Origin of the sequence: Pseudomonas sp. BN415, from assembly GCF_029871195.1 — a bacterium.
Lineage (GTDB): Bacteria > Pseudomonadota > Gammaproteobacteria > Pseudomonadales > Pseudomonadaceae > Metapseudomonas > Metapseudomonas resinovorans.
Map to the genome: position 1 here is coordinate 165,467 of NZ_SSOK01000058.1, position 48,217 is coordinate 213,683.

44 protein-coding genes and 4 tRNA genes (1 of these 48 only partly in view) are annotated in these 48,217 nt (G+C 61.1%); 31 read left to right on the forward strand and 17 right to left on the reverse strand.

The window, feature by feature from the left end; all coding sequences use genetic code 11:
• A protein-coding gene (locus E8F20_RS17315) for a GspH/FimT family protein (RefSeq protein ID WP_348529634.1) crosses the window boundary here: on the reverse strand, positions 1 to 9 show its 5' end (the start). It extends 507 nt beyond the left edge of the window; only the first 9 of its 516 coding nucleotides appear in the window; it begins with the start codon at positions 7 to 9; its stop codon lies off the left edge, out of view.
• A 351-nt stretch (positions 10 to 360) separates the two neighbouring features.
• Between E8F20_RS17315 and E8F20_RS17320 the strand changes: the two genes are divergently transcribed.
• The 13 genes from E8F20_RS17320 to E8F20_RS17380 all read left to right on the forward strand — a co-directional run bounded on the left by E8F20_RS17320 (position 361) and on the right by E8F20_RS17380 (position 14,251).
• Entirely contained in the window at positions 361 to 840 is a 480-nt protein-coding gene (locus tag E8F20_RS17320; RefSeq protein WP_280284820.1) for a type IV pilin protein, read from the forward strand.
• Positions 837 to 1,295: a GspH/FimT family pseudopilin gene (locus tag E8F20_RS17325; protein WP_280284821.1), complete on the forward strand. Its 459-nt coding sequence runs from the start codon at positions 837 to 839 to the stop codon at positions 1,293 to 1,295. The genes E8F20_RS17320 and E8F20_RS17325 overlap by 4 nt, the downstream gene beginning before the upstream one ends.
• Complete coding sequence (gene pilV / locus E8F20_RS17330; RefSeq protein ID WP_280284822.1) at positions 1,288 to 1,821, forward strand: type IV pilus modification protein PilV; 534 nt, start codon at positions 1,288 to 1,290, stop codon at positions 1,819 to 1,821. Before E8F20_RS17325 ends, pilV (E8F20_RS17330) begins: the two co-directional genes overlap by 8 nt.
• A 46-nt stretch (positions 1,822 to 1,867) precedes the next feature.
• Positions 1,868 to 2,797, forward strand: a complete 930-nt coding sequence (locus E8F20_RS17335; protein WP_280284823.1) for a PilW family protein — start codon at positions 1,868 to 1,870, stop codon at positions 2,795 to 2,797.
• On the forward strand, positions 2,797 to 3,228 hold the full coding sequence (locus E8F20_RS17340; RefSeq protein ID WP_280284824.1) for a PilX N-terminal domain-containing pilus assembly protein: 432 nt from the start codon (positions 2,797 to 2,799) through the stop codon (positions 3,226 to 3,228). Before E8F20_RS17335 ends, E8F20_RS17340 begins: the two co-directional genes overlap by 1 nt.
• A 17-nt stretch (positions 3,229 to 3,245) precedes the next feature.
• Positions 3,246 to 6,215 (forward strand): PilC/PilY family type IV pilus protein, encoded by a 2,970-nt coding sequence (locus tag E8F20_RS17345; RefSeq protein WP_280284825.1) that lies wholly within the window; start codon positions 3,246 to 3,248, stop codon positions 6,213 to 6,215.
• A gap of 325 nt (positions 6,216 to 6,540) precedes the next feature.
• Complete coding sequence (gene thiO / locus E8F20_RS17350) at positions 6,541 to 7,650, forward strand: glycine oxidase ThiO (RefSeq protein ID WP_280284826.1); 1,110 nt, start codon at positions 6,541 to 6,543, stop codon at positions 7,648 to 7,650.
• Positions 7,651 to 7,923: 273 nt separating this feature from the next.
• Entirely contained in the window at positions 7,924 to 8,391 is a 468-nt protein-coding gene (locus tag E8F20_RS17355) for a GspH/FimT family pseudopilin (protein ID WP_028630367.1), read from the forward strand.
• Complete coding sequence (gene pilV, locus E8F20_RS17360; RefSeq protein ID WP_280284828.1) at positions 8,388 to 8,825, forward strand: type IV pilus modification protein PilV; 438 nt, start codon at positions 8,388 to 8,390, stop codon at positions 8,823 to 8,825. Before E8F20_RS17355 ends, pilV (E8F20_RS17360) begins: the two co-directional genes overlap by 4 nt.
• 10 nt (positions 8,826 to 8,835) lie before the next feature.
• Positions 8,836 to 9,867, forward strand: coding sequence for a PilW family protein (locus E8F20_RS17365; RefSeq protein WP_280284829.1), 1,032 nt, complete (start codon positions 8,836 to 8,838; stop codon positions 9,865 to 9,867).
• Between the two features lie 16 nt (positions 9,868 to 9,883).
• The gene (locus E8F20_RS17370) at positions 9,884 to 10,396 is read left to right on the forward strand and encodes a PilX N-terminal domain-containing pilus assembly protein (RefSeq protein ID WP_280284830.1); all 513 of its coding nucleotides are present in this window, start codon (positions 9,884 to 9,886) and stop codon (positions 10,394 to 10,396) included.
• 55 nt (positions 10,397 to 10,451) lie between these two features.
• Positions 10,452 to 13,838 carry a PilC/PilY family type IV pilus protein gene (locus E8F20_RS17375; protein ID WP_280284831.1) on the forward strand — a complete coding sequence of 1,129 codons (3,387 nt, stop codon included), beginning with the start codon at positions 10,452 to 10,454 and terminating at the stop codon, positions 13,836 to 13,838.
• On the forward strand, positions 13,835 to 14,251 hold the full coding sequence (locus E8F20_RS17380; RefSeq protein WP_280284832.1) for a type IV pilin protein: 417 nt from the start codon (positions 13,835 to 13,837) through the stop codon (positions 14,249 to 14,251). Before E8F20_RS17375 ends, E8F20_RS17380 begins: the two co-directional genes overlap by 4 nt.
• Positions 14,252 to 14,316: 65 nt before the next feature.
• Here the strand turns inward: E8F20_RS17380 and E8F20_RS17385 are convergent, their stop codons facing one another.
• The 3 genes from E8F20_RS17385 to E8F20_RS17395 are packed head-to-tail and all read right to left on the reverse strand — an operon-like array spanning position 14,317 to position 17,484.
• The gene (locus tag E8F20_RS17385; protein WP_280284833.1) at positions 14,317 to 15,654 is read right to left on the reverse strand and encodes a sigma-54 dependent transcriptional regulator; all 1,338 of its coding nucleotides are present in this window, start codon (positions 15,652 to 15,654) and stop codon (positions 14,317 to 14,319) included.
• 2 nt (positions 15,655 to 15,656) lie between these two features.
• A complete protein-coding gene (locus E8F20_RS17390) occupies positions 15,657 to 17,258 on the reverse strand; it encodes an ATP-binding protein (protein ID WP_280284834.1) in 1,602 nt (533 codons plus the stop codon).
• Positions 17,248 to 17,484 (reverse strand): PP0621 family protein, encoded by a 237-nt coding sequence (locus E8F20_RS17395; RefSeq protein WP_280284863.1) that lies wholly within the window; start codon positions 17,482 to 17,484, stop codon positions 17,248 to 17,250. Before E8F20_RS17395 ends, E8F20_RS17390 begins: the two co-directional genes overlap by 11 nt.
• A gap of 172 nt (positions 17,485 to 17,656) precedes the next feature.
• Here E8F20_RS17395 and E8F20_RS17400 point away from each other — a divergent pair, with 172 nt between their 5' ends.
• Positions 17,657 to 19,288: an NAD+ synthase gene (locus E8F20_RS17400; RefSeq protein WP_280284835.1), complete on the forward strand. Its 1,632-nt coding sequence runs from the start codon at positions 17,657 to 17,659 to the stop codon at positions 19,286 to 19,288.
• 66 nt (positions 19,289 to 19,354) lie between these two features.
• Here E8F20_RS17400 and E8F20_RS17405 read toward each other — a convergent pair whose 3' ends face one another.
• The gene (locus E8F20_RS17405; protein ID WP_280284836.1) at positions 19,355 to 20,374 is read right to left on the reverse strand and encodes an outer membrane protein assembly factor BamD; all 1,020 of its coding nucleotides are present in this window, start codon (positions 20,372 to 20,374) and stop codon (positions 19,355 to 19,357) included.
• A 147-nt stretch (positions 20,375 to 20,521) separates the two neighbouring features.
• Between E8F20_RS17405 and rluD the strand changes: the two genes are divergently transcribed.
• From rluD to clpB, 3 genes are all read left to right on the forward strand, one after another.
• Positions 20,522 to 21,496 carry a 23S rRNA pseudouridine(1911/1915/1917) synthase RluD gene (rluD, locus tag E8F20_RS17410; protein ID WP_028630358.1) on the forward strand — a complete coding sequence of 325 codons (975 nt, stop codon included), beginning with the start codon at positions 20,522 to 20,524 and terminating at the stop codon, positions 21,494 to 21,496.
• Positions 21,493 to 22,218 (forward strand): peptidoglycan editing factor PgeF, encoded by a 726-nt coding sequence (gene pgeF / locus E8F20_RS17415; RefSeq protein WP_280284837.1) that lies wholly within the window; start codon positions 21,493 to 21,495, stop codon positions 22,216 to 22,218. The genes rluD and pgeF overlap by 4 nt, the downstream gene beginning before the upstream one ends.
• Positions 22,219 to 22,472: 254 nt before the next feature.
• A complete protein-coding gene (gene clpB, locus E8F20_RS17420; protein ID WP_280284838.1) occupies positions 22,473 to 25,037 on the forward strand; it encodes an ATP-dependent chaperone ClpB in 2,565 nt (854 codons plus the stop codon).
• 62 nt (positions 25,038 to 25,099) lie between these two features.
• Here clpB and E8F20_RS17425 read toward each other — a convergent pair whose 3' ends face one another.
• Both E8F20_RS17425 and E8F20_RS17430 read right to left on the reverse strand, forming a co-directional pair.
• Complete coding sequence (locus E8F20_RS17425) at positions 25,100 to 25,441, reverse strand: PilZ domain-containing protein (RefSeq protein ID WP_280284839.1); 342 nt, start codon at positions 25,439 to 25,441, stop codon at positions 25,100 to 25,102.
• Positions 25,442 to 25,461: 20 nt separating this feature from the next.
• Positions 25,462 to 27,777 carry a DUF1631 domain-containing protein gene (locus E8F20_RS17430; RefSeq protein ID WP_280284840.1) on the reverse strand — a complete coding sequence of 772 codons (2,316 nt, stop codon included), beginning with the start codon at positions 27,775 to 27,777 and terminating at the stop codon, positions 25,462 to 25,464.
• Between the two features lie 205 nt (positions 27,778 to 27,982).
• Between E8F20_RS17430 and E8F20_RS17435 the strand changes: the two genes are divergently transcribed.
• The 3 genes from E8F20_RS17435 to E8F20_RS17445 all read left to right on the forward strand — a co-directional run bounded on the left by E8F20_RS17435 (position 27,983) and on the right by E8F20_RS17445 (position 28,229).
• A tRNA-Asn gene (locus tag E8F20_RS17435) sits at positions 27,983 to 28,058 on the forward strand.
• A 9-nt stretch (positions 28,059 to 28,067) separates the two neighbouring features.
• A tRNA-Pro gene (locus E8F20_RS17440) sits at positions 28,068 to 28,144 on the forward strand.
• 9 nt (positions 28,145 to 28,153) lie between these two features.
• Positions 28,154 to 28,229 (forward strand) — tRNA-Lys (locus tag E8F20_RS17445).
• A gap of 141 nt (positions 28,230 to 28,370) precedes the next feature.
• Here E8F20_RS17445 and E8F20_RS17450 read toward each other — a convergent pair.
• The 3 genes from E8F20_RS17450 to E8F20_RS17460 form a co-directional block, all read right to left on the reverse strand.
• The gene (locus E8F20_RS17450) at positions 28,371 to 29,669 is read right to left on the reverse strand and encodes an NAD(P)/FAD-dependent oxidoreductase (protein ID WP_137821069.1); all 1,299 of its coding nucleotides are present in this window, start codon (positions 29,667 to 29,669) and stop codon (positions 28,371 to 28,373) included.
• A gap of 60 nt (positions 29,670 to 29,729) precedes the next feature.
• On the reverse strand, positions 29,730 to 29,903 hold the full coding sequence (locus tag E8F20_RS17455) for a DUF3094 family protein (RefSeq protein ID WP_280284841.1): 174 nt from the start codon (positions 29,901 to 29,903) through the stop codon (positions 29,730 to 29,732).
• Between the two features lie 88 nt (positions 29,904 to 29,991).
• Positions 29,992 to 30,618 carry a DUF1780 domain-containing protein gene (locus E8F20_RS17460; RefSeq protein WP_280284842.1) on the reverse strand — a complete coding sequence of 209 codons (627 nt, stop codon included), beginning with the start codon at positions 30,616 to 30,618 and terminating at the stop codon, positions 29,992 to 29,994.
• Between the two features lie 134 nt (positions 30,619 to 30,752).
• Here E8F20_RS17460 and E8F20_RS17465 point away from each other — a divergent pair, with 134 nt between their 5' ends.
• The 4 genes from E8F20_RS17465 (at position 30,753) to E8F20_RS17480 (ending at position 32,827) form a co-directional block, all read left to right on the forward strand.
• On the forward strand, positions 30,753 to 31,175 hold the full coding sequence (locus tag E8F20_RS17465; protein ID WP_280284843.1) for a GNAT family N-acetyltransferase: 423 nt from the start codon (positions 30,753 to 30,755) through the stop codon (positions 31,173 to 31,175).
• A gap of 4 nt (positions 31,176 to 31,179) precedes the next feature.
• Entirely contained in the window at positions 31,180 to 31,647 is a 468-nt protein-coding gene (locus tag E8F20_RS17470) for an FAD/FMN-containing dehydrogenase (RefSeq protein ID WP_280284844.1), read from the forward strand.
• A complete protein-coding gene (locus E8F20_RS17475; RefSeq protein WP_028630349.1) occupies positions 31,644 to 32,333 on the forward strand; it encodes an energy-coupling factor ABC transporter permease in 690 nt (229 codons plus the stop codon). The genes E8F20_RS17470 and E8F20_RS17475 overlap by 4 nt, the downstream gene beginning before the upstream one ends.
• A 278-nt stretch (positions 32,334 to 32,611) precedes the next feature.
• On the forward strand, positions 32,612 to 32,827 hold the full coding sequence (locus tag E8F20_RS17480; RefSeq protein ID WP_280284845.1) for a hypothetical protein: 216 nt from the start codon (positions 32,612 to 32,614) through the stop codon (positions 32,825 to 32,827).
• 164 nt (positions 32,828 to 32,991) lie between these two features.
• Here E8F20_RS17480 and yacG read toward each other — a convergent pair whose 3' ends face one another.
• The 5 genes from yacG to pilB are packed head-to-tail and all read right to left on the reverse strand — an operon-like array spanning position 32,992 to position 37,599.
• A complete protein-coding gene (yacG, locus tag E8F20_RS17485; protein WP_120652963.1) occupies positions 32,992 to 33,192 on the reverse strand; it encodes a DNA gyrase inhibitor YacG in 201 nt (66 codons plus the stop codon).
• The gene (gene coaE, locus E8F20_RS17490) at positions 33,189 to 33,800 is read right to left on the reverse strand and encodes a dephospho-CoA kinase (RefSeq protein ID WP_280284846.1); all 612 of its coding nucleotides are present in this window, start codon (positions 33,798 to 33,800) and stop codon (positions 33,189 to 33,191) included. Before coaE ends, yacG begins: the two co-directional genes overlap by 4 nt.
• A complete protein-coding gene (locus E8F20_RS17495; protein WP_280284847.1) occupies positions 33,797 to 34,669 on the reverse strand; it encodes an A24 family peptidase in 873 nt (290 codons plus the stop codon). Before E8F20_RS17495 ends, coaE begins: the two co-directional genes overlap by 4 nt.
• A gap of 3 nt (positions 34,670 to 34,672) precedes the next feature.
• On the reverse strand, positions 34,673 to 35,890 hold the full coding sequence (locus E8F20_RS17500; protein WP_280284848.1) for a type II secretion system F family protein: 1,218 nt from the start codon (positions 35,888 to 35,890) through the stop codon (positions 34,673 to 34,675).
• Positions 35,891 to 35,892: 2 nt separating this feature from the next.
• Entirely contained in the window at positions 35,893 to 37,599 is a 1,707-nt protein-coding gene (gene pilB / locus E8F20_RS17505; protein ID WP_280284849.1) for a type IV-A pilus assembly ATPase PilB, read from the reverse strand.
• 250 nt (positions 37,600 to 37,849) lie between these two features.
• Here pilB and E8F20_RS17510 point away from each other — a divergent pair, with 250 nt between their 5' ends.
• The 3 genes from E8F20_RS17510 (at position 37,850) to E8F20_RS17520 (ending at position 39,850) form a co-directional block, all read left to right on the forward strand.
• The gene (locus E8F20_RS17510; protein WP_280284850.1) at positions 37,850 to 38,287 is read left to right on the forward strand and encodes a prepilin-type N-terminal cleavage/methylation domain-containing protein; all 438 of its coding nucleotides are present in this window, start codon (positions 37,850 to 37,852) and stop codon (positions 38,285 to 38,287) included.
• A 35-nt stretch (positions 38,288 to 38,322) separates the two neighbouring features.
• On the forward strand, positions 38,323 to 39,762 hold the full coding sequence (locus E8F20_RS17515; RefSeq protein ID WP_280284851.1) for an O-antigen ligase family protein: 1,440 nt from the start codon (positions 38,323 to 38,325) through the stop codon (positions 39,760 to 39,762).
• A 12-nt stretch (positions 39,763 to 39,774) separates the two neighbouring features.
• Positions 39,775 to 39,850 (forward strand) — tRNA-Thr (locus E8F20_RS17520).
• An 88-nt stretch (positions 39,851 to 39,938) separates the two neighbouring features.
• Here E8F20_RS17520 and E8F20_RS17525 read toward each other — a convergent pair.
• Positions 39,939 to 40,166: a hypothetical protein gene (locus E8F20_RS17525; RefSeq protein ID WP_280284853.1), complete on the reverse strand. Its 228-nt coding sequence runs from the start codon at positions 40,164 to 40,166 to the stop codon at positions 39,939 to 39,941.
• Positions 40,167 to 40,546: 380 nt separating this feature from the next.
• Positions 40,547 to 41,395 (reverse strand): carboxylating nicotinate-nucleotide diphosphorylase, encoded by an 849-nt coding sequence (gene nadC / locus E8F20_RS17530; RefSeq protein WP_280284854.1) that lies wholly within the window; start codon positions 41,393 to 41,395, stop codon positions 40,547 to 40,549.
• Positions 41,396 to 41,712: 317 nt separating this feature from the next.
• Here nadC and E8F20_RS17535 point away from each other — a divergent pair, with 317 nt between their 5' ends.
• The 4 genes from E8F20_RS17535 (at position 41,713) to E8F20_RS17550 (ending at position 47,849) form a co-directional block, all read left to right on the forward strand.
• Complete coding sequence (locus E8F20_RS17535) at positions 41,713 to 43,986, forward strand: DUF1631 domain-containing protein (protein ID WP_280284855.1); 2,274 nt, start codon at positions 41,713 to 41,715, stop codon at positions 43,984 to 43,986.
• A 182-nt stretch (positions 43,987 to 44,168) separates the two neighbouring features.
• Entirely contained in the window at positions 44,169 to 44,717 is a 549-nt protein-coding gene (gene ampD, locus E8F20_RS17540; protein WP_280284856.1) for a 1,6-anhydro-N-acetylmuramyl-L-alanine amidase AmpD, read from the forward strand.
• Positions 44,718 to 44,732: 15 nt separating this feature from the next.
• Positions 44,733 to 45,569, forward strand: coding sequence for a regulatory signaling modulator protein AmpE (gene ampE / locus E8F20_RS17545; protein WP_280284857.1), 837 nt, complete (start codon positions 44,733 to 44,735; stop codon positions 45,567 to 45,569).
• Positions 45,570 to 45,818: 249 nt separating this feature from the next.
• Positions 45,819 to 47,849 carry a methyl-accepting chemotaxis protein gene (locus E8F20_RS17550; RefSeq protein ID WP_280284858.1) on the forward strand — a complete coding sequence of 677 codons (2,031 nt, stop codon included), beginning with the start codon at positions 45,819 to 45,821 and terminating at the stop codon, positions 47,847 to 47,849.
• Positions 47,850 to 48,217: the final 368 nt, after the last annotated feature.

Sequence of the window (48,217 nt, forward strand, 5' to 3'; positions counted from 1 at the left end):
TCCAGCCATAGCATCCGTGCTCCTCAGGCGTGAACAAATGGGCGACCTGTCGTCCGTGGTCTTGGCCCGCCCGTCGCCGATAAAAGGACGTCAGTCTGATCCGGCCTATAAGCTTCTGGAATTGAAGGATTTTCTCAATCCCCCCCGGTCTTTGGGTGACTAGGAAAACTCCGAAATTTGGTGGCAGGTCACTATGTGGTCTGTGGGAAAGGGGCATCCTATATGCGTGATTGTGCTACGCCTTTACACCTGATAACTGCAATTTTCGAGGGCTGTGGGGCAGTGGCAGTGGTCAAGTTAGCGATCAGAACCAAGGCGATTGTTGGTGTGAGAGTCGCGTCGGCAGTTGGAGGGTGGAGAATGAGTGAGTTGAAAGGATCTCAACTGATGTCGAGAGCCGTGAAGTTGAATCCGGCATTCCTCCGTTCGTACAACCAGCAAGGTGGCCTCGTGTACAGAACTAAACAGGGCGGTTTTACCCTAATAGAGCTCATGATTGCGGTGGTGGTGATCTCCATTCTGGCAGCAATTGCCTATCCCTCTTACACGCAATACGTGGTTCGGGCGAATCGCTCGGAAGTCCAGCAACTCATGCTGGATATCGCCAGTCGCCAGCAACAGTACTTCATGGATGTTCGCAGCTACGGCACCTTGACACAGCTGGGAGTAACGGTGCCGGCCAGTGTTGCGAAGAACTACACCATAACTCCCGGCGTCAACAACGCAGCTACTCCCCCGTCTTACCTGATTACCGCCACACCCAAGTCAGGGTCAGCTCAAGAAGGAGATGGTAACCAGACACTTTCCAGCACCGGAGCGAAGACGGGAGAGTGGCGATGAGGGTCGTTCCGAGTCGCGGATTTACTTTGGTGGAACTGATGGTGACACTGGCGCTCATTGCCATTCTTGCAGTCATGGCTGTGCCGAGTTTCAGCAGCTTTATAGCCAACCAGCAGGTCAAGACAGCGTCCTATGATTTGCTGGCGGCGTTAAATTTCGCGCGTAGTGAAGCCATCAAGCGTAATCAGGATGTGACTGTAGCTGCGGTCGATGATGATTGGGTAGCTGGCTGGGAAGTCACTAGTGAGGACGGCGTTCTCAAAGTCTGGGACGCACCGGGCGATCTCGATTTTGGCGATTCCCCGACCAGTTTCACCTACCTGCCCAATGGCCGTGTCAGCGGAGGTCTTAGTGCTGCGGTTTCCGTCTGCAAGTCTGCAGCGACGCGCCGCATCGTGAATGTAGACATGTCCGGGCATGCCCGGCTTTCGCGCTCGGGGGCTTGCAGTGAATAAGCGGGGCGAGTTCAGAGGGCAATCCGGCGTCGGTCTGCTGGAGGTGCTGATAGCACTTCTTGTGCTTTCGGTTGGCCTGCTGGGTATGGCGGCCATGATGGTTCGCGCACATCAAGCCGAAATCGAATCATACCAACGCGCCCAGGCTCTGGTTCTGTTGGAGGACATTGCCGCCCGAATGACTGCCAACCGACCAGCGCGAAATTGCTATGCGCAGACCAATCCCCTTGGATCTGGCAGCAGCTTCTCCGGGACTGGATGCAACAGCATTGCCGACGCCGACCTGGTTGCTTGGGATGCTCTGCTGAAAGGAGCTGCGGAAACACAAGGCAGTAGTTCGGTGGGCGCCATGGTCGGAGCCCGTGGCTGTATCACCGGCTCAAGTGAAAGCTATTTAGTCAGTGTGGCTTGGCAAGGCTTGTCCGAGACTGGAGCACCGACCAACACCTGTGGTCAAAACCTCTATGGCAATGATGCGCAGCGTCGCGTAGTTACTCGAACCGTTCGCTTTGCCACTCTGGACTGACTGGGCCGCATCGATGACTAGCGCTAATACACGGGAGTTAGGCAGGGTGGCTATAAGACAGAGCGGCTTTTCCCTCGTTGAAATGATGGTTGCCCTCACGGTCAGCGTGGTGCTGTTGCTTGGCGTGTCCAACGTCATCATCAGTTCTAGCCAGAGCTACAGTGAGCTGACGCGCAACAGTCAACAGTTGGAGAATGGCCGTTACGCACTTCAGGTCCTGCGCGACGATATTCGCCATGCCGGCTTCTACGGTGAGTTCTCTAATCTCAAAGTACCGGCCAGCATGCCCAACAGTTGCACGCTATCGGTAACTGCCCTCGAGGATGCAATGGGTGCTCCGGTGCAAGGCTACGCCGCGGCGGGTTCGGCTCCCATCAGTTGCCTGCCAGGCTATGTAGGCGGAGACGTGCTGGTTATTCGTCGGTCGTCCACTCAAGTGACTGCTGCCGCAAGTTTGAACGCCTCTGATTACTACATTCAGACTCGCTCGAATGAGGTCTTGGTGGGGGGGGGGGATGCTGATGAGTTCACGCTCAAGAAAAAAGACGGCACAACGGCGGCAGATATCCGTAAATATGTCGTTCACATCTATTACCTGCGTGGTTGCAGCAATTGCGCCGGGGCCGGCGACGGAGTTCCCTCGCTGTGGCGCCGCGAACTGAAGGACGGTGCCCTGATCTCAACGCCTGTTGCCGAGGGGATCGAAAACCTGCAGCTGCGCTATGGTCTGGATGACAACGACGATGGTACCCCTGACCGTTACATTGCGCTGCCGAACTCAATGGCGGAATGGGAGAGCGTCGTGGCTGTGGAAGTCAACCTGTTGGCACGTTCAGCTGAAGCCACGGCGGGCTTCACCGACACCAAGAGTTACGTACTGGGCGACGTCAACGTCACTCCCGGTGGCAGTTTCAAGCGCCACGCGTTCAACGCGGTCGTTCGCGCGATGAACCTCAGCAGCCGGAAGGAAATATGATGACCAATACTGACAGGCAAACGGGGGCCGCCTTGGTGGTCGCCTTGTTGATGTTGGTGGTGATGGCCCTGCTGGGTGTTTCGGCCATCAGTTCGAGCACCGTCAACCAGAGCATCATATTCAACGTTCAGACCCAGCAAGAGGCGGAAGCTGCCGCTCAGGACGCCATCGAGCAAACGATCAGCTCCATCAGCGCATTCAAAGTGCCGGCGGCGCGCACCCTGACCGTGAGTGGTCTCAGCGTCAGCGTCAGTGCACCGGTGTGCACAGGGTCTCAAGTCAAGTCGGGTTACTCCGCTACGATGCTCTTCCCTCCTGAGGATACTCAGTGGGAGCTTTCTGCGACGGTCGATGATGCGGCTACCGGCAGCAAGGTAGTCATACGGCAAGGCGTTTCAATCGTCATGCCTTACGGTTCATGCCCCCTGTAGGTTCAGGAGACGGAAAAATGAAATGTCCTGGTTTTGGCTCGCGGATGCTCCTCTGGGGGCTTCTCGTCTTGGCGGGAGGGGCTCAGGCGCAGGACACAGACCTCTTCATGACCAACAACCCTGAAAGCGATACGCGTCCGAATGTATTGATCATCCTGGACAACACCTCAAACTGGAGTTCGTCATCGGGGACGGGAAGCAAGTTCGATATAGAGCGGGAGGCGTTGGCTGCTGTAGTTAAAGGCTTCGATGAGGATGCATACAACGTCGGCCTGATGTTGTTTTCCGAAAAGGGCGACGACTCTTCGAATAGCGGTGGATACGTACGGTCTGCAATACAGCGGATGACCAGTGCGAACAAAGATACCTTGGAAAACCTTATTAAGGGCTTGGACGAGGGTACGGACAAGGGGAGCTCCGCACAGTATGCCTATGCTATGGATGAGGCGTATTTGTACTTTGAGGGGTTCAACGCTCGAACGGGCGACAAGATCAAGACTGACACTGCTGCATTTGACGGCAAACCGCGTTATGCCAAGCCCATAACAAACGGATGCGCCTCGAACTACATCATTTTCATTAGCAATGGCCCACCGGACCAGGGCGAAAACACCAAAGCCAGAGCCCTTTTAACCACTCGTGGCGGCAATACGTCCCAGATCAGCCTGACCCCCAGTGGACGGCAGGAAAACTGGGCGGATGAATACGCCCGTTTCCTGAAGGGCAAGTTGATCCAGACCTATACGATCGACGTTTCGCCCGTAACCACAGGACAAGGGCCGGATGGCACAGCGCTGCTCAAAAGCATGGCCCATCAAGGGGGCGGCGACTATCACGCCGTCTACAACGCCGATGAGTTGAAAACCGTCCTCGATAACACCTTCAAGCAGATCCAGGACGTCAACAGCGTGTTCGCCTCTACCGCGCTGCCGGTGAGCGTGAACGTGCGCGGCACCTACCTGAACGAAGTGTATATGGGCATGTTCCGCCCCGATGCGTTCGCCAAACCGCGCTGGTATGGCAACCTGAAGCTCTACCAGTTCGCCAAGGACTCGGCGACGGGAGTGCTCTATCTGGCCGATGCGAGCAGCCCGCCGATTGCTGCGCAGAGCCCAACGACTGGTTTTATCCGCAGCAATGCCAAGAGTTTCTGGACCGATGTTTCCGACTATTGGGACTACCGCGAGGACATTACCGCTTCGGACAGCCCGGATGGCGACGTGGTGGAGAAAGGCGGCGCTGCCCAGCAGCACCGTGCGGATTATCCGACCCGAAATCTCTATACCTGCACAGGCGATTGTGGCAGTAACAGCCTGTTGAGCGAGACACCATTCACCAACACTAATGTTGCGACGGCAGCGCTTGGTGTGGCTAATGATACTGAGCGTGATGCACTCATCAACTGGGTGCGTGGGGCCGACAATACGACTCCGGCGGAACGGAACAGCGAAGAAGTCCGACCGTCTCTCCACGGTGACGTGGTGCATTCGCGCCCAGCGATTATCAACTTCAACCGTTCGTCCACTGAGCAGGACATCGTGGTGTTCTATGGCGCGAATGACGGACTCCTGCGCGCGGTCAAAGGAGGCAAGACGGCCGATGACGGCGGCACCGAACTCTGGGCATTCGCCATGCCGGAGTTTTTTGGCCAGTTCAAGCGATTGCGCGATAACTCTCCCGCCATCAATGTGCCGTCTAACCCGGTTCCCGATTCTGCAAACAAACCCTATTCCGTGGATGGCAACATCAGTATCTATACGAACGACATCGACGGCGATGGGCGCATCGAAGGCGACAGCGGCGAAAAGGCCTACCTGTATGTCACCATGCGGAGAGGGGGAAGGTTCATCTATGCTTTGGATGTTTCAGTGCCTGAAACACCCAAGCTGCTATGGAAGCGGGGCTGCTTCGCCAGCGGCTGCGACGATGGCTACGACGAGTTTGGGCAGAGCTGGTCGGAGGCCAAGGTTGCCAAGTTGAATATCGGAGGCGTCGCCACCCCGGTACTGATTATGGGGGCCGGCTACGACGCCGTGGCTGACGATGCCGAACCCGCCACCGCCGCCACCACGGGGCGCGGCATTCTGGTGATAAACGCTATAACCGGTAACGTGATCTGGCAGGCCGGACCCGCTCCAGATGGCGGAGATAGCAAGGAGTCCGTCTCTGGCATGAGGTACAGCATTGCCGCCGATATCGCGGTAATCGACCGTAACCGCGACGGTTACGCAGATCGACTGTATGCGGCGGATACCGGGGCTAACATCTGGCGCGTTGATATTGCTGATCAAGATCCAGATGAATGGGAAGTCCACCATTTTGCTTCGCTGGGAGGGACGGGGGCGGATGCGCGTAAGTTCCTCTATGTACCTGATGTGGTGTATGGCAGTGACGATAGAGGGCCCTTCGATGCAATCCTGCTGGGCTCCGGTGATCGGGAGCATCCATTCGACACTTCGGTAGATAACCACTTCTTCATGCTCAAGGATCGCAGTGTCGGCCTCAGTGGAAATGGCCAATCCACTATTACGATAACCGAGTTGTACGACGCCACCGACAATCTGGTTCAGTCGTCGGACGCGACGCTAAAAGCCGCAGCAAAAGAGCAAATGCTTGCGGCGCGAGGCTGGTATTTCAACCTGGCGGATGGTGAGAAGTCGGTTGGCAACGCGGTCACGGCGGGGGGGAGTGTGTTCTTTGCAACCAACCAGCCGGAGCCTGTCGACAGAAGTAGTTGTACTAGCGGCTTAGGAATTGCGCGTATCTATGTCGTCAATTTCGAGGACGGTACTCCTGTCACCGATCTCGATGGTATCTCTGGCGATGACCGCTCCTCTTTGGCGGTTGGTGGAGGTTTCCCGCCACCACCGACCTCGGTGATCACTGACATCGGCGAAACGGTGTGTTTTGGCCCGTTCTGCAAGCAGCCACCTGAGATCGACCTGGACGCTCGACGCAGAGAGTATTGGTACAAGGAAATCGATTGAGCCGCTTGGCCCTTTGGAGTGGAAGTGTTGCTCCGGAGGGCCAGCTGTGTTGTTCGTCGACTTTGTGCGTCTTGCTCGCGCCAGCTCCAGGCCGCACAGCATCACTTCTGCGCCAATCCGCACAAGCGACTTTGCTGATCATTTCGAGTGCGCATGGACTAGGGCATCTAACCGGCCGTCCCATGGAGATCATTCAGCGGGCATAATGCCAAGTTTCGGTACTAGCCTGCAGGTCTACCATCCAGCGCGTTCTTCATAGCTGCTAGTTGTAGCCCCACGTCCCCAGGCTGGTCCGACGCAACTCCTGCCAGGTCGGATAAATCCAATGCCAAATACCAGTCGAGAAAATGCAATCGTGATCGGGGCGGGAGTGATCGGCTTGCTGACAGCCTTTCATCTCGCAGCTGCTGGAATACGGATAGTGCTGCTCGATCGATCGAGCGCAGGACGCGAATCCTCCTGGGCCGGTGGTGGCATCGTCTCACCGCTGTACCCCTGGCGCTACAGTTCGGCGGTGACCGCGCTGGCGCATTGGTCGCAGGATTTCTATCCACAGCTTGGCCAGCAATTACTCGCGGAAACCGGCGTTGATCCCGAAGTATTCGTCACCGGGCTTTATTGGCTGGATCTGGAGGATGAGGCGGAAGCGCTCGCCTGGGCAAAGGCTCAGCAGCGGCCATTAGCCACGGTCGATATTGCCAAGGTACACGCTGCCGTGCCGCCGCTAGGGCCGGGTTTCCGGCACGCTATCCATATGGCCGGCGTGGCTAACGTGCGAAATCCGCGGCTGACTCGTGCTCTGCGTGAGGCACTGCTGCATATGCCGAACGTGACCCTGCATGAGTTGTGCGAAGTGCAGAGCTTTATCCGCGATGGAGCACGCGTAGTTGGGGTGAATACGGTCGAGGGTGAGATCCTGGCCGATCATGTGGTACTCGCGGCTGGCGCCTGGAGTGGCGACCTGCTGGCCAGCCTGGGGCTGGCGCTTCCGGTGGAACCGGTGAAGGGGCAGATGATCCTCTTCAAGTGTGCCGAAGATTTCTTGCCGGCGATGGTGTTGGCGAAAGGGCGCTACGCGATACCGCGCCGGGATGGCCATATCCTGGTGGGCAGCACCCTGGAACATGCCGGTTTCGACAAGACCCCTACCAACGAAGCCTTGGAGAGCCTCAAGGCATCCGCTTTCGAGCTGTTGCCAGAACTGGCCAATTCCGAGGTGGTAGGACATTGGGCGGGACTACGTCCCAGCTCGCCCGAAGGCATTCCCTTCATCGGCCCTGTGCCAGGCGCGGACGGTCTGTGGCTGAACTGCGGTCATTACCGCAACGGGCTGGTGCTCGCCCCAGCATCCTGTCGCCTGCTGATGGATCTGATGCTTGGCCGCGAGCCGATCATCGACCCGCAGCCCTATGCGCCAGAGGGGCGCCTGGGCTGAGGGACGCCTTGGCGTTAGCGGCTGTGCGTGATTGCCAGGGTAGGCCTGGTGGCCCGTTCTGCGGCACCGTCCCGGTCAATCTTGTGGGCAAGCTCGCAGTTCATAAAACGTGATTTAAAACGGTAGTACCAATCAGCTACTATCTGCGCGTAAATTGCCGCTGGTCGTTAAATCTCGACCGCTCGTCATGGAAGGTCGGCAAGGTCGGGGTAGGAAGCTCCGTCGCGCGGGTGTCTGCCCGCTCAGGTTCGTACCATCCTTTGAGGGCAGGGAATGTCGCAGCGAGGATTCACGTTGATCGAACTGCTGGTCACGCTCGTCGTGCTCGCAGTATTGATCGGGTTGGCAGCACCGAACTTTTCCCAGCTACTTCGCGAGAACCAGGCAGCGGCAGAACTTGATGCGTTCTCCAGCATGCTCAACTATGCGCGCCGCGAAGCAGTCCAAGGATCGCAGACCATCAGGTTAAAAGGACCGCTGGCAACCGATGGTAGCTGGCAGTTGTTGCGCGAGCGGGACAGCTTGGAGCTGCGTCGTTTCCCTCCCCTGAACGCATTGGCGGTCACCCCGACAGGGCTGCAAAACATCCTTTTCGACTCGCAGGGCCGGCTGGTAAGCGCGGCCAGGATGGCGCTTACCCTGACGGCAAAGGATACATCGCTGGGCTGCGCCACCTTCAATCGCAGTGTTTCCATTGAGCTGTCCGGTTCGATTTCTCTGCAGAGGGGAAGCTGCAAATGAGCGTGTCGTACCAGCGGGGAGCCTCCCTCATCGAAGTCCTGGTCGCAGTGCTCCTTTTCTCCATCGGAGTGCTGGGTCTGGCAGCCATGCAGCTCACCGCGCTTAAGGCTAACCAGCTAGCGTCCGTGCGCTCCCATGCGACTTTCCTGGCCTATGAAATGGCTGATCGCATGCGCGCCGCGCGCGGAGATGCGCAGGCGGGGTTCTACAACCTGGCGGTCGGTGCCGCCTTGGCCTGTGATCCAGCGAAGGAAACCTGCCTGCCTTTCCAGCGGGACCTGGCGGAATGGCGCACCAACCTTGCCAGGCAACTACCAGAGGGGAATGGCGGTGTCGTGCAGAACGGTGGCCGTTTCACGGTAATCGTTCAATGGAACGAGGAGCGGGTGGGTGGTAGCGCCGCCCAGCAATTCTCCTTCGTCACGCAGATTTGACGGGGTGCTCATGCAGAAGCAGCGCGGCTTGAGCCTGGTGGAGCTGATGGTGGCCATGGCGATTGGCTTGGTCATCAGTCTGGCGGTTCTCCAGGTCTTCATCAGCAACAAGAACACCTTCCTTCTCCGGGGGGTCGCGGGAAACCTGCAGGAAAACGGGCGCTTCGCCCTGCAATACCTGGCCGCCGAACTGCGCCCTGCGGGCGTTGGGGTGGGGGCTCGTCTTGATGAGGAGGACATTTGCGTGGTCGCCGCCAACGGAGACCCAGGTGGATGGAGTGCCATGAATCGCCCTATATGGGGGCAGCGCGTCACGGCAACCGGCGAGCTTGGGGCGGTAGGCACCGACCAGGTGGCGATCTTCTCCAACGATGGCTGCGAGTCCTTTCTGACCGCGGGTGAACTGCTCAAACCGTCACTCAATGCGAATCTCAAGGTGACGGCCTATTGCCCAAGCATGCAACAGGACCATGCGGTGATGGTGCAAGACATGGAGAAGGCGGTGGTCATCCGCATCACCAACAAGCCGAACTCCTCGGGTTCCGGCCAGGTGACACTGGCTCATGCCGCGAGCACCAATGACAAGAACGCCAAATGCGGCGGCTTCAAATTCTCGGATATCGCGTTCAACAGCCCTGCGCGAGTAGTGGGCTTCGCCTACAGGACCTTTTACGTGGCGGATACCGGCCGCGTCACGGCAAACGGGCAGCCTATCCGTGCATTGTTTGTCCGCGATGCGGCGCAGGTTCCACCGCAGACCAACGAGGTTGTGGAGGGGGTGGAGTCGTTGCGCACCAGTTTCGGCGTGGCGGTGAATAACAGCGTTGGTGTGCAGACCTACCTGAGCCCGGCCGAGGTGGAAGCGGCGAACCGTTGGGATGATGTCCGCACGGTGAAGATCGATCTGCTGCTGGCCAGCAATGAGCGAGTGGCGGGAGCACTGGACCAGGCTGTCCAGTTCGGGGGGGCGGCAGTGGTGGCGGATGGTCGCCTGCGCCAGGTATTCAGCACAGTTGTGGCCCTGCGCAATCGGGTCGACTGATGAGGCAAGGATAAGCATGCAAAAGCAAAAAGGAGCAGTGCTGCTGGTTTGCCTGATCGCACTCCTGGCACTAACCGTGTTGGGGGTTACGGCGATGTCCGGCAGCACCCTGCAGGAGCGTATGGCCGGCGGCGCGCGGGACTACAACGTGGCGTTCCAGGCAGCCGAGAGCGCCTTGCGGGTGGGCGAGGCCTATGTGCGACAGCAGGTGGAAGCCAGCGTCGATCCTACCCAGTTGTTCCTGGCGAAGACCGATTGCCCGACGGTGACGGCTACGCAATGGACCCCTCCCGCCGAACTTCACAACAAACCGCGGCAGCCGGTCTGTCAGGTTCGCAACTTTTACGGAGCGTCGGGCGGCGCGACCAGCTTCGTCTGCGAAACCGACGGTTCGATTGCCGAGAACCGGGCATTCGACTGCCTGAGCCGGACCTATCTGTTCAACGTCGAGGCCACCGGTTACGCCGGCGGGGATGCCGAAGTGCACCTGCGCTCCACCGTGGCCATTGCCATCCGCAGCCAGAACTGATCGAAGGAAGACACCGATGAACCGCTCGAAATATGCGTTTGCGGTACGGGCACTGGTGGCCGGCCTGCTGACTTTTGTGGTCAGTCATAGTGCCCTGGCAGCATTCGTGCCAGGGCAGGTTCCGTTGAACCTGGGTGGCCAGGTCGAGCCCAACCTCATGTTCATCCTGGATGATTCGGGCTCGATGCGCTGGGGCTTCCTCCCGGATGAACTCAAGCCCGCGTATCTGGAGCGCACGGGCGAATGGTACGAGCGGCGAGAGTGCACGGGGCGGGGCAGCTATGCCGGCAAGAACCTGCATTTCTGCTCGAAGGCAAGTCATCGCTACCTGGCTTCCAGCCACCTGAACAAGTCCTACTACAACCCGACTGTACAGTACCTGCCGCCAGTCAAGAGTGACGGCCAACGCTATGCCAATGCGACCTTCGCGGCCGCATTCGTGGATGGTTATACGGGGGGGCTGACGGTCAACCTCGGCAACGACTACATGGCGATCATGGATGACTACTTCTCGCCCAACAGCTATGAGTGCTTGAACAGGCGTTGCAGCAACGTCGAGTACTACAACGGTTTTGCGGTAGGGGCGGAAAGTGGTGCAGGCGCCGCTTTCTATTACGAATATGTTGGAGGGGGTAGCTGTGCAAGCAATCCCCGCCAGGATGCCTGCTATGCCGAGCGTAGCGTAGGCACCTCCGAGCAGCAGAACTTCGCCAACTGGTTCTCCTACTATCGGACTCGCATCATGTCGGCCAAGGCCGGGGTCAGCCAGGCGTTTTCCGCGCTGCCCGGGGATATTCGGGTTGGCTACGGTGCAATCAACCTGACCGATACCCTGGCGCGCGGCGTGCGTCGATTTGAGGGAACCGGGCGCTCCGAGTTTTATGACTGGCTGTTCGCCGCCAGCGCCTCAGGAGGTACCCCCCTGCGCAAGGCGCTAGGTGATGCAGGCGAGTATTACTCGCGCAAGGACGAGTCGGGGCCCTGGAGTTCGACTCCGGGCCAGACCGGGGGCAAGGAGTATGCCTGCCGCCAGAGCTACACGATCCTGACCACGGACGGCTACTGGAACGGTGACGCCGCCTCCAAGGAGGGCGCGCGCGCCAACGTTGATAACAGTAACGGCCCGACCATCAGCGGGCCGGATGGGCGGAGCTATCGCTATGTGCCCAAAGCGCCGTTCAGCGACAGCTCGGAGAACACCCTGGCGGACGTCGCCATGTACTACTGGAGTCGCGACCTGCATAACGCCCTGGACAACCGTGTGCCAACCGATCCGGCCGACCCCGCGTTCTGGCAGCACATGGTGACCTTCGGGGTCGGACTGGGCATGAGCGGGACCGTCGACCCGCAGACTGCGTTCGCCGCCGTAAAAAATGGTGCATCGGTGACTTGGCCAAGCCCGACCAGCAGTGAGCCGGCGAAGCTGGATGACCTGCTGCACGCGGCGGTGAATGGTCGGGGTGGTTTCTTTAGCGCCCAGGACCCGCAGCAGTTTGCCAGCGCCTTGGGTGAGACCCTCGCGTCGATCAGCGATCGTACCGGGTCGAACACCTCGGCCGTGCCCAATGCCCGCCGTCTGGACAGTAACACCCTGGTCTACGAGGCCTTCTATACCAGCTCGGACTGGTCTGGAAAGTTGCTGGCGAAAAAGCCCATGCAGACCAGCGCCGGGATCATTTTCGAGGAAGTCTGGGAGGCGGGGCAGAAACTGGGACTCAGCTCGCGCAGCCTGTTCACCCACGACGGCGCGGCGGGAACCAACCATGGCCAGGCGTTGAACTGGAGCAGCCTTGGCGCAGAACTCAAGGTGCATTTCAACGATGATGAGGCGCTGTTCAACTACCTGATGGGCAGCCGCACGAACGAGGCGCCGGCCGGCAGGAAGTTCCGCAAACGCTCGACCCTGCTCGGCGATGTCGTCAACTCCACCCTGGTGTTGGCCAACAAGCAGGACTGGGGCTTCCATGGGCGGGTACCTGTCGCGAGCGGCGACCAGACCTACGCCGAGTTCGTCGCAGCCAAGTCGAGCAAGCCACCGGTGCTGTTCGTCGGCGCTAACGATGGCTTTCTGCACGCCTTCAACGCCAACAATGGCAATGAGTTGTTCGCCTACATGCCCAACGGTGTCTTGGGTAACGCCAAGCTCCTTGCCAATAGTGACTACAAGCACCGTTACTTCGTGGACGGAAAGCTGCACATTCGCGATGCCCGTCTGAATGGTGCGTGGCGTACCGTGCTTCTGGGCAGCCTCGGGGCCGGCGGGAAAAGCGTGTTTGCCCTGGACGTCACAGACGCCTCCGGCACGGGCTTCAGTGCCAGCAAGGTGTTGTGGGAGATCAAGGACGATGCCGATCTGGGCTACAACTTCGGCGAGCCGTTGGTCGGGCGCATGAAGGACGGCAGCTGGGCGGCGATATTCGGCAATGGCTATGGCAGCACCAATGATGACTCGGTGTTGTTCATCGTCGATCTGGCGACCGGCGCCGTGAACAAAGTTCGCGCAGGCAAGGCGACGGGCGGCCTGTCCAGCCCATCCTTCGTTTATGCCACTGACAGCTCGGGCAACATTTACGTGGAGGACGTATATGCCGGAGACCTGAGCGGAAACCTGTGGAAGTTCAACCTCAAGGGCAATGGTTCCAGTGTTGGCGATTTCGAGGTCAACCTGAGCTCAGGCAACAAACCACAGCCGCTGTACGTTGCCACAGATACCGCGGGCGCGCGCCAACCGATCACCGTCAAGCCGGAAATCGCCTACCACCCGGATGGTGTATCGCAGGGCGTCGTCGTCTACTTCGGCACCGGCCGGCTCTACACCGCAAGTGATGTGGTCGACACATCCAAACAGAGCTTCTACGGCATCTGGGACAAGCTGACGAGCACCGGCGCCTCAACCGCTTTCACTGGCCGTTCGAGCCTTGACCAGCGCTCTATCCTGTTCGAGGGCGAGGCCTTCGATCGTGATGTGCGGGTACTCGACGCACCGGCCACCGCAATTGACTGGAGCAACAAGCGTGGCTGGTATCTCGACCTGACTTCTCCGATCAAAGGCGCGCAGGGCGAGCGGGTTATTTTCGCTCCGCGCATCCTCCTCAATCGTCTGGTCATCGAAACTGCCATTCCCTCTTCTGACCCCTGCTTGGCCGGTGGCTCCGGCTGGACAATGGTGCTCGATATGGCTACTGGCGGGCGGCTCAATTATGTCCTGCTGGACTTGAACAAGGATGGCAAGTTCACCGAAGCGGACATGGTCACCGTCGGTGACCGGAAGCTTCCACCGTCCGGCATCGGCTCGTCCGGTAGCATTCCCACAGGCTCGTTCGACCTGATCGACCCGCAGAAATACTGGCTTTGCCGCGGTACCGGGGTGGATGACTGCATCCCGGCCGCCAATACCATCAATGTTCTCGAAGGCCGTCAGTCCTGGAACCAGATTCGATGAGAAGCAGTAAGGCGTTCACGCTGATTGAGCTGATGATCGTGATAGTGGTGATCGGCATCCTCGCCGCAATCGCTTATCCCAACTACACGGAGTATGTGCGGCGGGGCAAGCGGGCCGAGGTGAAGGCCGCCTTGATGGAGGGCGCACAGGCGCTGGAGCGTTATTACTCCTCCCACGGCTCCTACCTGGATGCCGAAGGCAATTTTGCCGATAGCTTCGCCTCCCAGGCGCCGGCTTCGGGGGCGGCCAACTACACCATCGCCGCCCAAGGTGCACCGACGGCTACCACTTACCAGTTGCGGGCTACCCGCACCGGCAGCATGGCTAATGATCCGTGCGGCGACTTCCAGATCAGCCACACCGGCGAGCGTACGCTGGCCAATGCCACGCGCACGGCGGCCCAATGCTGGTAGTTGGGCGCCACCTTCCCGGACGGATTACTTGACGGCACGTTCGCCGGAAACGGTCGCGCTGGGCATCAGTCGATACCCAGCTTCTTCAGGCGATAACGCATGGAGCGGAAGGTCAGGCCCAGGCGTTGGGCCGCCGCCGTGCGATTCCAGCGGGTTTCTTCGAGTGCCTGCATGATCAGCTTGCGCTCGATGTCTTCCAGGTAGTCTTCCAGGTTGTCGATCTGCGCCAGGCTGGCCTCGCCCCCCTCGGCTGGGCCGGTGGCGTCGGCCAGGCGCAGGTCGCGAGCCTGGATCTGGTCGTCTTCGCAGAGCGTGTAGGCCCGTTCGAGCATGTTCTCCAGCTCGCGTACGTTGCCGGGGAAGCGGTAGCACTTGAGCTTGTCCAGGGCTTCCGGCGCCAGGGTCGCGGCCGGCAGCCCGCTCTGCTGGGCCAGGCGCTTGAGCATGGTTTCCGCCAATAGCGGGATATCCTCGCGGCGCTCACGTAGCGGCGGCACGCTGAGCTCGATGACGTTCAGGCGGTAGTAGAGGTCCTGGCGGAAACGCCCCGCGGCCACTTCCGCGGCCAGGTCCTTGTGGGTGGCGCTGAGGATGCGTACATCCACCACCACTTCCTGTTGTCCCCCTACGGCGCGCACGGCCTTTTCCTGGATGGCGCGTAGCAGTTTGACTTGCATCGCCAGTGGCAGGTCGGCTACCTCATCAAGGAAGAGGGTGCCGCCATTCGCCGCCTGGAACAGGCCCTGTTTGTCTTCCACCGCGCCGGTGAAGCTGCCTTTCTTGTGGCCGAAGAATTCGCTTTCCATCAGCTCGGACGGGATGGCGCCGCAGTTGACCGGTACGAAGGGGCGGTCGATGCGTGGCCCCTGCTCATGGATCAGCCTTGCCACCAGTTCCTTGCCGCTGCCCGATTCACCGCTGATGTACACCGGTGCCTGGCTGCGGGCGAGCTTCTGGATTTGCTTGCGCAGGGCGCTCATGGGGGGCGAGGTGCCCAGCAAACGGCCGTCCACCGGTGGCTCGCCGTCTTCCGGGACGCTCAGGCGCAAGGCGGTGTTGACCAGTTCGCGCAGCCGGCCAAGGTCTACCGGTTTGGTGAGGAAGTCGAAGGCGCCGGCCTTGAGGGCGTTCACCGCGGTGTCGAGGCTGCCGTAGGCGGTGATCATCGCCACTGGAACCATGGGGTGGCGCTGCTGGATGTACTGCACCAGCTCCAGGCCGGTGCCATCAGGCAGTCGCATGTCGGTCAGGCACAGGTCGAAGGGCTCGCGCGCGAGCCACTCGCGGGCTTCCTTGAGGTTGCGGGCGCTGCGGGTGTCGAGCTTCATCCGCCCGAGGGTGATCTCCAGCAGTTCGCGGATATCGGGCTCGTCATCGACGATCAAGGCTCTCTGTCGGGTCATGGTCAGCTCAGTTTGCGCGGGTGGGCGAAAGTTATGCGGAAGCAGCTGCCGCCTTGTTCGCGCGGTTTGTAGTCGAGGCGGGCCTGGTTGCTCTCGCAGAGCTCGCGGGAGATGTACAGGCCAAGGCCGGTGCCCTTGCTTTCAGTGGTGAAGAAGGGTTCGAAGATATTGTGCACCTGCTCGGGCGGGACGCCTTCCCCATCGTCCTCCACCTCCAGTATGGGCAGGTCGCTTTCGGCATCACGGAACAGCTTGAGCCAGACCTGGCCCTGGGCGTTTTTCTTGGCGCTGTAGCGCAGGCCGTTCTGCACCAGGTTGGTCAGCACCTGGGTCAACTGGTGGGGGTCCATGCGGGTCTGCAACGTACTGCCGAGGGTGGACAGGTGCAGGGTCTGGTTGGGGCTGGAGGAGCTGCGGAACTCGCTGGCGAATCGGGTGAGCCAGTACTTCAGGTCAAGCAGTTGCGGTTCCGACTGGCGGCGTCGGGACAGCTGGAGCACGTTCTCGATCACCAGGTTCATGCGGCGCGAGTGGTCCTGGATGATCTGAGCCAGCCGTCGGTCGGGGCCCTGGAGCTCTTCCGACTCTTGCAGCAGTTGGGCCGCATGGCTGATGGCGCCAAGGGGGTTGCGGATCTCATGGGCGATGCCCGCGGTCAGGCGGCCAAGCGAGGCAAGTTTGAGCTGCTGCGCCTGCTGGGCGATCTGCGAGACGTCTTCGAGAAAAACCAGGGTGTTTAGCTGATTGCCACGCTGCAAGTGAACGAAGCTGGGTTGCAGCGTAGGGCCATTGGCAAGCGCCTGGAAGCTCTGTGGTCGCAGGGTTGGGTTGGTCAGCCACTGCTGCAGCCTCTCCAGCAATTCAGGACACTGGCCGTCCAGGGGGCGTCCGGCCAGCGAGTCCTTGCCTAGCAGGGATTGCGCGCCGTTGTTGGCAAGGAGAATCAGGTGTTGCGGGTCGAGCACCATGATGCCGGTGCGCATGCGCTCCAGAATCTGAGCGTTAAGTGCTTCCAGGTTGGCCACATCGGCCGCGCGCTGTTCCGCGAGGGTTTCGCTGAGTTGCAGACGCCGGCTCAGCCCCTGGATGAAGAGTGCCGCAGCGAAGCACAGCGCGCCGAAGCCGCCGGCCTGGACGAACTGACTGGAGGCCTGCGGGTGGCTGATGCTGAGGTAGAAGGTCAGGTAGATCAGCCCGATCGCCGCCACGGCCGCCACCAGCAGGCCGATGCGCCCGCGCAGCAGAATGTTGGAGATGGCAACCGAAACCACCATGAGGTTGGCGATGCCGCTGGGCGTGCCGCCAGCCGCGAAGAACAGGCAGGACAGCAGCAAGACGTCCACCACGGCCAGGCTGAAGACCTGCACCATGCTCCGTGGGCGAGGCACCAGCGCGGCGATCAGGGTATTGAGGATCAGGTAGAACCAGCTGGCATTGCGGAACAGCTCCGGTCGCGCCAGGTCCAGGAGGCTGTCGTCCAGTTCGCTGGAGATCAATACGACCAGTGCTACGCCAATCAACAGCCGATACAGGCTGTAGAGGCGGAAGATGCGCCGCCCTTGAGCGCTGAGTGCCGTCGGGGCGGGGAGGGTATCAGCGCTCACCAGGGCTCTGGTCCTGTTCCAGGTGGGCCCGGCTGCAATACCAGCGATTGTCCTGGGACAGGGCGTTGCTTCGAGGAACATGCACGCCGCACTGTGCACAGCGCACCATGGGCACGGTTTCGTCCTGTTTTTGCGGCTTGGGGCGTGGTGTCGATGGGGTCTTGAAGCGGCGCCACAGCCAGATGGCGACGAAAATCACGGCAATCCAGAACAGCAGGCGAAACATGCCGAAGGTGCTCTCTTCTTGGTGGAAAACTGGCAGTTTAGCCAAGCCGGTTGTCCGCGCACAGAGACCGGCCGCACGCCGCCGCGTCTTGTTTGGTTTTCCCTGCGGGCGCGCGGGAGTATGGTGGCGTTGAAGTGCATCTGATGCCTTGCACAACGCTCGGGAGGCGGCCATGCGCCAAAGCCTGCGAATCGTGATGGCCCAGCTCAATCTCCGTGTCGGCGACGTTCAAGGCAATGTCGAGCGAATCATCGAAGAAGCGAACGCTGCGCGCGAAGCCTGGGAAGCCGATGTCATTGTCTTTCCCGAGCTTTCCCTGTGCGGCTACCCACCGGAGGATTTGCTGCTGCGTTCGAGCATGCAGCGGCGTATCGAGCACGGGCTGCAGCGCCTGCGTGACGAGATGCGCGGCATCTATCTGGTGGTGGGATACCCCTGGCTGGAAGACGAACAGCGCTACAACGCCTGCGCGGTGATCGCTGACGGACAGCTACTGGCCACCTACTACAAGCAACGCCTGCCCAACTACCGGGTATTTGACGAGAAGCGCTATTTCGAACCCGGCCACCAGCCCTGCGTGGTGGATATCAAGGGTGTGCCGGTGGCGCTGTCGATATGCGAAGACATCTGGTTTCCCGAGCCCATGGTCCAGGCACGTACTGCCGGGGCCAGGCTGATGCTCAGTCTGAACGCTTCACCCTTCCATCTGGACAAACAGCTTGAACGTGAGGAGGCGCTGGCTGAGCGGGTCGCCGAGGGCGAAATGCCGGTGATCTACGTGAACCAGGTAGGCGGCCAGGATGAGTTGGTATTCGATGGTGGCAGTTTCGTCATTGATGCCAGTGGATTGATCTGCCAGCGCGCCCCCGCCTTCGTCGAGGGCCTTTACCCGGTGGACCTGCAGCTGCAGGACGGGCGCTGGCTTCCACGTCGGACCCACTGTGCCGAGCTACTGGAACTGGAGGCGAGCGTCTACCAGGCACTGGTGGTGGGGGTGCGCGACTACGTCCAGAAGAACGGATTCAGGGGCGTGGTGCTGGGGCTGTCCGGCGGCATCGACTCGGCCCTGACCCTGGCCATAGCCGCTGATGCCCTGGGTGCAGAGCGCGTAGAAGCGGTGATGATGCCCTACCACTACACCGCGCAGATCAGCCTCGAAGACGCCGAGATCGAAGCGCGTTTGCTTGGCGTCACCTATCGGGTGCTGCCCATTGCTCCCGTCGTGGACGCTTTCCAGCAGGTCCTGGCTCCGGAGTTCGAGGGGTACGCACGTGACGCCAGCGAGGAGAACCTGCAGGCGCGTTGCCGTGGATCGCTGCTGATGGCAATCTCCAACAAGAAGGGCAGCCTGGTGCTGACCACGGGTAACAAGAGCGAGCTTGCGGTGGGCTATGCGACCCTTTACGGCGACATGGCCGGTGGGTTCGATGTACTGAAGGACGTTCCCAAGAGCCTGGTGTTCCGTCTGGCCGAATACCGCAACAGCCTCGGGCCGGTAATTCCGCCCCGGGTGATCGAGCGGCCGCCTTCAGCCGAGCTGGCGCCGGGGCAGCAGGACGAGGACTCGCTACCGCCTTATGCGGTGCTGGACGAGATCCTCAAGCTCTACATCGAGCACGACCTGTCGGCCAACGCCATCATCGCCGAAGGATTCGATGAAGACACGGTGAACCGGGTGCTGAGCATGGTGGACCGCAATGAGTACAAGCGGCGCCAGGCGGCGGTGGGCATCAGGGTGACGCAGCGTGGGTTTGGGCGGGATCGGCGTTATCCCATTACCTCGGGATGGCGATTGGGAGATTAGAGGCCGTGCTGAAGCGAAGAAGGGAGGCCAGTGGCCTCCCTTCTTTATGCGGACATGCGACGTTGATCAGTCGAACAGGCCGAAGGTCATGTAGCTGAACCAGGAACGGTCGCTGCTGTTGGCTTCGGACTCGTGCTCTTCTTCCTGCACCTCGTCCTGGTTCTCCGGCTGCAGTTCATCAGGAATTTCTTCCTTGGCGTTCTCGTACTGCTTGATCACGTCCTGGGCGGCGCGGGTTTCACCCGGAGGCAGCGGCGCGTCGTTCTCGATCAGGCCCAGGGTTGCCTTGGCCAGCCAGGAACGGTTGTCGGCTTCTTCTTCACGCGGCACGAACTGGCCGTCCACCAGGGTCGGGTGGTCCGGGTAGTTCAGCTTCAGGGTTTCCAGGCTGGAAGCAGCCAGGTCGTTCAGGCCCAGGCGCTGGTAGGCCTCGACCATCACGGCCAGGCCATCGCCCACTGCAGGGGTTTCCTGGAAGTTTTCCACCACGTAGCGACCACGGTTGGCGGCGGCGACATAGGCCTGGCGGGTCAGGTAGTAGTGGGCGACGTGAATTTCGTAGGCGGCCAGGAGGTTGCGCAGGTAGACCATGCGCTGCTTGGCGTCCGGGGCGTAGCGGCTGTTCGGGTAGCGGCTGGTGAGCAGGGCGAACTCGTTGTAGGAGTCGCGCGCGGCACCCGGGTCACGCTTGGTCATGTCCAGCGGCAGGAAACGCGCCAGCAGGCCGCGGTCCTGTTCGAAGGAGGCCAGGCCCTTCAGGTAATAGGCGTAGTCGACATTCGGATGCTGCGGGTGCAGGCGGATGAAGCGCTCGGCGGCGGACTTGGCGGCCTCCGGCTCGACATTCTTGTAGTAGGCGTAGATCAGCTCGAGCTGGGCCTGCTCGGCGTAGCGGCCGAACGGGTAGCGGGACTCGAGGGCCTTGAGCTTGGCAATGGCGGGGGTATAGCTGCTGTTGTCCAGATCGGCCTGGGCCTGCTGATACAGCTCGGCTTCGCTCAGATTCTCGTCCACCACTTCTTTGTTGGAGGAACAGGCGGCGGTGAGGGCGAGAATGGCGATCAGCAGCAGGTGTTTCACTTGCATGGCGGCTTGCGTCCCTGTGACGGCTGGCTGTCTTGGCTGGAGCCGTCCTGTTATGATGGGCGCCCCGGAACCCCCGGGACAAAGACGCAGTATTTAACCACAAGCGCGTAACTGAAACCAAAGGCTACGCCCCCTCCGTGCAAGAGCATGTCTTCGATTACCAAGCAGGTTATTCAACTCAGCGCCGAAGTGCCGTCTGAGCTGGGCGGGCAACGTCTGGACCAGGTCGCCGCGCAACTTTTTTCCGAGCACTCCCGCTCCCGCCTTTCCGGCTGGATCAAGGATGGCCTCCTTACTGTTGACGGCAGCGTGCTGCGTCCGCGGGACATCGTGCACGGCGGCGCATTGCTGGAACTGAATGCCGAGCAGGAGTCCCAGGGTGCGTGGGTGGCCCAGGACATCGAGCTGGACATCGTCTACGAAGACGAACACCTGCTGGTGCTGGACAAGCCTGCCGGCCTGGTGGTGCACCCGGCTGCGGGGCATGCCGACGGCACCTTGCTGAATGCCCTGCTGCACCATGTGCCGGGGCTGGAGAACGTGCCAAGGGCGGGTATCGTCCATCGCCTGGACAAAGACACCACCGGCCTGATGGTGGTGGCCAAGACCCTTGAAGCTCACACCAGCCTGGTCGCGCAGTTGCAGGCGCGCAGCGTGAGCCGGATCTACGAGGCGGTGGTGGTTGGTGTGATCACGTCTGGCGGCAAGGTCGATGCACCCATCGGGCGGCATGGCCAGCAGCGCCAGCGCATGGCCGTAGTCGCAGGTGGCAAGCCGGCCGTCAGCCATTACCGTGTACTGGAGCGCTTCCGTTCCCATACCCACACCCGCGTCAAGCTGGAAACTGGCCGTACCCACCAGATCCGTGTGCACATGGCCTATGTGAACTTCCCCCTGGTCGGTGATCCCGTCTACGGCGGGCGCTTCCGCATTCCGCCGGCAGCCAGCCCGACCCTGGTGCAGACACTCAAGGAGTTTCCTCGCCAGGCCCTGCATGCGCGCTTCCTTGAGCTGGACCATCCGGCGAGTGGCGAGCGCATGAAGTGGGAGTCCCCGTTGCCGGATGATTTCGTCTGGCTACTCAGCCTGCTGCGCCAGGACCGTGAGTCCTTCGAGCAATGAGCATCTGGCTGACGCCCGATTGGCCTGCTCCGAAGCGGGTGCAGGCCTGCGTCACCACCCGTGAGGGGGGCTTCAGCCTGCCGCCCTATGAAGGCCTGAACCTCGGCAGCCATGTCGAGGACGATCCACAGGCCGTTGAGCAGAATCGCCGACTGCTGACTTCTACCTTGGGTTGCCGTCCCGCCTGGCTGAGCCAGGTGCACGGTGTGCGTGTGGCGCAGGCCGACCCGAGCCGCGTAGACGAGGCCGACGCCAGCTGGACTGCCGAACCCGGCGTCGCCAGCGTGGTGCTGACCGCCGACTGCCTGCCGGCCCTGTTCTGCGATCGTGCCGGCACCAAGGTCGCGGCCGCCCATGCCGGTTGGCGCGGGCTGGCCAATGGGGTGCTGGAGGCAACCCTGGATGCTCTGGCATCGCCGGCCGAAGAGGTGCTGGTCTGGTTGGGACCGGCCATTGGCCCCGCAGCATTCGAAGTCGGGCCTGAAGTGCGCGAAGCCTTCCTGGCCCATCATCCCGAGACCGGCCAGGCCTTCCGGCCCAGCGCCAACGAAGGGAAGTTCATGGCCGACATCTACCAGCTGGCGCGTATCCGCCTGGCCGCGCGCGGTGTGCAGGCCGTATACGGTGGCGGTTTCTGTACCGTCAGCGATCCGCGCTTTTATTCCTACCGCCGTGCTGCGCGCACGGGGCGTTTCGCCAGCCTGGTCTGGCTGACCGACTGACTGTGGCCCGGTGCCGCGTCCATCCGTATCGCCGCAGGATGTGGTAGAGCGAAGCGAAACCCATCGGCCTGGGATGATGGGTTTTGTTCCTCAGTGGAATACCGCCTGTCCCATCCTTCGGTGCTTATGACCACGGTCAATGTCATAGAGGTTGAATCGCGCAGAATCGTCCTTATCTAAGCTTCATCCCGGCGGGCTTTTCGTGTCTGGCACCAGCATCGTGCCGGCCCGCTATCTGAAGGAAGGACTAATCCATGCGAATCGACCGTTTGACCAGCAAGCTGCAACTGGCGCTCTCCGACGCCCAGTCCCTGGCGGTTGGCCACGACCACCCGGCCATAGAACCGGTACACCTGGTACTGGCCCTGCTTGACCAGCAGGGCGGTTCCATCAAACCCCTGTTGATGCAGGTGGGCTTCGACGTGGCGGCGCTGCGTCAGGGCATGACCCGCGAACTCGACCACCTGCCGAAAATCCAGAACCCCACGGGTGACGTGAACCTCTCCCAGGATCTGGCACGCCTGCTCAACCAGGCCGACCGCCTGTCCCAGCAGAAGGGCGACCAGTTCATCTCCAGCGAGTTGGTACTGCTCGCCGCCATGGATGAAAACACTCGCCTCGGCAAGCTCCTGCTCGGCCAGGGGGTGACCCGCAAGGCGCTGGAGAATGCCGTCGCCAACCTGCGGGGCGGCCAGGCCGTTAACGACCCCAATGTCGAGGAGTCGCGGCAGGCGCTGGACAAGTTCACCGTCGACCTGACCAAGCGTGCCGAAGAGGGCAAGCTGGACCCGGTCATCGGCCGCGACGATGAAATCCGCCGCACCATCCAGGTTCTGCAGCGCCGCACCAAGAACAACCCTGTGCTGATTGGCGAACCTGGTGTCGGCAAGACCGCCATCGCCGAAGGTCTGGCCCAGCGCATCGTCAACGGCGAAGTACCGGATGGTCTCAAGGACAAGCGCCTGCTGTCCCTGGACATGGGGTCGCTGATCGCCGGTGCCAAGTTCCGTGGCGAGTTCGAAGAGCGTCTGAAAGGCGTGCTCAACGAGCTGGCCAAACAGGAAGGCCGGGTCATCCTCTTTATCGACGAGCTGCACACCATGGTCGGCGCCGGCAAGGCCGAGGGCGCCATGGATGCCGGCAACATGCTCAAGCCGGCACTGGCCCGCGGTGAGTTGCACTGCGTGGGCGCTACGACCCTGGACGAGTACCGCCAGTACATTGAGAAAGACGCCGCGCTGGAGCGCCGCTTCCAGAAGGTCCTGGTGGACGAGCCGAGCGAGGAGGACACCATCGCCATTCTGCGTGGCCTCAAGGAGCGCTATGAAGTCCACCATGGCGTGACCATCACCGACGGCGCCATCATCGCCGCCGCCAAGTTGTCGCATCGCTACATCACTGACCGCCAGCTGCCAGACAAGGCCATCGACCTGATCGACGAGGCCGCCAGCCGCATTCGCATGGAGATCGACTCCAAGCCGGAGGCCCTGGACCGTCTCGATCGTCGTCTGATCCAGTTGAAGATCGAGCGAGAGGCGCTGAAGAAGGAAGAGGACGAGGCCACCAAGAAGCGTCTGGCCAAGCTGGAGGAAGACATCTTCAAGCTGGAGCGTGAGTACGCCGACCTGGAGGAGATCTGGAAGTCCGAGAAGGCCGAGGTACAAGGCTCGGCGCAGATCCAGCAGAAGATCGAACAAGCCCGCCAAGACATGGAGGCCGCGCGCCGCAAGGGCGACCTGCAACGCATGGCCGAGCTGCAGTACGGCGTGATTCCCGACCTGGAGCGCAGCCTGCAGATGGTCGACCAGCACGGTAAGACCGAGAACCAGCTGCTGCGTAACAAGGTTACCGACGAAGAAATCGCGGAAGTGGTCTCCAAGTGGACCGGCATTCCTGTGGCCAAGATGATGGAAGGTGAACGCGAGAAGTTGCTGCACATGGAAGAGGGCCTGCACAAACGGGTCATCGGCCAGCATGAAGCCGTGGTTGCTGTCGCCAATGCGGTGCGCCGTTCGCGTGCCGGCCTGGCCGACCCGAACCGGCCGAGCGGTTCCTTCCTCTTCCTCGGCCCGACCGGGGTGGGTAAGACCGAGCTGTGCAAAGCGCTGGCCGAGTTCCTCTTCGATACCGAGGAGGCGCTGGTGCGCATCGACATGTCCGAGTTCATGGAGAAGCATTCCGTGGCTCGCTTGATCGGCGCACCGCCGGGCTATGTGGGTTACGAGGAAGGCGGCTACCTGACCGAAGCCGTGCGCCGTAAACCCTACTCCGTCGTGTTGATGGACGAGGTGGAGAAAGCGCACCCGGATGTCTTCAACGTGCTGCTGCAAGTACTGGAAGATGGCCGTCTGACCGACAGCCACGGTCGCACCGTGGACTTCCGCAACACCGTGATCGTGATGACCTCCAACCTCGGGTCGCTGCAGATACAGGAACTGGTGGGCGACCGGGATGCACAGCGAGCGGCGGTGATGGATGCCGTGAGCGCGCACTTCCGTCCCGAGTTCATCAACCGGATCGACGAAGTGGTGGTATTCGAGCCCCTGGGGCGCGATCAGATCGGTGGCATTGCCGAAATCCAGCTGCAACGCCTGCGCAAGCGTCTGGCTGAGCGCGAGCTGAGTCTGGAGCTGAGCCCGGAATCCCTCGACAAGCTGGTTGCCGTGGGTTACGACCCGGTCTACGGCGCCCGTCCACTGAAGCGAGCGATCCAGCGCTGGATCGAGAACCCCTTGGCCCAGCAGATCCTCGCCGGCCAGTTCGCGCCTGGCGCCACCGTCACTGCCAAGGTGGAAGGCGAGGAAATCGTCTTCAACTGATTGATGGCCTGCAAGAAAAAGCCCCGCGAGATTGCGGGGCTTTTTCATGGTTGTCGTTCGGGCTATGGCGCGCGAATGAACTGCAACAGGTCTTCCAGGACGGCGGCCTGCTCATCGGCAATGTCGATGATATGAAAGCCCGCCCAGCAATTGCGCTGGTCTTCGCCCATGCGCGTCCACAGGCAGTCCGCGCCCAGGCGGATATCTTCCAGCCCCTCCACCCAGGTCAGCGGGACCAATCGGCATTCCCAGACCTCGTCGGCGACGAGCGGCAGCTCACTCAGCAGCATGAAGCCATCCATCGACAGGTCGACGATGCGGCCCAAGCGTTGCCCCGAATGCAGATCGAATACTTCCAACTGCAGCTCGGTGGCATGTCGGCTGTGCTGGCGACGTTCTTCCATGGTGGACTCCTAATGCGGACTCAGGAGGTGCGGCCGGTGAAGCGTTGCAGCACCCGGTAGATGGCGCCAAGGGCGCGGTCTACCAACGGGGCGCTGCGTTCCGGTCGGACCAGACGTGCCAATCCTTGCTCCATGTCCAAGGCCAGCTGGGTAATAGGCATGATTGCCACACGCTGGCCGCTATGGTCGACGAACATGTAGTTGCGGGTGGTGGGGCTGTACCACGACAGCTTGAGAACACGAACATCCGGGCCATCGATGAACTCGAACCAGGTGCCGAATTCCAGGCGGGATAGCTCCCTGATCAGCGTCTGGGCTCGATTGGAGAGGCTGACTGGCCGTGGGATGTTGGCCAACTCGGCGTCTTCGCCGAGCATCTCGCCCAGTTTGCTTTCCGGCAGCGGACTTTCAATGCGTGCTGCCACCTGGGGTTGCTGCGATTGCACGGCGTGCTGGCAGGCCACCAGATCCTGGAGAAGGCGGCGGATGCCGTCCTCGTGGTAGCCGCCCAGCAGCTCCAGGCCCTTGCGCAAGTCTTCCAGCATGGGGATGCGCAATTGCTGAAGTCGAGCGCGGCCATCGCTGTCCTGCGGGGTGCCGCTCCAGGCCAATTGCTCGGCGACTTCCACTGAGCGCTGCCATTCGTTGCTGCGATCGCCATGGCGCAGCAGGACGAATACCAGGACGTCGGTCCAGGTGAGTTCGAGGAAGTGCTGGATGATTCCCGGCAGCTCGCGACCGGCCAGGGCTCGTCCGATCGTATCGACAGCTTGCTGGCGGGCACCGAGCAGCTTGTCACGGCCCTTCGCGGCTTCCACGGCACGCTGCTCGCGCAGTTCCACCTTGTGCCGCAGGGTGCCAGTGTATTCGTTGAACTCGTCCAGCAGGCTATCGAACAGCAGCAGGTCGCCGCTGAAGCCATGGACGACGCGCTCCACCACCCAGTGCATTTTCGCCAGCAGCCCGCGCTCCTCGCCTTCGCTGGTATAGAGCACACCGGCTTGGGCCATGCTGTTGAGCAGGCGGCGGGCCGGGTGGTGATGCTGGGTGAAGAGCGCCTTGTCCTGCAGGGCGACCTTCAAGTAGGGCGTGTGCAGGTGGGAGAGGGCGGTCTTGTAAATGTCGGCCAGGTTGTCATCGTCGAGAATGAAGTCGAAGAGCATGCCGACCAGGTCGATCACGTCCGCCTCGTAGTCGGACAGCTTCTGCTGGCCCGGCAGGCTGCTATGGCTTTCCAGTTGTTGTTGCAGGTCGGCTTTCAGGCCTTCGACGCGCTGCGGCTGACGCAATTTGCTGGCCAGGTCCTGGGCGGACTGTTGTTGCAGGCGGTTCAGGGCTTCCAGCAGTTCCGCCGCGCTATAGGTGCGGGTTGCGCCTCGTGGGGCAAAGCTCGAGATGCTCGGGGTCCCGCCGGGGAGCGGGGCGTCGCTGTGGTGCATGCGGCGCTCGCCCAGCAGGGCGGCCAGTCCGCTGAACAGCTGGCCGGGATCGCTGGGTGGTGCGCCGGTCAGGTCCAGCGGGCCGCTTGCCTGGGGAGCTGACGGCGATTGAGTGGGCGGTTGCGGCGCTTGCTCCCCGGGTGGTGCCTTACCCGCTGCCGATGATGGCGGATGGGGCACACTGGTGGAGCGCTGCACGCTGTACTTGAGGTTGGGCAGCACACCGGCCTGGATCAACCGTTGGTTGAGCGCCTCATAGACGCTGTCCAGGCCACGCATCACATGCTGGTCGAAAAGCATATAGAGGATGGTCTTGATCCGCAGCGGGAAGGGGCAGGGCTCCAGCGCTTCGCGGAACGCCAGTGCTATAGCCTGCGGGCCGAACGGGTTGTCGTCGTCTCCCAGCTTGCGCCCGCCGTTGAGTACTGCCAGGCGCTGATCGAGGGCGAACAGGGACTGCGAACAACGCGACTTGACCCGGCTGACCATATTGGTGACCAGCAGGCTTTCTTCGTACTCCTCGTTTTCCATCAACTGGAGGTGGTCGGCATCCAGCTCGCCGGCTTTCAGCTCGGGCTTCAGCTTGCCGCCGAGGAAGTCTTCGAAACGCTTGGCGATGCGCTGGTGGTACGAACGTTCTATTTGGGGGCGTTGCTTGCGGATGTCCCGCATGCTGTCGAAGAACAGCGTCTGGACCTGATTGTTCTCGGCCTTCTCGGCGCATTCGAAGAGCGTGTCGTCAACCTGGCCGAAAACCCCCGTCAGATGTTCCGCCAACCGGTTCATCACCAGCTTGCGGCAGCTTTGCACCAAATCACCGAAGCGCGGTTGTATGCCGCGGCTGGCCAGGGTCGTCACGGGGCCGGGAGGAGTTGGGGGTCGATCCTGATTGCTCATAGCCGTCCTGTAGGGAGACAGGTCGCGACCACGACCTGCAACGATCTCGCCACGGCTCAGGTATAGCACTCGACTGGTCTTCTGCAAATCATTGTAGGAATTCGTTTTTTAGGGGGTTGACAGGCGGTTCTGGAACCGTAAAATGGCGCGCCTCTGAAGCGCTAAACCAAAACGGTGAGGCGACAAAGAGTTGGAAGACCGAAGTTCCGCGATAGCTCAGTCGGTAGAGCAAATGACTGTTAATCATTGGGTCCCTGGTTCGAGTCCAGGTCGCGGAGCCAACTTCCATACGGGGTATAGCGCAGTCCGGTAGCGCGCCTGCTTTGGGAGCAGGATGTCGGGAGTTCGAATCTCTCTACCCCGACCACCTCACATTGGGTCGTTAGCTCAGTCGGTAGAGCAGTTGGCTTTTAACCAATTGGTCGTAGGTTCGAATCCTACACGACCCACCATACAAGACCTCTCGGTAGGTCCGAAGAAGCGGTAAGGCGAAAGCCTTGCCGCTTTTTTGTTTGCCTCGATTTCTCGGGTCGCAGCAGTTTTGAGGGGAAGAGGGAATCCGGCTTGCGGATTCCCTCCTGGCCGAACCCCGGTCAGTGCAATTTCAGGCGCGGGTCCGTGCTCCGGCCGATGCGGTCGCTAAGCATCAGCAGACCGGTGCGGAAGGCGCCGTACAGGGCCATCTGGTGCATGCGGTAGAGCGAGATGTAGAACATCCGCGCCAACCAGCCTTCCAGCTTCACGCTGCCCATCAGGTTACCCATGAGATTGCCCACCGCGCTGAAGCTCGATAGCGAAATCAGCGAGCCATAGTCCTTGTACTGATAGTCCGGCAGCGGCTGGCCTTGCAGGCGCAGCTTGAACGACTTCACCAACAGTGAGGCTTGCTGGTGCGCAGCCTGCGCGCGCGGCGGCACATTGCGCTCGGTGCCGTCTCCCATGGGGCAGGCGGCGCAGTCGCCGAAGGCGAAGATGTCGTCATCGCGGGTGGTCTGAAGAGTCGGGCGTACCACCAACTGGTTGATGCGGTTGCTTTCCAGTCCATCGAGGTCCTTCAGGAACGCGGGGGCGCGGATGCCTGCGGCCCAGACCTTGAGGCTGGCCGGAATGTTTTCGCCCTGGGCGGTCCTCAAGCCATCGGCCGTGACTTCTTTGACCGCAGCGCCGGTCATCACCGTGACGCCGAGTTTCTCCAATGTGTGATGTACCGGCGCGCTGATGCGTTCCGGCAGGGCTGGCAGCACGCGAGGGCCGGCCTCGATCAGCGTGATGCGCATGTTTTCCGGCTGGATACGATCCAGGCCGTAGGCGGCCAGCTCGTGAGCGGCGTGGTGCAACTCCGCGGCGAGTTCGACGCCAGTCGCGCCGGCACCGACGATGGCCACGCTGATCTGGTCGTTGGCGTTCTGCTGGGCGTGGGCGCGCAGATAGTGGCTGAGCAGCTTGCGGTGGAAGCGCTCGGCCTGCTCGCGGGTGTCGAGGAAGATGCAGTGTTGGGCCGCGCCTTCGGTGCCGAAGTCGTTGGTGGTGCTGCCGACCGCAATGACCAGGCTGTCGTAGTCCAGTTCGCGGGCAGGCACCAGCTCGCGCCCATCTTCATCATGGGTGGCAGCCAGCTGGATGACCTTGCGCTTGCGGTCCAGCCCGCTCATGCGGCCGAGCTGGAACTCGAAGTGGTTCCACTTGGCCTGGGCGACATAGTTCAGCTCGTTCTCGGTGGAGTTCAGCGAGCCGGCCGCCACTTCATGAAGCAGGGGTTTCCAGATATGGGTGAGGTTGGCATCGGCCAGGACGATCTTGGCAAGGCCTTTCTTGCCGAGGGTTCTACCCAGACGGGTAGCAAGCTCCAGGCCGCCGGCGCCGCCGCCGACGATCACGATACGATGGGACATGGGAAGGTCTCGCAAGGCTATAGGAATTCTTTGTCGCCGAGGGCGAGCGCAGGAGGCAGCTCATAGCACCAGTCGGCTCAGGAGGCGGCTGAGGAGGCCCAGCACGACGACGATGGCCAGCACAATCCCCAGCAGGCGCCACGGGCGGAACGGCTGGCGTTCCACCTGGTGCTGGGGGAGGTTCAGGTACTGGTCGACCTTTTGCTGGTCTTCGGGCGTCAGGCGGCTGGGCATGGGGGCCTCGACTTTGTAGTGGTGGGCATTCTAGCCGGCGAATTCACAGGGGCTCAACGCGCGGCGGGGGAAATTTGCGCGGAGTCGGTCAAAGACCGACTCCTACGTCGAAAAGAATGGTCCGGCCGAGGTTGCTGCGCAGGAAGTCCGGTGCGTCGCCATGGGCGAAGAGCACCCGTGCGAAATTCGACCCCACCAGCGACAGCGAGCGCCACCCCTGGCGCAAGTATTCGGTGGGAGGTGGAAACGGACTGTTGAAATCAGGTGTGGCGCGCTTGAGGTTGACGAAGGCCAGCAGGTCGAGCTCGCCCAAGTCGAGGCCCCGCTCATCATAATTGCGCGCTTTCTTGCGCAGGGTTGGCGCCAGGCGTGCCTGGAGCTCGGCGGCGGCGATGCGCTTTGGGCGACTTTCCCGGCGCACCAGTTGCGCCAGGGAGAACGCGCTGCGCCGCCGTTCCAGTTCGGCGCGCCATTCCTCGTTGAGGCGGCGCCCCTCGTCCAGCACGAAGAACACCTCGAAGTTGGCTTCGCGGAACTGCACGTCCGGCGGTTCCTGGCTGGTACTGAACTCGTCGAGTCGATAGGGCAGGTTGAGCGCCTGCAGGAGCCGCTGGCAGACCCAGCGCTCGCGCTCCCACTTGCGCGCATTCGACAGAAAGTCGTTGGCTTGCTCGGCCTGCCGCGTCAGCAGGCGCAGGTAGTCGGACTCGTTCATGTTCCGCAGCTTAGCCTTCCGGCCAGGGCTCTGGGTACCCCCGAAGCGCCAGCGGAGCGGCTGTGGCGACAAATGCGCGCAGGTTGCTTGATGCTGGCGCGGTGTAAACTTTCAAGACCTACCGGGAGTCCACGATGCGCATTCGCCCCATCACTGCCGCCGACCATTCCGCCCTGCTCGATCTGTGGCGCCGCACGCCGGGAATCCGATTGCGCGCGGAGGATGAGCTGGAGCCCTTTTGCGCGTATCTGCAGCGCAATCCCGATCTCTGCCTACTGCTCGAAGACGATCATGGTCGAGTAGCCGGTAGCCTTTTGGTAGGGCATGACGGACGCCGTGGCTACCTGCAGCACCTGGTGGTCGACGGGCCTTTTCGCGGCAAGGGCTGGGCTCGGGCCTTGCTGCAGGAGGCACTGCGACGCCTGGTAATTCTGGGTATCCGCAAGTCCCACGTGTTCGTCCTGGAGGATGCGCCTGAGGCGCTGGCGTTCTGGCACATGCAGCGGGGCTGGTCGGAGCGAGAGGACATTCGGGTTTACTCGACCACTGGAGACTGATTCGATGCGGATCTGCCTTGGCTTGATGCTTTGCCTGCTGGCTACCTTCAGCCATGCCTTGGAAGTGGGTGAGCGACTGTCGCCCTGGACCTTGCTGGACCAATACGACCAGCCGTACAGCCTGGAAGATGGATTGCAGGTGCTGCTGGTCGTCCGCGACATGGATGGCAACAAGCTGGTCAAGGCCGCTCTCGAAGGCCAGCCCAAGGGCTATCTCGAAGCCCGCCATACGGTGTTCGTGGCCGATATCAGCCGAATGCCGTCGCTGGTCTCTTCGATGTTCGCCGTGCCCGCCATGCGCGACTACAACTATCGCGTATTGCTGGACCGTGAATCCCGCGTCGCCAGTCGCTATCCGGGCAAAGCATCCCGCGTGCTCTGGCTGCGGCTGGATCACGGCACGCTCACGGAGCAAAAGGAATTCAGTGATGCCGCGGCGCTGCGTGCCGCCCTGGAGTCGCTGGCGCCGTGATTGCCGCTGAACTCCTGTCCACGGAAACCCTTGCGCTTGGTTGGGCCATCTACCTGCCGGTCGTCGCCTGGGCGATATGGCGCGCACCCTGGGTCGAGCTGTTCAGCGATTCCCGCCGGCAACACCTGCTGTTCGGCACCGTGCTGGTGGTCTTCCTGCTCTGGCTGATGCGGCGGGACTTCGACTCGGGAGTGTCCTATCACTTCATCGGAATGACCGCCGTAACCCTGCTGCTGGATTGGCCCCTGGCGGTACTGAGCGGCCTGGCTGCACAGGTGGCGCTATTGATGCTGGGCAAGCAGGACCTGGCCGCGCTCGGTGTCAACGGCGCCATGCTGGTGCTGCTGCCCGTGCTGGTCACGGAGCTGTGCGCGAAATGGGTCGAGCACTACCAGCCCCGCAACCTGTTCGTGTACATCTTCTGCTGTGGATTCTTTCCGGCGGCCCTGGCGGCACTGCTCTGCGTGCTGGTCGGGCTGGGCCTGCTGTGGATGGACGGTGTCTTTCCCATGCCGCCCTGGCTGGAGGATTTCATCGGCTATCTCTGGCTGGTGATGTTCCCTGAAGCCTTTATCAACGGCACGGCCGTGACTGCCTTGGTGGTGTTCTGCCCGGATTGGCTGGAGACCTTCAACCGCACCCGTTACCTCCAGGCGCCCTGGAAGGACGACGACACGCCGCGTTGATCCCCCGGGATTCGCCCGCCTTATCCCCAGCTAACACCTGATTTGCGTCAAGTAACTCATGCCGCCCGGTTTCGTAGCGTGGAGGGCGCTTTTCCATCGGCTCTGTCTGCATGACGTGTTGTAGGCAGCTGCATTGCCCGTAGGAGCTGGCTTGCCAGCGAATGGCGGCGTTTCGCTGGCAAGCCAGCGCCTACAAGGCTCTTGGCCCGATGGTCAATCTCTCGCAACAGCTAACGCAGGCATAGCGTTTCCATCCACCAGCATGAGGGGCAGACGACATGGGGATTCACGACTGGGCAAGAACCGCCCTGCAGCAGAGCCTGGAGGCAGCAAAGCGCGACGGTTTCAGCGACGAGTTGGCACTGCGCGCCCTGTTGAGTGCAGTCGTCGAGCGCAGTGCAATGCTGCGCCCGGCAGATGATCTGGCTCAGGAGCTGACCTTCCTGGCGGACAACCTCGACCCGGAGCGCGACTACGGCTTCATGCGGCCTTGAGTGGGCAGGGCACGCGCGTTGCGTAGGTTGGCGCAGCGCGTAGCGAAGACCAACGAGCGAGGTATGAGCCGGGTGTTGGATCTAGCAATCCACGAGAGCAGCGACCCCCTGGCATGGAACCGATGGGTTTCGCTTCGCTCAACGCCATCCTACGCACTGCTGATTCAGTGCTCCCGCGGCGGCAGGTCGCCGGAGAAGAGCTCGTCTTCCGTGTTGTCGCCGGGAATCGCGTGTTCTTCGGCAGCCCAGGCCCCCAGGTCGATCAGCTTGCAGCGTTCGGAACAGAAAGGACGTGACGGGCTTTGCGGGCCCCATTCCACCGGAGCGCCGCAAGTCGGGCATTCCACAGTGACGGGTTGGCTCATGGCTGGCCTCCTCGCAGGGTCAGGTAGAAGTTATGCAGACGCTCCACTTCGGCGCGCAGCCAGTTCAGGTCGCGGTCGTTGAGCAGCACGTCATGGGCATGCTTCAGCCGTTCTTCACGGCTGGCCTGTACCCTCAATATGGCTTGCACCTGCGCTTCGGGCACCTTGTCGCGTTGCATGGTGCGCTGAACCTGCGTGATCTCCGGCGCATCGACCAGCAGCACGCGCTGAGTAAGGCGATGCTGGCCGGACTCGACCAGCAACGGCGAGACGAGAATGGCGTAAGGGGACTCGGCGCTCGCCAGGTATTGGCTGATTTCCTGGCCGATCAGCGGATGCAGCAGGCTTTCCAGCCAGCGGCGCTCGTCTGCGTTCTCGAAGATGCGTTGGCGCAGTGCGGCGCGATCCAATTGACCGTCGGCCTGCAGCACGTCGCTGCCGAAATGCTCGGCGATCTTCGCCAGGGCAGGGCGGCCGGGCTCCACGACCCAGCGCGCAGCTTGGTCGGCATCCACCAGATGCACACCAAGCTCGGTGAAGTGGGCAGCGACGGCGCTTTTACCGCTACCGATGCCGCCCGTAAGGCCAAGAATCCAGGGTTTGTTCATTTGAAACCGGCGAACTGCAAATAGGTCGCCGTTATTTGATCACCCCAGAGCAGTGCAATCCAGCCGGCAATCGCCAGATAGGGACCGAAGGGGATAGGCGTGGCGGTGTCCTGGTTGCGCAAGCGCAGCATGATCAAGCCCAGCACAGCCCCCACCAGGGACGACAGCAGGATGGTCAGCGGCAACACCTGCCAGCCACCCCAGGCGCCAAGCATTGCCAGCAACTTGAAGTCGCCGTGGCCCATGCCCTCCTTGCCGGTCACCAGCTTGAACAGCCAATACACCGACCACAGGCTCATATAGCCAGCCACCGCGCCCCAGAGTGCATCCTCCAGGCTGGTGAACAGGCCCTGGCTATTCAGGATCAGACCCAGCCACAGCAACGGCAGGACCAGCACATCCGGCAGCAACTGGTGGTCGACGTCGATCATGCTCATCGCCAGCAGGCCCCAGGTCAGCACCAGGAAGGCGCCGGCCTGCCAACTGAAACCGAAATGCCAGGCCACATAGGCCGACAGCAGACCGCATGCCAGCTCCACCAGTGGGTAGCGCTTGCTGATCGGTGCCTTGCAGGAAGAACACTTACCGCCCAGCGCCAGGTAACTCACCAGCGGGATGTTTTCCCAAGCGCGGATTTCATGGCTGCACTGCGGGCAGCGGGAATTCGGCAGGATCAGGTTGAACACCGGCCCCTTTGGCTCGGCCGGCAGGCTCAGTGCTTCGCGGGCCTGCTCCTGCCAATCGCGCAGCATCATCTGCGGCAGACGGTGGATCACTACGTTGAGGAAGCTGCCCAGCAACAGACCAAGCAGCAGGGCGCAGAAAACAAAGGCCAGCGCGTGGCTGGCCAGAAAGTCGATCAATTGCATGGTTTAGACGACGCTGCCCAACTGGAAGATAGGTAGATACATAGCAATGATCAGGCCGCCGACCAACACGCCGAGAACCGCCATAATCATGGGCTCCATCAGGGCGGTCAGGCCGTCGACGGCGTTATCCACTTCGGCTTCGTAGAAGCTGGCGACCTTGTCGAGCATCTCATCCAGGGCGCCGGACTCCTCACCAATGGCGGTCATTTGCACGGCCATGGCCGGGAAGACACCAGTTGTACGCATGGAAAAGTTCAGCTGCATGCCAGTCGAGACATCGGACTTCACTTTCATTACTGCGTTTTTGAATACGACGTTGCCACTGGCGCCGGCAACTGAATCCAGTGCGTCGACCAGCGGTACGCCGGCAGCAAAGGTCGTTGCCAAGGTGCGGGCAAAGCGCGCCACGGCGGACTTGTAAAGAATGTCGCCGAGTACCGGTATCTTGAGCACGGTGTGATCAAGCCAGTCGCGGAATTTTTCGGATCTCTTGTGAGCGCTCTGGATTGCAAAGCCAGCTATGAAAAGGGCAGCTAGAACGACGAACCACCATTCCTGAAGGAGTTCGGAGAGGTTGATCACCATGACAGTAAAGGCTGGAAGGTCAGCGCCAAAGTTCGAGAATACGGTCTGGAATTGAGGGACCACCTTTATCAGTAGAATTGATGAAACGATGATCGCGACAACGATAACCGCGATCGGGTAGTTCATCGCCTTTTTGATCTTGGCTTTCAGGGCCTCGGTCTTTTCCTTGTAGGTGGCGATACGGTCCAGCAGGGTTTCCAGTGCACCAGCCTGCTCGCCCGAGTCCACAAGGTTGCAATAAAGCTCGTCGAAATATTCCGGTTTTTTCCTGAGAGAGTTTGCCAAGGTATTGCCTGCCGAAACCTCCTGCTTCACCTCATTTACCAGTGTGCGCATTGCTGGCTTTTCGAAACCTTCGCCGATGATGTCGAAGGACTGCATGAGGGGAACGCCGGCTTTCATCATGGTGGCTAACTGGCGGGTGAATAGAGCAATGTCCAGCGGCTTGATTTTCTTCCCGGCGCTTAGCAGAGAAGCAGACTTCTTTCGAACCTTGGTTGGGTTGATGCCCTGCTTGCGTAACTGTGCCTTTACCAATGCTGGGTTCTGTCCAGAAATCTCGCCTTTGACCTTGGAGCCTTTCTTATCTGTACCCTCCCACGCGAAGGTACTTGTTTTCAGCGTTTTTTCCGCCATGGTTAATCCTTGGTCACGCGGTTGACTTCCTCGAGGCTGGTAATGCCATTCATGGCTTTTACCAGGCCGGAGGTTCGCAGGTCATTGAAGCCATCGCGGCGCGCCTGCTGGGCGATCTGGATGGAGTTGCCTTCTTCCATAATAAGCTGCTGCATGGCCTGCGTGATTTTAACCACTTCATAAATACCCACTCGGCCCTTGTAGCCCAGGTTGCAATTCTCGCAGCCGACCGGGCCATACAGCTTGAAGCTGCCGATCCTGGCTTCGGGGAAGCCTTCCTTGACCAGCACTTCACGCGGCACGTCCACTTCCTTCATGCAATGGCTACACAATTTGCGTGCCAGGCGCTGGGCGATGATCAGGTTGACCGAGGTGGCGATGTTGAAGGCTGGCACGCCCATATTGCGCAGGCGGGTCAGGGTTTCCGCCGCGCTGTTGGTGTGCAGGGTCGACAACACCATGTGGCCGGTCTGGGCGGCCTTGATGGCAATCTCGGCGGTTTCCAGGTCGCGGATCTCGCCGACCATGATCACGTCCGGGTCCTGGCGCAGGAAGGCGCGCAGTGCCTGGGCGAAGTCCATGCCCTGCTTGGGGTTGACGTTGACCTGGTTGACTCCCTCAAGGTTGATCTCGACGGGGTCCTCTGCGGTGGAAATATTGATATCCACGGTGTTGAGGATATTGATGCCGGTGTAGAGCGATACCGTCTTGCCCGAACCGGTGGGGCCGGTCACCAGAATCATGCCCTGCGGTTGCTTCAGAGCCGACATGTACAGTTCTTTCTGCTCCTCCTCGTACCCCAGGGCATCGATACCCATTTGCGCACTGGTGGGGTCGAGAATCCGCATCACGATCTTCTCGCCCCAGAGCGTGGGCAGGGTGTTGACCCGGAAGTCGATGGATTTCGTCTTGGAAATCTTCATCTTGATCCGCCCGTCCTGGGGCTTGCGGCGCTCGGAAATATCCAGCGCGGCCATCACCTTCAGGCGCGCGGAAATACGGCTGGCCAACTGGATCGGCGGCTTCGCCACCTCATGCAGCATGCCGTCAGTACGGAAGCGCACGCGATAAGAGCGCTCGTAGGGCTCGAAGTGCAGGTCAGAAGAGCCGCCGCGGATCGCGTCCAGCAGCATCTTGTTGACGAAGCGCACCACCGGGGCATCGTCGGCATCCACGCCGCCGGGGCTGTCCTTCTTGTCGTCGTCGACCGCCTCGACATCCACACCATCCAGGTCGACGTCCCCAAGGTCCTCCATGCCGCTGTTGGCAGAGTCGAAGAACTTCTCGATGGCATCGCCCAGCTTGTCATCCTCGACCAGGATGGCCTCGGTGTTCAGGCCGGTACTGAACTGGATATCGGTAACGGCCTGGTGGTTCGTCGGGTCGGAGATGGCGACGAACAGCTTGTTACCACGGCGCCAGAGGGGGAGGGCGCGGTGCTGGCGAATCAGCTTTTCGCTGACCAGTTCCTTCGGCTGGGACTCTCTATCAATACTGGACAGATCGAGAAAGGCTACTCCGAACTGTTCCGCTGCCATCTCTGCCAGGTCGCGGCTTTTCAGCAGCTTGTTCTGAACCAGGTAGGTGATCAGCGGAATCTTGTTGCGCTGCGCCTGTGTATGGGCCTGCAGGGCGCTCCGCTCATCAAGGAGGTTGGTCAATACCAGTTGTTTGGCCAGGCCGGAAAGGCTGGGGACGTTCTCGGTCATGACAAGCGTCGGTCCATGGGTTTGATCCTGCCTTATAACCCAGATGGCAAGGGCGTCCAATCAGTACGAGGGGGTGTGACAAAAAAAGGCAGTTTCTGTCGAGCTCTGCTGGCAAAACCTTGCAACGACGCCGAGATAAACGGTTCTTGCAAGTGCGTAGGCGAAAGGGTGTGAATCTGTTTGGCTGTTGGCACGCAGTGTGCTTGAGTGGGGATAGGTCGATTGGCCTACAACTATTGAGGACGAATAAATGAAGGCTCAGAAAGGCTTCACTCTGATTGAGTTGATGATCGTGGTTGCGATCATTGGTATTCTGGCAGCGATTGCTATTCCGCAGTATCAGGACTACGTGACCCGCTCCCGCTGGTCGGATAACCTGGCAGCTGTAGGTGCATTGAAAACCGCTGTTGCAGAGTGCTCGCAAAACAACAGTGGTGATCTTACTCTTTGCGATACGCTGACGAAACTGAACACTGCCGGATTTTGGCCGACTACTACTGCGCCGGTCGCGAAGTTTGGTACTGTAACTCTGACTGGTACTAGTGCAGCCATCGTGATCGCTGGTGATGCCACTGCCGGCAACTGCACCGTAACGATGACTCCCACAAATAACGTTGGAAACATCTCTTGGGCCATGACCAACAACGGAGGCACTTGCGGTCGTGCTCGTACTGGCGTAGGTACCTAATTCTGTAGGTTTTACCCTTGGGTCGGAGCCGTCTGGTGCAAGCCAGGCGGCTTTTTATTTGCTGGGGTGGGTTTATGCGCGCTGGGCTACAAGTGATATCTGCGCTGTTTCTTTTGATCATGTTTGTCATGCCAGTTTGGGGGCCGGAGGACCTTCTGTGGCATAACTGGCAGAGAATATGTCAGGTGCTACTTTCCCTGCTGTCATGTTTTGCTCTGATGTTTTTATTTCGAGAGGAAGTGCGGAGATCCGGCGGGCGAGTTTTGGCGCTGGCTTTTTCGGTTATCTTCGTTGGGGTTGTCTCGTCTTCAATTAATGGCGTTGGTATGTGGGGCATGGTCGAGGTTGCCCAGTACGCTATGCTGTTTTCGCTTTTCCTTATGGCAAGAGCCTTAAGGTTGCAAGTTGGCGATGTCGCAGACAATCACCTTGTTCATTTTGTTTTATTTTTGTGTCTTGCCAAGGTGGTGCAGTTTTTTAGTGCTTGGCTCGCTGCAATTTCAGGAAATGCTGGCCTTCCGAATCTATGGTTGCTCCTGGATGGGTTTTCGAACCCTAGGTTCTATGCTCAGTTTCTCGCCCTGGCAATTCCAGTGGTTGCATATCCTCTAATATTTAGCCGTACAAGAGCACTCTCATTATTTGCTTTCTTCGTTTTGTGCGGTCTATGGATGATTCTTTTAGTGACTGGTGCTCGCGGCGCATGGATGGCACTAGGTGTGACCATTTTCTTCTCTCTTGCATTCGGTAAGTTCGGGTGGCTATGGGCGGGGTGGCAAATGGCTGGTGTCGCGTTTGGAGGGCTGGGTTACTGGCTAGTGCTAGTTTCGCTTTCGGGTGGAGGAGATGGCGCAGTTGAAAATTCGATCGTTTCCAGGTTGACCACGAGCCTGTCAGCAAGGGATGTGTTGTGGAGTGAGGCGATGCAGATGATAGCCTCTCATCCCTTCATCGGTGTTGGGCCAATGGGATTTGCCAGCGAGTTGAACTTCATTGGCGCTCATCCTCATCAGTCTATTCTTCAGTGGGCGTGTGAATGGGGAGTTCCTGTCGCATTGTTGGTTGGCGGATATATGTTGGCAGTTGGAGTCCAAATCGCTAATATGATGCGTCAGCGGCGCACCTCAGTTGAGGGGAGGGATGCCTTGAGGCTATGTATTGCCGGAGGGGTATTGGCTGCACTGGTATACTCAATGGTTGATGGCGTTCTGGTGATGCCATATAGTCAAACTGTTTTTGTCGTCCTTGCTGGCTGGTTATGGGGATTGCTTCCTATCAGTGAGCGGGAAAGACCAGTTGGAAATCCCTGGTTATTTGCTCTATTCGCATGTTTTTTTGTTGCAAGTTCTGCTCTTGTATACGTCGCCCTCAGAGACTATCCTACGTTGGCTGGAAATGAGAGTTATTTTACTCAATACTACAGCCCGGTCCTTTTCCCAAGATTCTGGGCGCAAGGCTTTCTTGAGTTAGAGTGATTAAATTAGTTTGCCGGTGTAGCTCAGTCGGTAGAGCAGCTCATTCGTAATGAGAAGGTCGGGGGTTCGATTCCTCTTACCGGCACCATGATCCAAACAAAAAGCCCCGCAGGTTCTGCGGGGCTTTTTGCTTTTTCGGGGTTTAGCTCGCTGCGTGGCGGCGGGCCGCTCGTTTCTCAGTCTTTTCTGCCCACTTTTTCGGCAACGTTGTACAGGTCCATGGCCGAGCACTTCATCAGGTCCGAGATGGTCTTGACGGCGTGGTGCAGGCCTTTCAGGTCCTTGTCGCTCAGGTGGTGTTCGAGGCCGTCGCAGCCCAGCAGGTCGGCGATGGTGTTGAGGGCGTAGCTGGCCGTCAGTAGGCGGTCGCCCTGGAGGTCGGCAATGCGGGCGACGTTGTTCATAGCCCACCTCCGGCGGTTCTCGGGTCCGGGGTAATGGTGGCTGCCTGGGGGCGTGCATTCCTTGCGGGTGTGCGGATGTGCATGGTCAAAGCTCCTTTTGCTTGGGAGCTGCCACGAATCGTCGCCAAACGAATGGGTGGCAGCTGTGCGCAGGTTGGCGAACCGGGGCAAAAGGAACCCGGCAGACCATTCGGTCTCCCGCGCACAGCCGCCATGACACGACGTTGCCGGCACAAAAAAGCGCCGGCAATCGGATGGTCGGCGCTTGTGCGCCTTTTGCGTTTCGGGTCGCCAAACCCGGTCCTGGAATTTGCCAGGACGGCCGCACCATAGCCTTGCCCGGGACGCATGGCAACGCCCGGGGTTCGGCGAGGTGGGATTTAGAGGCTCAGCCGCATCGACAGGTCGATGGCCTTGACGTCTTTGGTCAGGGTGCCGATGGAGATGTAGTCGACGCCCGTCTCGGCGATGGTGCGCAGGGTGGTTTCGTTGATGCCGCCGGAGGCTTCGAGCTTGGCGCGGCCGTTGGTGAGGGTGACGGCGGTGCGCATGTCGTCGAGGCTGAGTTCGTCGAGCATGATGATGTCGGCGCCGGCATCCAGTGCTTGCTGGAGTTCGTCCAGGCTTTCCACTTCCACTTCCACCGGCTTGCCGGGGGCGATGCGGTGGGCGGCCTGGATGGCCTGGGCGATGCCGCCGGAGGCTGCGATGTGGTTTTCCTTGATGAGGAAGGCGTCGTACAGGCCGATGCGGTGGTTGTGGCCGCCGCCGCAGGTCACGGCGTATTTCTGTGCCAGGCGCAGGCCGGGCAGGGTCTTGCGGGTGTCGAGGAGCTTCACTTGGGTGCCCTTGACCAGTTCCACATAGTGGCCGACGCGGGTGGCGACGGCCGACAGGCACTGGAGGAAGTTCAGGGCGCTGCGCTCGCCGCTGAGCAGGGCGCGGGCCGGGCCTTCGAGGTGGAAGAGGGCTTGGTTGGCGTCGGCGTGCTGGCCGTCCTGCACCTGCCACTCCACCTTCACGCGTGGGTCGAGCTGGCGGAACACCTCGTTCACCCAAGCGGTGCCGCTGATGATGGCGGCTTCGCGGGTAATCACGGTGGCGCGGGCCTGACGGTCTTCGGGAATGAGCTGGGCGGTGATGTCGCCGCTGCCGATGTCTTCCTGGAGGGCGGTGCGTACGTTGGCCTCGATTTCAGCGGTGAGGTCAGCGAGGAGAAGGTTGGGCATGGTGGGCTCCGCAGGCAGGATGGCGGCGATTATAAAGGCTGCCGACGACCGGCGCAGTGCCGATGAACAACGGTCTTACGCTTTCTGCTAGATACTCAGGAGTGGATCGTTGTGCGTCGGTCGGTCGAAATCCCTGCATCTGTGACTTGATTCATGTCTGTAGGAAATCTCCGCTTGGTTGTCACAGCATCATCCATATAATGACTTCGGAAATTTCTATTTTTGACGCCATTTGATTGACGTTATGGATGACTCCCCATGATCGATTTGCGGACCGATAGGCCCTTTGCAAGGGCGCGGCCTGCGGGAGGCTCGTGATGCAGACCGACGCTAAGGTGGTGCCGCTGAACAAGGGGGCCACCCAGCAATCGCCAACCTCGCCGGTAGGAAGGCTGCCCGTGGCCTTGATCCAGGTGCGCGACAAAGTCGCCTTGCAGTTGAAGCAGACGCTTCAGGCGCTGTTCGACAATGCGGACGACACCCTCTTCGAGATGGCGGACCGCGCCACCAGCAATGCCGAGCAGAATGCCTTCTTCGAGGCGATGCGCGACCTGCGGCTGAAGCGCAAGAGCATCGAGCGGACCTTCCTGCAGAAGGTCTTCGAGTCGTTCTCTTCGCTCAATCAATATGAGGCAGGCAAGGCGCCGCAGCTGGGTGCAGTGTCTTTCGACAGCCTCTCCCTGGTGCAGAATGACGAACTCGAGGAAGCCGTGGCGCTGGACGCCATGGTTGCCAAGGTGATGAGTCACGACGGCATCGCCCTCGGCCATCTCACTGCGCGTTTCAACACCCTTGTCAGCAAGAAGATCGAAGACAAAACCAACCCGCTGGGGCCGCGCCCGCTCTGCGAGGCCTTCCTCGATGCCTGCCGTAGCCTCGGGGTGGAGATCAAGGTCAAGCTGATCATCCTCAAGCTGTTCGAGAAGTACGTCCTCACCGAGCTGGACCAGATCTACGCCGAAGCCAACCAGCTTCTGGTCACCGCCGGCGTGCTCCCGGACCTGCGCTCGGCACCGGCGCGGCGCCAGGCGGAGCGATCCAGCGCCACGGGGCGCCCAGCCCAGCCCGGTAACGCGGCTGGCGGTGGCCAGGTGACCGAAGAGGGCGTGCAGGAAATCTTTGGCGTGCTCCAGGATTTGCTGTCGCAGGTACGCGGCACGGCATTGCCGCGCCGGGAGCATCCCGCCGATGCGGTCCCGGTCAGCAGCCTCGACCTGATGCGCCTGTTGTCGCATCTGCAGCAGCACCTGCCGCAGCAGCACAACGATGACTACGACCTGCGGATGAGCCTCGACCAACTGCTCACTCGCGCCAGCGCCCGCAGCGGTCGGGCGCGGGTGGTCGGACAGGTCGACGATGACGTCATCAACCTCGTGTCCATGCTCTTCGAGTTCATCCTCGACGACCGCACCCTGCCGGATTCGCTCAAGGCCCTCATCGGCCGCATGCAGATTCCAATGCTCAAGGTCGCCCTGCTGGACAAGACCTTCTTTAGCCGTGGCAGCCACCCGGCTCGCCGCCTGCTCAACGAAATCGCTTCTGCCGCCCTCGGTTGGGTAGAACAGGACGAAGCCCAGCGCGACAGTCTCTACCATCGCATCGAGCAGGTAGTGCAACGCCTGCTGAACGATTTCGTCGACGACCCGGCGATTTTCTCGGAGCTGCTCGCCGAGTTCCTGGCCTATGCCGGCGACGAGCGGCGCCGCAGCGAGTTGCTGGAGCAGCGCACGCGTGATGCCGAAGAAGGCCGCGCCAAGGCCGAACTGGCTCGCAGGCAGGTGGAAGACGCGCTCAACCAGCGTCTGCTGGGCCGCACCCTGCCGGAAGTGGTGGTGCGCCTGCTGCAGGAAGCCTGGAGCAAGGTGCTGCTGCTCGGCTGCCTCAAGCACGGGGTTGAGTCGGCCGAATGGCAATCCGCCCTGCAAACCATGGACGACCTGATCTGGAGCGTGGAGTCCCACGATGCGCCGGAGGCCCGGGCGCGCTTGCTGGAGCTGGTGCCGGGGCTACTCAAGTCGCTGCGCGATGGCCTGGCCAGCGCCGCGTTCGATCCCTTCTCCACCAGCGAATTCTTCAGCCAACTCGAAGCCCTGCACGTTCAGGCCTTCCAGCGATTCCGCAGGCCTGAGCCGGTGGACGTGGTTGCTGACGACGGTCTGGAGTCGCCGCCGCTGTCGCTTGACCTGCCGGACGACGCCGAGCCGGAAGATGAGTCTGCGCCGGCCATGGTGGCGGTCGTGGAAGAAATCGTCCTGGTCGTGCCCGGCGAGTCGCAGGTACAGGAGCCAGAAGTTGCCCTGGCGGATGACGATGAGGCCCTTGGCTTTGTCGACAACCTTCGCGTGGGGAGCTGGGTCGAGTTCCAGGAAGACGACGAGCACAAGCTGCGCTGCAAGCTGGCGGCGCTGATCAAGCCCACGGGCAAGTACATCTTCGTCAACCGCACCGGCATGAAAGTGCTGGAAAAGACCCGCATGGGCCTGGCCGTGGAGTTCCGCCGCAATGCGATCCGCCTGCTGGACGATGCCCTGCTGTTCGATCGCGCGCTGGAATCGGTGATCGGCAACCTGCGCCGTCTCAAGGGCGCCTGAGCTCGACAGCACGTTTCAGTAGGATGGGTGGAGCCTGCGATACCCATCGCTTGTGGACGATGGGTATCACTCCGTTCCACCCATCCTGCAAATTCAAGGCAGAGGCAATTCCGCTCCCTGTTGCGCCACTCGCTAAAATGGCTCCACTGCGCCTAAAGTGGGCGGCAGACCAAGGAGCCGACATGCAGCTGGACCCCGCATCCGGTTGGTGCCAGGGCATCAGCCACTGCCCATCGCCCAACTTCAATAACCGCCCGCAGGGGGAAGTTTCCCTGCTGGTGATCCACAACATCAGCCTGCCGCCCGCTCAGTTCGGTACGGGGAAGGTGCAGGCGTTCTTCCAGAACCGCCTGGACCCCGACGAGCATCCCTACTTCGAGGGCATCCGCGACCTCCGGGTATCCGCGCATTTCCTCATCGAGCGCAATGGCGCCGTCACCCAGTTCGTTTCTTGCAATGAGCGCGCGTGGCACGCGGGCGTTTCCCTGTTCGAGGGGCGGGAGAATTGCAATGACTTCTCCCTGGGGGTCGAACTGGAAGGCACCGATGATCTGCCGTTCACGGAACCTCAGTACGCTGCGCTGATCGCATTGGTGGAACAGCTGCGTATTGCCTATCCGGCCATCACGCTGGAGCGCATCTGCGGTCATAGCGATATCGCCCCGGGGCGCAAGACCGATCCCGGGCCTGCATTCGATTGGGCGCGCCTGCGTGGCGCGCTCGCACGATAGAACGAGGAGGGACCCATGTATTTTCTGGTGTTGTTGCTGGTGCTCTGGATCGAGAAATTCTCCGCCTGGCGCCGGCATATCCAGCAGGACGGCTTCTGGCTGCGGGAGCTGGCCAAGGCCGAAGCCAACCCGCGCATGAGCGAGCGCCCCTGGGCGATCCTGGCGTTGCTGGTGCTGCTGCCCCTGGTGCTCCTGGCGCTGGTACTGCTGGCGCTGGAGCCGTTGGCCTATGGCTGGATGGCGCTGCCGGTGCATTTGCTGGTGATCATCTACAGCCTGGGGCGCGGCGATGTGCTGGCCGATCTGGGGCCCTTCCGCGATGCCTGGCGGCGTGGCGATACCCAGGGTGCCTATCACGTCGCCGAACGCGACCTCGGCCTGGAGGCGGATGAGGGCGACGATCTCCTGCAGCAGGTGCAGGGCTATCAGCTCTGGCAGGCCTATCAGGGCTTCTTCGCGGTGATCTTCTGGTATGCGCTGCTCGGCCCGGTGGCGGCACTGGCCTACCGCTTGCTCGCGTTGGCTTCCGAGAATGCCGGCACGCCGGCACTGCGCGAGCAAGCGGTGATGATTCGCCACGCCTTCGACTGGCTGCCGGTACGGGTGCTGGCGGCCAGCTTCTCGCTGGTGGGAAATTTCGTCGGGGTCAGCCGCGTGCTGCTTCACGAACTGCTGAGCTGGGAGATCCCGGCCCAGCGCTACATCGAGCTGGCCGGCCGCGCTGCTGCCGAGCTGCCGGAGCCCGCCACGGGTGACGCCGGGGTGGCGACGCTGGATGCCCTCTGGCAACTGCTGGTTCGCGCTGCGGTGCTGTGGTACGCCGGTTTTGCCGTCTGGGCCCTGCTGTTCTGAGTTCTGCTTCACCGCCCGCCCGGCGCTGCCGTCGGGCGGGTCCCGCCTTGCTTAACCTTTAGTTACAGAAACTCCAGCCGATATCGGGTACACAGATGAGCGCGCCAGCATTTTCGGACATTGCTCACAGAAGCATCTGACAGATCCCGGTGATCGCCAAGCAGCGTGGGGATGCTGCGAGGCCCTGGCCGAATCCTGTCAGCCGATCAGAGCGCGCCCATAACAATAAATGAGAACAGGAGACGTCTCGTGAAGACCCTGTTGTATCCTGCCATCGCGCTGATGAACCGCCTCAGTTTCGGGATGAAGTTCAGTCTGATCAGTGTTCTGTTCTTCCTGCCGATGTTGATCACCAACTTCTACCTGGTGCGCGACTCCTACCGACAATTCGTCAGTACCCGCTCTGAACTGCAGAGCCTCGACCTGTTGGGTGCCAGCCTGAATGTGCGCCGCAACCTGGAGAGTCTGAACGACCTGGTCATGATCAACTCGATGATCGGTCAGTCGGGTCAGGCCGGAGACCTGGAAAAGCGCGTCACCACGCTTGAGCAGGAGTTGCTCTCGACCCTTCAGGGCCTGGCCCCGGTGGTGTCCGAGGCTGAGCAGGTCGAAGCTTTCAACACTAAACGCGATGAATTGATCACGGCCTTGCAGGCTGCCAAGGGCGAAACCTCCCTGCAGAGCAAGAGCGCGATGATCGAGAAGCTGCTGGGCAACGCTCAGGTCTTCATCAAGTTCGTCGCCGCTCAGGCCGGTCTGAGCCAGGACGACCAGGCCGACGTGCGCCAGATTACCGAACTGGTCACCTCTACCACTCCGCAAGTGACCATGGCCATCGGCAAGGGGCGCGCCATAGGCGCCTATTCGCTTGGCCAGGGTTTCCTCAATTCGGCGGCCAGCACCAAGCTGGACGACTTGCTGCTGGACCTGGACAAGCTCAACGCCGAGTACGGCCTGAAGATCGCCGATGCCCTCGACGGCAGTCCGCGCGGTCACCAGGCGCTGGATAGTCTGACCGCCGCCAGTCGCGACACCATCAAGCAGAGCGCCACGCTGTTCGAGGACAAGGTGATCATGGCCGACACCCTCGACACGCCCTGGCAGCAGTTTTATGACCAGGTGACGGCGTCGCTGGAGAAGACCTATCAGCTCAACGACGGCTCACTGGCCTTCCTCAAGACCGAGCTGGAAAAACGCCTGGCCGAGAAGCGCGTGCAGACCGTGCTGCTGGTGGTGGCCCTGCTGGTGGTGTTCCTCGCCATCGTCTACCTCTATAGCGGCTTCTACGTCTCCACGCGTACCACGCTCAAGAGCCTGGGCAAGGTGATGGACCAGGTCGCCGGGGGCGACATGACCGTCAGCTTCCGCGCCGAAAGCCGCGATGAATTGGGCGAGCTGGGCCAGGTGTTCAACGGCACCGTCGCGAAGATCCATGACCTGATCGAGTTGGTGGGACATACCGTGGCCGAGGTCGAGCGTCAGGCCGGTCGCGTGGAGCAGGTCTCCGGTGAAAGCAATCAGGCCGTGGCCGGGCAGCGCAGCCAGATCGAACAGGTCGCCACGGCCATGAACGAGATGTCGGCCACCGCACAGGAGGTGGCGCGCAGCGCCGCTGCGGCAGTGGACAGTGCGCAGAGCGTGAATCAGGAAACCGTCAGTGGCCGCGCCCTGGTGGAGTCCCAGCTGGGCAGCATCGAGCGCCTGGCCAGCGAGATCGACCAGTCGGTGAGCGTGATCAACCAACTGGCCTCCGACAGCGCCTCGATCAGCCGTGTGCTGGAAGTGATCAAGGGCATCGCCGAGCAGACCAACCTGCTGGCGCTTAACGCGGCGATCGAAGCCGCCCGGGCCGGTGAGCAAGGCCGCGGCTTTGCCGTGGTGGCCGACGAAGTCCGGACCTTGGCCAAGCGGACCCAGCAGTCCACCGAGGAAATCGAGCAGATGATCATCAAGCTGCAAGGGGGCGTCGGTGCTGCCGTGAAGGCGATGAACGCCAGCCACCAGATGGCCGATGGTACGGTCAGCCAGTCTGGCAAGGTGCAGGCGGCGCTGGAGAACATCCTCGGTGCGGTGGGCATGATCGTGGACCAGAACCAGCAGATTGCCGCCGCAGCTGAGCAGCAGACCGCCGTCGCCCACGATATCGACCAGAACATCGTCGAGATCAACCATGCCGGTGAGCGCACTGCCGACGGTGCGAGCCAGACCGAGCGGGCCAGCCGCGAGCTATCCGGCCAGGTGGCGCAGCTCAAGCAACTGATCGGCGCGTTCCGCGTCTGAGGTTTGACCCAATGAAACAACCCGCCAATTGGCGGGTTTTTTCATGTTTGGCTGGTGGGTTTTCTATGGGGGACGAATTCATTCTTTGCCGTTGCGAGAGGTCCAAGAGCCTTGTAGGAGCTGCTTGCAACACGTCATGTAGACATTGCGAATTCATTGGCTATGTCTGCGTTAAGTGTTGCTAGAACGTCCTGAGCCGGGCTGCTTGCCGAGTTTTGCGGATGCTTCTGGTTTCGTCCCCCCGGACGAGTCCCTTTCTCAAGCGCCAAAAGGAACCAAAGGGCTTGCCCCTGCATCCGGGTTTGGCTCCGCCAAACTACCCTCCCTCCATCCTTGCTCCAGGGGCACGGCGAGAGGGGCCATCCATG

Coding starts and splice junctions, on each gene's coding strand:
- E8F20_RS17320 (WP_280284820.1), top strand. CDS start 361: ATGAGTGAGTTGAAAGGATCTCAACTGATGTCGAGAGCCGTGAAGTTG.
- E8F20_RS17325 (WP_280284821.1), top strand. CDS start 837: ATGAGGGTCGTTCCGAGTCGCGGATTTACTTTGGTGGAACTGATGGTG.
- E8F20_RS17340 (WP_280284824.1), top strand. CDS start 2,797: ATGACCAATACTGACAGGCAAACGGGGGCCGCCTTGGTGGTCGCCTTG.
- E8F20_RS17345 (WP_280284825.1), top strand. CDS start 3,246: ATGAAATGTCCTGGTTTTGGCTCGCGGATGCTCCTCTGGGGGCTTCTC.
- thiO (WP_280284826.1), top strand. CDS start 6,541: ATGCCAAATACCAGTCGAGAAAATGCAATCGTGATCGGGGCGGGAGTG.
- E8F20_RS17355 (WP_028630367.1), top strand. CDS start 7,924: ATGTCGCAGCGAGGATTCACGTTGATCGAACTGCTGGTCACGCTCGTC.
- pilV (WP_280284828.1), top strand. CDS start 8,388: ATGAGCGTGTCGTACCAGCGGGGAGCCTCCCTCATCGAAGTCCTGGTC.
- E8F20_RS17365 (WP_280284829.1), top strand. CDS start 8,836: ATGCAGAAGCAGCGCGGCTTGAGCCTGGTGGAGCTGATGGTGGCCATG.
- E8F20_RS17370 (WP_280284830.1), top strand. CDS start 9,884: ATGCAAAAGCAAAAAGGAGCAGTGCTGCTGGTTTGCCTGATCGCACTC.
- E8F20_RS17380 (WP_280284832.1), top strand. CDS start 13,835: ATGAGAAGCAGTAAGGCGTTCACGCTGATTGAGCTGATGATCGTGATA.
- E8F20_RS17385 (WP_280284833.1), bottom strand. CDS start 15,654: ATGACCCGACAGAGAGCCTTGATCGTCGATGACGAGCCCGATATCCGC.
- E8F20_RS17395 (WP_280284863.1), bottom strand. CDS start 17,484: ATGTTTCGCCTGCTGTTCTGGATTGCCGTGATTTTCGTCGCCATCTGG.
- E8F20_RS17400 (WP_280284835.1), top strand. CDS start 17,657: ATGCGCCAAAGCCTGCGAATCGTGATGGCCCAGCTCAATCTCCGTGTC.
- E8F20_RS17405 (WP_280284836.1), bottom strand. CDS start 20,374: ATGCAAGTGAAACACCTGCTGCTGATCGCCATTCTCGCCCTCACCGCC.
- rluD (WP_028630358.1), top strand. CDS start 20,522: ATGTCTTCGATTACCAAGCAGGTTATTCAACTCAGCGCCGAAGTGCCG.
- pgeF (WP_280284837.1), top strand. CDS start 21,493: ATGAGCATCTGGCTGACGCCCGATTGGCCTGCTCCGAAGCGGGTGCAG.
- clpB (WP_280284838.1), top strand. CDS start 22,473: ATGCGAATCGACCGTTTGACCAGCAAGCTGCAACTGGCGCTCTCCGAC.
- E8F20_RS17425 (WP_280284839.1), bottom strand. CDS start 25,441: ATGGAAGAACGTCGCCAGCACAGCCGACATGCCACCGAGCTGCAGTTG.
- E8F20_RS17430 (WP_280284840.1), bottom strand. CDS start 27,777: ATGAGCAATCAGGATCGACCCCCAACTCCTCCCGGCCCCGTGACGACC.
- E8F20_RS17450 (WP_137821069.1), bottom strand. CDS start 29,669: ATGTCCCATCGTATCGTGATCGTCGGCGGCGGCGCCGGCGGCCTGGAG.
- E8F20_RS17455 (WP_280284841.1), bottom strand. CDS start 29,903: ATGCCCAGCCGCCTGACGCCCGAAGACCAGCAAAAGGTCGACCAGTAC.
- E8F20_RS17460 (WP_280284842.1), bottom strand. CDS start 30,618: ATGAACGAGTCCGACTACCTGCGCCTGCTGACGCGGCAGGCCGAGCAA.
- E8F20_RS17465 (WP_280284843.1), top strand. CDS start 30,753: ATGCGCATTCGCCCCATCACTGCCGCCGACCATTCCGCCCTGCTCGAT.
- E8F20_RS17470 (WP_280284844.1), top strand. CDS start 31,180: ATGCGGATCTGCCTTGGCTTGATGCTTTGCCTGCTGGCTACCTTCAGC.
- E8F20_RS17480 (WP_280284845.1), top strand. CDS start 32,612: ATGGGGATTCACGACTGGGCAAGAACCGCCCTGCAGCAGAGCCTGGAG.
- yacG (WP_120652963.1), bottom strand. CDS start 33,192: ATGAGCCAACCCGTCACTGTGGAATGCCCGACTTGCGGCGCTCCGGTG.
- coaE (WP_280284846.1), bottom strand. CDS start 33,800: ATGAACAAACCCTGGATTCTTGGCCTTACGGGCGGCATCGGTAGCGGT.
- E8F20_RS17495 (WP_280284847.1), bottom strand. CDS start 34,669: ATGCAATTGATCGACTTTCTGGCCAGCCACGCGCTGGCCTTTGTTTTC.
- E8F20_RS17500 (WP_280284848.1), bottom strand. CDS start 35,890: ATGGCGGAAAAAACGCTGAAAACAAGTACCTTCGCGTGGGAGGGTACA.
- pilB (WP_280284849.1), bottom strand. CDS start 37,599: ATGACCGAGAACGTCCCCAGCCTTTCCGGCCTGGCCAAACAACTGGTA.
- E8F20_RS17510 (WP_280284850.1), top strand. CDS start 37,850: ATGAAGGCTCAGAAAGGCTTCACTCTGATTGAGTTGATGATCGTGGTT.
- E8F20_RS17525 (WP_280284853.1), bottom strand. CDS start 40,166: ATGAACAACGTCGCCCGCATTGCCGACCTCCAGGGCGACCGCCTACTG.
- nadC (WP_280284854.1), bottom strand. CDS start 41,395: ATGCCCAACCTTCTCCTCGCTGACCTCACCGCTGAAATCGAGGCCAAC.
- E8F20_RS17535 (WP_280284855.1), top strand. CDS start 41,713: ATGCAGACCGACGCTAAGGTGGTGCCGCTGAACAAGGGGGCCACCCAG.
- ampD (WP_280284856.1), top strand. CDS start 44,169: ATGCAGCTGGACCCCGCATCCGGTTGGTGCCAGGGCATCAGCCACTGC.
- ampE (WP_280284857.1), top strand. CDS start 44,733: ATGTATTTTCTGGTGTTGTTGCTGGTGCTCTGGATCGAGAAATTCTCC.